Source organism: Ancylobacter sp. IITR112, from assembly GCF_041415945.1.
GTDB lineage: Bacteria > Pseudomonadota > Alphaproteobacteria > Rhizobiales > Xanthobacteraceae > Ancylobacter.
This window is the reverse complement of sequence record NZ_JBGCUS010000001.1, coordinates 2,017,346-2,071,926: the sequence shown is the minus strand read 5'-3', so window position 1 is coordinate 2,071,926 and position 54,581 is coordinate 2,017,346. Positions and strand designations below refer to the sequence as shown.

General features: G+C 67.9%; 56 protein-coding genes and 1 riboswitch (2 of these 57 running past the window's edge). Of the genes, 24 read left to right on the top strand and 32 right to left on the bottom strand.

What is annotated here, in order from left to right; translation table 11 throughout:
- The 3 genes from AAC979_RS10075 to AAC979_RS10065 form a co-directional block, all read right to left on the bottom strand.
- Positions 1 to 788, bottom strand: partial view of an ABC transporter permease gene (locus tag AAC979_RS10075; protein ID WP_371346696.1) — the 5' portion only. The gene continues 67 nt to the left of window position 1, outside the view; only the first 788 of its 855 coding nucleotides appear in the window; the start codon lies at positions 786 to 788; its stop codon lies off the left edge, out of view.
- Positions 789 to 800: 12 nt separating this feature from the next.
- A complete protein-coding gene (locus AAC979_RS10070; protein WP_371346695.1) occupies positions 801 to 2,000 on the bottom strand; it encodes a glycine betaine/L-proline ABC transporter ATP-binding protein in 1,200 nt (399 codons plus the stop codon).
- 194 nt (positions 2,001 to 2,194) lie between these two features.
- Complete coding sequence (locus tag AAC979_RS10065; protein ID WP_371346694.1) at positions 2,195 to 3,193, bottom strand: P1 family peptidase; 999 nt, start codon at positions 3,191 to 3,193, stop codon at positions 2,195 to 2,197.
- A 127-nt stretch (positions 3,194 to 3,320) separates the two neighbouring features.
- Between AAC979_RS10065 and AAC979_RS10060 the strand changes: the two genes are divergently transcribed.
- Positions 3,321 to 4,052 carry a cytochrome c biogenesis CcdA family protein gene (locus AAC979_RS10060; RefSeq protein ID WP_371346693.1) on the top strand — a complete coding sequence of 244 codons (732 nt, stop codon included), beginning with the start codon at positions 3,321 to 3,323 and terminating at the stop codon, positions 4,050 to 4,052.
- A 110-nt stretch (positions 4,053 to 4,162) separates the two neighbouring features.
- Here AAC979_RS10060 and AAC979_RS10055 read toward each other — a convergent pair whose 3' ends face one another.
- The 6 genes from AAC979_RS10055 to AAC979_RS10030 form a co-directional block, all read right to left on the bottom strand.
- Positions 4,163 to 5,263, bottom strand: a complete 1,101-nt coding sequence (locus AAC979_RS10055; protein WP_371346692.1) for a branched-chain amino acid ABC transporter substrate-binding protein — start codon at positions 5,261 to 5,263, stop codon at positions 4,163 to 4,165.
- A 129-nt stretch (positions 5,264 to 5,392) separates the two neighbouring features.
- Entirely contained in the window at positions 5,393 to 5,764 is a 372-nt protein-coding gene (locus AAC979_RS10050) for a DUF6867 family protein (protein ID WP_371349037.1), read from the bottom strand.
- A gap of 101 nt (positions 5,765 to 5,865) precedes the next feature.
- Entirely contained in the window at positions 5,866 to 6,642 is a 777-nt protein-coding gene (locus AAC979_RS10045; RefSeq protein WP_371346691.1) for an ABC transporter ATP-binding protein, read from the bottom strand.
- A complete protein-coding gene (locus AAC979_RS10040) occupies positions 6,639 to 7,601 on the bottom strand; it encodes an ABC transporter ATP-binding protein (protein ID WP_371346690.1) in 963 nt (320 codons plus the stop codon). The genes AAC979_RS10045 and AAC979_RS10040 overlap by 4 nt, the downstream gene beginning before the upstream one ends.
- The gene (gene livM / locus AAC979_RS10035; protein WP_371346689.1) at positions 7,601 to 9,046 is read right to left on the bottom strand and encodes a high-affinity branched-chain amino acid ABC transporter permease LivM; all 1,446 of its coding nucleotides are present in this window, start codon (positions 9,044 to 9,046) and stop codon (positions 7,601 to 7,603) included. Before livM ends, AAC979_RS10040 begins: the two co-directional genes overlap by 1 nt.
- A gap of 11 nt (positions 9,047 to 9,057) precedes the next feature.
- Entirely contained in the window at positions 9,058 to 9,975 is a 918-nt protein-coding gene (locus AAC979_RS10030; protein WP_371346688.1) for a branched-chain amino acid ABC transporter permease, read from the bottom strand.
- A 392-nt stretch (positions 9,976 to 10,367) separates the two neighbouring features.
- Here AAC979_RS10030 and AAC979_RS10025 point away from each other — a divergent pair, with 392 nt between their 5' ends.
- On the top strand, positions 10,368 to 10,895 hold the full coding sequence (locus tag AAC979_RS10025; RefSeq protein WP_371346687.1) for a flavin reductase: 528 nt from the start codon (positions 10,368 to 10,370) through the stop codon (positions 10,893 to 10,895).
- A 6-nt stretch (positions 10,896 to 10,901) separates the two neighbouring features.
- Here AAC979_RS10025 and AAC979_RS10020 read toward each other — a convergent pair whose 3' ends face one another.
- Positions 10,902 to 12,032: an NAD(P)/FAD-dependent oxidoreductase gene (locus AAC979_RS10020; protein ID WP_371349036.1), complete on the bottom strand. Its 1,131-nt coding sequence runs from the start codon at positions 12,030 to 12,032 to the stop codon at positions 10,902 to 10,904.
- 53 nt (positions 12,033 to 12,085) lie between these two features.
- On the bottom strand, positions 12,086 to 13,168 hold the full coding sequence (locus tag AAC979_RS10015; RefSeq protein ID WP_371346686.1) for a lysine-2,3-aminomutase-like protein: 1,083 nt from the start codon (positions 13,166 to 13,168) through the stop codon (positions 12,086 to 12,088).
- 90 nt (positions 13,169 to 13,258) lie between these two features.
- On the opposite strand from AAC979_RS10015, the gene AAC979_RS10010 reads away from it, so the two are divergent.
- Both AAC979_RS10010 and AAC979_RS10005 read left to right on the top strand, forming a co-directional pair.
- Positions 13,259 to 13,582, top strand: coding sequence for an XdhC family protein (locus AAC979_RS10010; RefSeq protein ID WP_371346685.1), 324 nt, complete (start codon positions 13,259 to 13,261; stop codon positions 13,580 to 13,582).
- Complete coding sequence (locus tag AAC979_RS10005) at positions 13,582 to 14,919, top strand: XdhC family protein (protein WP_371346684.1); 1,338 nt, start codon at positions 13,582 to 13,584, stop codon at positions 14,917 to 14,919. The genes AAC979_RS10010 and AAC979_RS10005 overlap by 1 nt, the downstream gene beginning before the upstream one ends.
- A 9-nt stretch (positions 14,920 to 14,928) precedes the next feature.
- Here AAC979_RS10005 and bcsS read toward each other — a convergent pair whose 3' ends face one another.
- Together bcsS and AAC979_RS09995 are read right to left on the bottom strand one after the other, a co-directional pair.
- Positions 14,929 to 15,687, bottom strand: a complete 759-nt coding sequence (bcsS, locus tag AAC979_RS10000; RefSeq protein WP_371346683.1) for a cellulose biosynthesis protein BcsS — start codon at positions 15,685 to 15,687, stop codon at positions 14,929 to 14,931.
- Positions 15,688 to 15,830: 143 nt separating this feature from the next.
- Positions 15,831 to 16,289, bottom strand: a complete 459-nt coding sequence (locus AAC979_RS09995; RefSeq protein WP_371346682.1) for a DUF488 family protein — start codon at positions 16,287 to 16,289, stop codon at positions 15,831 to 15,833.
- 219 nt (positions 16,290 to 16,508) lie between these two features.
- On the opposite strand from AAC979_RS09995, the gene AAC979_RS09990 reads away from it, so the two are divergent.
- Complete coding sequence (locus tag AAC979_RS09990; RefSeq protein ID WP_371346681.1) at positions 16,509 to 17,984, top strand: ATP-binding protein; 1,476 nt, start codon at positions 16,509 to 16,511, stop codon at positions 17,982 to 17,984.
- 69 nt (positions 17,985 to 18,053) lie between these two features.
- Here the strand turns inward: AAC979_RS09990 and AAC979_RS09985 are convergent, their stop codons facing one another.
- The 3 genes from AAC979_RS09985 to AAC979_RS09975 form a co-directional block, all read right to left on the bottom strand.
- Positions 18,054 to 19,382, bottom strand: coding sequence for a TRAP transporter large permease subunit (locus tag AAC979_RS09985; protein WP_371346680.1), 1,329 nt, complete (start codon positions 19,380 to 19,382; stop codon positions 18,054 to 18,056).
- Complete coding sequence (locus AAC979_RS09980; RefSeq protein WP_371346679.1) at positions 19,382 to 20,011, bottom strand: TRAP transporter small permease subunit; 630 nt, start codon at positions 20,009 to 20,011, stop codon at positions 19,382 to 19,384. The genes AAC979_RS09985 and AAC979_RS09980 overlap by 1 nt, the downstream gene beginning before the upstream one ends.
- 173 nt (positions 20,012 to 20,184) lie before the next feature.
- Positions 20,185 to 21,324, bottom strand: coding sequence for a TRAP transporter substrate-binding protein (locus AAC979_RS09975; RefSeq protein WP_371346678.1), 1,140 nt, complete (start codon positions 21,322 to 21,324; stop codon positions 20,185 to 20,187).
- 341 nt (positions 21,325 to 21,665) lie between these two features.
- Between AAC979_RS09975 and AAC979_RS09970 the strand changes: the two genes are divergently transcribed.
- Complete coding sequence (locus AAC979_RS09970) at positions 21,666 to 23,882, top strand: esterase-like activity of phytase family protein (protein WP_371346677.1); 2,217 nt, start codon at positions 21,666 to 21,668, stop codon at positions 23,880 to 23,882.
- A 241-nt stretch (positions 23,883 to 24,123) separates the two neighbouring features.
- Here the strand turns inward: AAC979_RS09970 and AAC979_RS09965 are convergent, their stop codons facing one another.
- Positions 24,124 to 24,744 (bottom strand): helix-turn-helix domain-containing protein, encoded by a 621-nt coding sequence (locus AAC979_RS09965; protein ID WP_371346676.1) that lies wholly within the window; start codon positions 24,742 to 24,744, stop codon positions 24,124 to 24,126.
- 136 nt (positions 24,745 to 24,880) lie between these two features.
- On the opposite strand from AAC979_RS09965, the gene AAC979_RS09960 reads away from it, so the two are divergent.
- Positions 24,881 to 25,864 carry a threonine/serine dehydratase gene (locus AAC979_RS09960; protein ID WP_371349035.1) on the top strand — a complete coding sequence of 328 codons (984 nt, stop codon included), beginning with the start codon at positions 24,881 to 24,883 and terminating at the stop codon, positions 25,862 to 25,864.
- A gap of 3 nt (positions 25,865 to 25,867) precedes the next feature.
- On the opposite strand, the gene AAC979_RS09955 is transcribed toward AAC979_RS09960, so the two are convergent.
- The 4 genes from AAC979_RS09955 to AAC979_RS09940 form a co-directional block, all read right to left on the bottom strand.
- On the bottom strand, positions 25,868 to 26,929 hold the full coding sequence (locus AAC979_RS09955; RefSeq protein WP_371346675.1) for a glycosyltransferase family 4 protein: 1,062 nt from the start codon (positions 26,927 to 26,929) through the stop codon (positions 25,868 to 25,870).
- Entirely contained in the window at positions 26,929 to 27,786 is an 858-nt protein-coding gene (locus tag AAC979_RS09950; protein ID WP_371346674.1) for a UDP-2,3-diacylglucosamine diphosphatase, read from the bottom strand. Before AAC979_RS09950 ends, AAC979_RS09955 begins: the two co-directional genes overlap by 1 nt.
- A gap of 70 nt (positions 27,787 to 27,856) precedes the next feature.
- The gene (locus tag AAC979_RS09945) at positions 27,857 to 28,459 is read right to left on the bottom strand and encodes a LysE family translocator (RefSeq protein ID WP_371346673.1); all 603 of its coding nucleotides are present in this window, start codon (positions 28,457 to 28,459) and stop codon (positions 27,857 to 27,859) included.
- 153 nt (positions 28,460 to 28,612) lie between these two features.
- Complete coding sequence (locus tag AAC979_RS09940) at positions 28,613 to 29,428, bottom strand: universal stress protein (RefSeq protein ID WP_371346672.1); 816 nt, start codon at positions 29,426 to 29,428, stop codon at positions 28,613 to 28,615.
- Positions 29,429 to 29,650: 222 nt separating this feature from the next.
- Here AAC979_RS09940 and AAC979_RS09935 point away from each other — a divergent pair, with 222 nt between their 5' ends.
- The 3 genes from AAC979_RS09935 to AAC979_RS09925 are packed head-to-tail and all read left to right on the top strand — an operon-like array spanning position 29,651 to position 31,789.
- Positions 29,651 to 30,097, top strand: coding sequence for a cytochrome c (locus tag AAC979_RS09935; protein ID WP_371346671.1), 447 nt, complete (start codon positions 29,651 to 29,653; stop codon positions 30,095 to 30,097).
- Between the two features lie 11 nt (positions 30,098 to 30,108).
- On the top strand, positions 30,109 to 30,804 hold the full coding sequence (locus AAC979_RS09930; RefSeq protein ID WP_371346670.1) for a cytochrome b/b6 domain-containing protein: 696 nt from the start codon (positions 30,109 to 30,111) through the stop codon (positions 30,802 to 30,804).
- 58 nt (positions 30,805 to 30,862) lie between these two features.
- Positions 30,863 to 31,789, top strand: coding sequence for a DMT family transporter (locus tag AAC979_RS09925; RefSeq protein ID WP_371346669.1), 927 nt, complete (start codon positions 30,863 to 30,865; stop codon positions 31,787 to 31,789).
- 6 nt (positions 31,790 to 31,795) lie between these two features.
- Here the strand turns inward: AAC979_RS09925 and AAC979_RS09920 are convergent, their stop codons facing one another.
- On the bottom strand, positions 31,796 to 32,032 hold the full coding sequence (locus tag AAC979_RS09920; protein WP_018391378.1) for an Lrp/AsnC ligand binding domain-containing protein: 237 nt from the start codon (positions 32,030 to 32,032) through the stop codon (positions 31,796 to 31,798).
- Positions 32,033 to 32,170: 138 nt separating this feature from the next.
- Positions 32,171 to 32,301, top strand: a riboswitch (TPP riboswitch).
- Between the two features lie 55 nt (positions 32,302 to 32,356).
- Between AAC979_RS09920 and thiD the strand changes: the two genes are divergently transcribed.
- Complete coding sequence (thiD, locus tag AAC979_RS09915; RefSeq protein ID WP_371346668.1) at positions 32,357 to 33,163, top strand: bifunctional hydroxymethylpyrimidine kinase/phosphomethylpyrimidine kinase; 807 nt, start codon at positions 32,357 to 32,359, stop codon at positions 33,161 to 33,163.
- 62 nt (positions 33,164 to 33,225) lie between these two features.
- Positions 33,226 to 34,416, top strand: coding sequence for an MFS transporter (locus AAC979_RS09910; RefSeq protein WP_371346667.1), 1,191 nt, complete (start codon positions 33,226 to 33,228; stop codon positions 34,414 to 34,416).
- Here the strand turns inward: AAC979_RS09910 and dgcA are convergent.
- Positions 34,386 to 35,375 carry an N-acetyl-D-Glu racemase DgcA gene (gene dgcA, locus AAC979_RS09905; RefSeq protein WP_371346666.1) on the bottom strand — a complete coding sequence of 330 codons (990 nt, stop codon included), beginning with the start codon at positions 35,373 to 35,375 and terminating at the stop codon, positions 34,386 to 34,388. The two genes, AAC979_RS09910 and dgcA, sit on opposite strands and share 31 nt — an antisense overlap.
- A 232-nt stretch (positions 35,376 to 35,607) precedes the next feature.
- Here dgcA and AAC979_RS09900 point away from each other — a divergent pair, with 232 nt between their 5' ends.
- Genes AAC979_RS09900 through AAC979_RS09885 form a run of 4 tightly spaced genes read left to right on the top strand, consistent with a single transcriptional unit; the run spans position 35,608 to position 39,359 of the window.
- Positions 35,608 to 36,756, top strand: coding sequence for an MlaE family lipid ABC transporter permease subunit (locus tag AAC979_RS09900; protein WP_371346665.1), 1,149 nt, complete (start codon positions 35,608 to 35,610; stop codon positions 36,754 to 36,756).
- A 14-nt stretch (positions 36,757 to 36,770) separates the two neighbouring features.
- Entirely contained in the window at positions 36,771 to 37,598 is an 828-nt protein-coding gene (locus AAC979_RS09895) for an ABC transporter ATP-binding protein (RefSeq protein WP_371349034.1), read from the top strand.
- A gap of 7 nt (positions 37,599 to 37,605) precedes the next feature.
- Positions 37,606 to 38,652: an MlaD family protein gene (locus tag AAC979_RS09890; protein WP_371346664.1), complete on the top strand. Its 1,047-nt coding sequence runs from the start codon at positions 37,606 to 37,608 to the stop codon at positions 38,650 to 38,652.
- Positions 38,653 to 38,708: 56 nt separating this feature from the next.
- Positions 38,709 to 39,359 carry an ABC-type transport auxiliary lipoprotein family protein gene (locus AAC979_RS09885; protein WP_371346663.1) on the top strand — a complete coding sequence of 217 codons (651 nt, stop codon included), beginning with the start codon at positions 38,709 to 38,711 and terminating at the stop codon, positions 39,357 to 39,359.
- 125 nt (positions 39,360 to 39,484) lie between these two features.
- On the opposite strand, the gene AAC979_RS09880 is transcribed toward AAC979_RS09885, so the two are convergent.
- The 3 genes from AAC979_RS09880 to groES all read right to left on the bottom strand — a co-directional run bounded on the left by AAC979_RS09880 (position 39,485) and on the right by groES (position 42,589).
- On the bottom strand, positions 39,485 to 40,300 hold the full coding sequence (locus AAC979_RS09880) for an outer membrane protein (RefSeq protein WP_371346662.1): 816 nt from the start codon (positions 40,298 to 40,300) through the stop codon (positions 39,485 to 39,487).
- Between the two features lie 280 nt (positions 40,301 to 40,580).
- Positions 40,581 to 42,227 carry a chaperonin GroEL gene (gene groL, locus AAC979_RS09875; protein WP_371346661.1) on the bottom strand — a complete coding sequence of 549 codons (1,647 nt, stop codon included), beginning with the start codon at positions 42,225 to 42,227 and terminating at the stop codon, positions 40,581 to 40,583.
- Between the two features lie 47 nt (positions 42,228 to 42,274).
- A complete protein-coding gene (groES, locus tag AAC979_RS09870) occupies positions 42,275 to 42,589 on the bottom strand; it encodes a co-chaperone GroES (RefSeq protein ID WP_244376186.1) in 315 nt (104 codons plus the stop codon).
- A gap of 303 nt (positions 42,590 to 42,892) precedes the next feature.
- Here groES and AAC979_RS09865 point away from each other — a divergent pair, with 303 nt between their 5' ends.
- From AAC979_RS09865 to AAC979_RS09855, 3 genes are all read left to right on the top strand, one after another.
- Positions 42,893 to 43,228, top strand: coding sequence for an usg protein (locus tag AAC979_RS09865; RefSeq protein ID WP_371346660.1), 336 nt, complete (start codon positions 42,893 to 42,895; stop codon positions 43,226 to 43,228).
- Between the two features lie 57 nt (positions 43,229 to 43,285).
- Complete coding sequence (locus AAC979_RS09860) at positions 43,286 to 43,951, top strand: exopolysaccharide biosynthesis protein (protein ID WP_371346659.1); 666 nt, start codon at positions 43,286 to 43,288, stop codon at positions 43,949 to 43,951.
- Positions 43,952 to 44,051: 100 nt separating this feature from the next.
- Complete coding sequence (locus AAC979_RS09855; protein WP_371346658.1) at positions 44,052 to 45,050, top strand: omptin family outer membrane protease; 999 nt, start codon at positions 44,052 to 44,054, stop codon at positions 45,048 to 45,050.
- A 9-nt stretch (positions 45,051 to 45,059) separates the two neighbouring features.
- Here the strand turns inward: AAC979_RS09855 and AAC979_RS09850 are convergent, their stop codons facing one another.
- The 6 genes from AAC979_RS09850 to AAC979_RS09825 form a co-directional block, all read right to left on the bottom strand.
- Positions 45,060 to 45,806 (bottom strand): SDR family oxidoreductase, encoded by a 747-nt coding sequence (locus AAC979_RS09850; protein WP_371346657.1) that lies wholly within the window; start codon positions 45,804 to 45,806, stop codon positions 45,060 to 45,062.
- Between the two features lie 278 nt (positions 45,807 to 46,084).
- Positions 46,085 to 46,825: a peptidase gene (locus AAC979_RS09845; RefSeq protein ID WP_371346656.1), complete on the bottom strand. Its 741-nt coding sequence runs from the start codon at positions 46,823 to 46,825 to the stop codon at positions 46,085 to 46,087.
- A 121-nt stretch (positions 46,826 to 46,946) separates the two neighbouring features.
- Positions 46,947 to 47,783: a transglutaminase domain-containing protein gene (locus AAC979_RS09840; protein WP_371346655.1), complete on the bottom strand. Its 837-nt coding sequence runs from the start codon at positions 47,781 to 47,783 to the stop codon at positions 46,947 to 46,949.
- Positions 47,784 to 47,796: 13 nt separating this feature from the next.
- Complete coding sequence (locus AAC979_RS09835; protein ID WP_371346654.1) at positions 47,797 to 48,741, bottom strand: alpha-E domain-containing protein; 945 nt, start codon at positions 48,739 to 48,741, stop codon at positions 47,797 to 47,799.
- Between the two features lie 12 nt (positions 48,742 to 48,753).
- A complete protein-coding gene (locus AAC979_RS09830) occupies positions 48,754 to 49,377 on the bottom strand; it encodes a LysE family translocator (protein ID WP_371346653.1) in 624 nt (207 codons plus the stop codon).
- Positions 49,378 to 49,503: 126 nt separating this feature from the next.
- Positions 49,504 to 50,925: a circularly permuted type 2 ATP-grasp protein gene (locus AAC979_RS09825; RefSeq protein WP_371346652.1), complete on the bottom strand. Its 1,422-nt coding sequence runs from the start codon at positions 50,923 to 50,925 to the stop codon at positions 49,504 to 49,506.
- Positions 50,926 to 51,140: 215 nt separating this feature from the next.
- Between AAC979_RS09825 and AAC979_RS09820 the strand changes: the two genes are divergently transcribed.
- From AAC979_RS09820 to AAC979_RS09800, 5 genes are all read left to right on the top strand, one after another.
- Positions 51,141 to 51,887, top strand: a complete 747-nt coding sequence (locus tag AAC979_RS09820) for a competence/damage-inducible protein A (RefSeq protein ID WP_371346651.1) — start codon at positions 51,141 to 51,143, stop codon at positions 51,885 to 51,887.
- Between the two features lie 136 nt (positions 51,888 to 52,023).
- A complete protein-coding gene (gene gpt, locus AAC979_RS09815) occupies positions 52,024 to 52,530 on the top strand; it encodes a xanthine phosphoribosyltransferase (protein ID WP_371346650.1) in 507 nt (168 codons plus the stop codon).
- Between the two features lie 9 nt (positions 52,531 to 52,539).
- Positions 52,540 to 52,956 carry a hypothetical protein gene (locus AAC979_RS09810; protein ID WP_371346649.1) on the top strand — a complete coding sequence of 139 codons (417 nt, stop codon included), beginning with the start codon at positions 52,540 to 52,542 and terminating at the stop codon, positions 52,954 to 52,956.
- 117 nt (positions 52,957 to 53,073) lie between these two features.
- Complete coding sequence (locus tag AAC979_RS09805) at positions 53,074 to 53,484, top strand: DoxX family protein (protein ID WP_371346648.1); 411 nt, start codon at positions 53,074 to 53,076, stop codon at positions 53,482 to 53,484.
- A 25-nt stretch (positions 53,485 to 53,509) separates the two neighbouring features.
- Positions 53,510 to 54,581 carry the 5' portion of a formate--tetrahydrofolate ligase gene (locus tag AAC979_RS09800; RefSeq protein WP_371346647.1) on the top strand. The gene runs 623 nt beyond the window's last position, so the window shows 1,072 of its 1,695 coding nt (coding positions 1-1,072); its start codon is at positions 53,510 to 53,512; its stop codon lies beyond the right edge, outside the window.

Here is a 54,581-nt window from a genome sequence, read left to right as displayed (position 1 = left end):
GCCAGCACCACGATGGCGATGCCGGCCTGGAAGCCCTGGCCCGCCTCCAGCCGCTGGATCGCCCGCCACACCTCGCCGCCGAGGCCGCCGGCGCCGATCATCGCGGCGATGACGACCATGGAGAGGGCCAGCATGATCGTCTGGTTGACACCCGCCATGATGGTGGGGATGGCCAGCGGTAGCTGGATCTTGAACAGTTTCTGCCAGCGGCTGGAGCCGAAGGCGTCGGCCGCCTCCACCAGCTCCGGCGGCGTCTGCAGGATGCCGAGCGCGGTCAGCCGGATAGTCGGCGGCATGGCGAAGACGATGGTGGCGAAGCAGGCCGAGACCGCCCCCAGGCCGAAGAACGGAATGGCGGGGATCAGATAGACGAAGCTCGGCATGGTCTGCATCATGTCGAGCGCCGGCCCGACGACGCGCCAGAACCGCTTGCTCAGCGCCGCCGCGACGCCGATCGGAATGCCGATGGCGAGGGCGAACAGCGTCGACACCAGCACCAGCACCAGCGATTGCAGCGTCGCCCGCCACAGTTCGAGGTTCCACAGAAAGGCGAAGCCGAGGATGGTGCCGAGGGCGATGCGCCAGCTTGTGAGGCGCCACACCAGCAGCCCGCAGGCGAGGATGACCAGCCAGGGCGGCAGTCCGACGAGAAAATCGGTGGTCGATTCGATGGCGGTGCCGACCACCGCGCTGAGCGCGCGGGTGACGCCGGAGAAATGCGCCGTCGCCCAGTCGAGGGCGATGTCGCACCATTCGGCGAGGGGAATGCGGGGAACGTCGAAGTCCATCATCGCCTCCGGTCAGTGCGCCGTCTCGGCCCGCCGCCGCGCGAGGGCGGCGACGAGGTCGGCATTGGCGATGACGCCGAAAAGTTCGCCATCGGGCCCGGTGACAGCGATCTCGCCGCGTCCGGAGGCAAGGCGGGCCACGGCCTCGTTGAGCGTGGCGGTGCGCGGCACATAGGCGTCGCGGTCGCTCAGCAGCAGGCGCAGTTCCGTCGTGCCGGCGCGCTGGAGCGTGTCGGCATCGACCGTGCCCTGGAAGCGGCCCTGCTCGCACACCACGGTGACGACGGGCTCGCCGGACTGGGTGAGGACCGACAGCGCTTCCGCCGCGCTGCTCTGCCAGGGGCGCACCGCCGCCGGCGGGCGCATCGCGTCGCCTGCGGTGACGACGCCGAGCACGTCGATATGGGCGACGAAGCGGCGCACATATTCATCCGCCGGGTCGGCGAGGAAATCGGCGGCGGTGCCCTGCTGCACCACGCGCCCGTCCTTCATCAGCACGATCCGCCCGCCAAGCGCGATGGCCTCATCGAGATCGTGGCTCACAAAGACGATGGTCTTCTTCAGCCGCTTCTGCAGCGCGACGAGTTCCTGCTGCATGTCGCGGCGGATCAGGGGGTCGAGCGCACTGAATGCCTCGTCCATCAGCAGCACGTCGGGGTCCAGCGCCAGCGCGCGGGCGAGGCCGGCGCGCTGCTGCATGCCGCCGGAAAGCTGCGAGGGAAAGTGCTGGTCCCAGCCTTTCAGCCCCACCGTCTCGATGGCGGCGAGCGCCTTGTCGCGCCGCGCCCCGGGCGCCACGCCCTGGACTTCGAGGCCATATTCGACATTGCGCAGGATGGTGCGGTGGGGAAACAGCGCGAATTGCTGGAACACCATGCCGAAGCGGGTGCGGCGCAACTGCATCAGTTCCCGCTCGCCGAGCGCGGTGACATCGGTGTCGTCAATATGGACCGAGCCGGCGGTCGGCTCGATCAGCCGGTTGATGCAGCGCAGGCAGGTCGACTTGCCTGATCCCGACAGGCCCATCACGATCAGGATTTCGCCCTCGTCGACATCGAAGGTGACATCCTGCAGGCCGATGACGGCGCCCGTGGCCTGCTGCACCTCGTCGCGGCTCTTGCCGGCCTGCAGCAGCGGCAGGGCGGTGTTCTGCTCATCGCCGAAAATCTTGGTGAGGCCGCGAACCCGGATGCGTGGCTTCTTCTCGCTCATGCGCTCCCCTCATTGTTGAGGTGAGTGTCAGGCGCATGGCAGCCATGCAGATTGGACAGAAGCGACAAGTCGGGCTGCAAATACGACAGAAAAGTGGCAGGCGCGACGGGCAAAAAGAAGGGTGGCGAAGCCGGGGAGTCGGTAGTCAGCGATCTGTTCCTCTGTCTGACCCGGAGGCGGGTATGCGTCGGGGATCAGGGGCCATGCCCCCAGCGGTCGCGCCAGGCGGGAAGGGTTCCCGGCTGCGGAAGGGCGACCGCCTCGTAAACCGCCCGGGCACAGGCGCGGGCGAGGGTTCGAACCACAGTGTCGCCGATCAGCGCGAGATCGAAGATCGGATCGGCGAGGGGGTTCTTGCTCGTGGCCGCGGCGAAGATCGTGTCGCCATCGAGCGGTGAATGGACCGGCCAGATGGCGTGTGCATACCCATCATGCGCCATGACCGCAAGTCTTTTGCACTGCGCCTTGGTGAGAACCGCGTCGGTGGCGACGATGGCGATGGTGGTGTTGGCGCCCGGCGGCAGCCCCTTCAGCGCTGGCCGCTTAGGCAGCGGGGGCAGGGGATTGGGCAGGCCGAGGCCGCCAAATTCGCCGTCCTGCTCGAAGGGCGCCGCCCAGAAATGCGCGCCCCCGGGGAAGTTGGTCGCGCCGCAGGCATTGACCGCCACAAGCGCGCCGACCATGTGGCCGGTAGGCGACAGCATCGAGGCCGAACCGAGGCCCCCTTTGAGGTCGACCGTCGTCGCCCCGGTGCCGGCGCCGATGGTGCCCAGCGGAAAATCCAGACCTGCCGCATTGGCGGCGGCATAGCCGAGATCGCGATAGGGTGGGAAGCGGCCCCAGTTCTTGTCGCCGCCATTGAGAAGATCGAACAGCACCGCCCCGGGCACGATCGGCACGCGCGCCTCGCCGACGGGGAAGCCGATGCCGCGCTCCGCCAGCGCCGCCGCCACCCCGCCGGCGGCGTCGAGACCGAAGGCGGAGCCGCCCGAGAGGGTGAGCGCGTGGATAGCTCCCACGGTCTCGTCCGGCGCCAGAAGGTCGGTCTCGCGCGTGCCCGGCCCGCCGCCGCGCACATCCACCGAGGCGACGGCCGGCTCATCGAACAGCACCACGGTGACGCCGGAGGCGAGGGCGAGGTCGGTGGCGTGGCCGACCGCGAGGCCGGGCACATCGGTGATCAGGTTTCGCATGCGGGTTCTCGCTTACGGCGCCGCCCTCGCGGCATCACATCACGGGTAGAGGCCAAGGCGCCGCATTGCACGCGCCGGGCGGGCGGTGCATTGGGAAGCCTCGATCACGGCTAGGGTTGCTCATTTCATGGCCGACGTCACTCTCCCGGCTGCCTTCCTGGCCGGTATCGCCAGCTTTGCCTCGCCCTGCGTGCTGCCGCTGGTGCCGCCCTATCTGTGCTACCTCGCCGGCACCAGTCTCGACCAGATCACCCACAAGGCGCCGACCGATGCCGCCGCACGGCGAACGCTGGGGGCGGCGGCGCTGTTCGTCGCCGGCTTCTCCACGGTGTTTGTGGCGCTGGGGGCGGGGGCGTCGGTGGCGGGGGCGTATCTGCGCTATTACTCGCAGGAACTCGCCATGGTCGCGGGTGTCGCCATCCTGCTGATGGGCCTGCATTTTCTCGGCATCCTGCGCTTTGGCTGGCTGACCCGCACCAAGCGCGTGCATGTCGATGCGCCCTCCACCTTTCTCGGCGCCTATGTGATGGGCCTTGCCTTCGCCTTCGGCTGGACCCCCTGCATCGGCCCGGTGCTGGCGGCGATCCTCGCCGTTGCGGCGAGCGAGCAGACGCTGACCCATGGGGCCGGGCTGCTGGCGGTCTATTCCGCCGGGCTCGGCGTGCCCTTCCTCGCGGTGGCGGCGATGGCGCGGCCGGCGCTCGGCGTGCTCGGACATGCCCGGCGCTACCTGCCGATGGTGGAAAAGGTGATGGGCGCGCTCCTCGTGCTGACCGGCATCGGCTTCCTCTCCGGCTGGATGGCGCAGGTGAGCTTCTGGCTGCTGGAAACCTTCCCCGCACTGTCCAGCTTCGGCTGACATTGCCGCCTGCGCCGGACCGGCCAAAGCAAAACCCGCCGGATCGCTCCGGCGGGTTTCGTCATGTCGGCAGAAAGACCGGGCACTGCGCGGAGGCGCGGCGGTGCGGCTCACATCTGCGAGTAGCCGCCGTCCTTCCAGACGTACAGCACGTAGTCGAGCGTGGTGCGGTCGCCCTTCTTGTCGAAGGTCAGGTCGCCCAGCACGGTCTTGAAGGTGGCGCCGGAGTGGATGTATTCGGCGAGCTTGGCGTTATCGAGCGACTTGGTCGCCTCGGCCGCCTGCGCGAACACCTGACCGGCAGCATAGGTGTAGAGCACGTAGCCTTCCGGGTCGATGCCCTTCTTCTTGAACTCCTCGACCACTGCGGCAGCGGCGGGGCTGTTGCGCGGATCGGGGCCGAAGGTCATCAGCGTGCCGGCGGCGCCCGGACCGGCAATGGTCCAGAACTCCTTGTCGGTGATGCCGTCGCCGGAGAACAGCACGGTCTCCATGCCCTGGTCGCGCATCTGGCGCACCAGCAGGCCGGCTTCCGTGTGCAGGCCGCCATAGTACAGCACGTCGACATTAGCCGCCTTCAGCTTCGACACGAGCGCGGAATAGTCCTTCTCGCCCGGGTTGATGCCTTCATAGACCACTTCCGTGATGCCGGCGGCATTCATGGCTTTCTGGGTCTCGTCCGCCAGCCCCTTGCCGTAGGGGGTCTTGTCGTGAACGATCGCGACCTTCTTGTCCTTCAGGTTCTTGGCGATGTAGTCGCCGGCGACGGCGCCCTGCTGGTCGTCGCGGCCGCAGACGCGGAACACGGTGGTCAGGCCGCGCTCGGTGAAGGTCGGGTTGGTCGAGGCCGGGGTGAGCTGGAGGATGCCGGCTTCGGCATATTGCTCGGAGGCCGGGATCGACACGCCGGAGTTGAAGTGGCCGAGGACCACCTTCACGCCATCGGAGATGAACTTGTTGGCCACCGACACGCCCTGCTCGGGCTTGGAGGCGTCGTCGCCGATGATGAGCTCGACCTTCTGGCCGAGAATGCCGCCCTTGGCATTCACGTCCGCGGCCCACTGTTCGGCGCCGTTCTTGAGCTGGGCGCCGAAAGTGGCGTTCGGGCCGGTCATCGGACCGCCGACACCGACCTTGATCTGCGCCGACGCCGGAGCGGCCAGCGCCACCATGGCACTGAATGCCATGCCGGCAATCAGAAGCTTCTTCATGAACGTCTCTCCTGGTTCTGGAAGGTGGAAAGCACGGTCTTTACGGCTCGGAAGCTGTCGCCCCGGGCCGCTATCATGCCCTTTTCGATGCCCTTGTCGACGAGCAAGCGAAACATGGTGGCGCGCCGCTCAGGGTTCGCCGGAACGGCTGCCGGCACTGTCCTCCAGCCAGCCGAAGAACCCGGACTGGCGGTAGATCCAGCCATAGCGGGTCGCCATCTGCCGGGCCCGCTCGGCGCGGAAGCCGAGCGTGGCGACGGCGACCAGGAAAGCCGTATCGGTGAGGAAATAGTGCAGCGAGAGCAGCGTGCCCTCGAACAGCGCGAAATGGAAGAACCGCACCACGCAGCCCAGAAGCAGCGCGTAGAGCACCGCCTGCCGGTAAGGTCGCCAGGTGGAGGCGATGGAACGGCCGGTGAGCCATGCCGCGCCGCCGCCGAGGAACAGGGTGACGAGCACGAAATCGGCGCGCGAGACCTCGACCACCAGTTCCGGCCGCAGCGCGGCCGACACGAGGACGAGGGCGACGACCAGCAGCGGCAGCACCACGGCGAGGCTCGCCGAACTGCCCTTGGAGACGAGGGTGCCGGAAGCGGGGGCCATCAGTGCGCTCCTCCTTCGAGATAGGCGGCGCGTACTTCCGGGCGCTCCAGCAGCTCACGACCCTCGCCGGAGAGGGTGATGGCGCCGTTGACAAGGACATAGCCGCGATGGGCGAGCTTGAGCGCGTGGAAGGCGTTCTGCTCCACCAGAAGCACGGTCAGACCCTCCGTGCGGTTGAGTTCGCGGATGGCGTCGAAGATCATCCGCACCACCAGCGGCGCGAGGCCGAGCGAGGGCTCGTCCAGCATCAGCAGGCGCGGCCGGCTCATCAGCGCCCGGCCGATGGCCAGCATCTGCTGCTCGCCGCCGGACAGCGTGCCGCCGCGCTGGTTGATGCGCTCCTTCAGGCGCGGGAACAGGGTGAAGACCTTGTCGAGATCCGCGTCGAAATGGGCGAAGCCGTCGATCGCCGCGCCCATCTGCAGGTTTTCGAACACGCTCATGCGCGGGAAGATGCGCCGCCCCTCCGGGGACTGGGCGATCTTGAGATGCGCGATCTCGTGGGTCGGCACCTTGGTGATGTCCCGGCCCTCGAACAGGATCGCACCCTCGCGCGGGCGGGGCTGGCCGAAGATGGTCATCATCAGCGTCGACTTGCCGGCGCCGTTGGAGCCGATCAGCGTGACGATCTCGCCCTTGTAGACATCCACATCGACGCCGCGCAGGGCCATGATGTTGCCGTAGAAGGTCTTGACCCCGCGCACCTGCAGCATCGGCGCCTCGGTGCGGCCGGCGCCGGCGAGGGCGGCAGCGGGAACGGTGAGAGTGTCGCTCATGCGCTGGCTCCCGGCGCCGAATGCTCGATGTGAAGCTGGGCCTCGACCTCCTCGATCGCGTCCTCGTCGACGCCGAGATAGGCGGCGATGACGCGCGGATCGTTCTTCACCGCCTCCGGCGTGCCGTCGGAAATCTTGGTGCCGTAATCAAGCACGACGACGTGATCGGAAATCTCCATCACCACGCTCATGTCGTGCTCGATCAGCAGGATCGAGGTGCCGTGCTCGGCGCGGATGGCGCGCAGCAGCGTGTTGAGTTCGAGGCTCTCGCGCGGGTTGAGGCCGGCGGCGGGCTCGTCGAGGCAGAGCAGGATCGGTTCCGAGCACATGGCGCGGGCGATCTCCAGCCGGCGCTGGGCGCCATAGGGCAGGTCGCCGGCCGGATCGTCGGCGCGCTCGGTGAGGCCGACCTTGTCGAGCCAGTATTCCGCCTTGGCGGTCGCGGCCTTCTGCGCCTTCGTCCAGCCCGGCAGGCCGAACAGCCCCTTGAGCGAATAGCCCGAAGCCGCCATCAGCGCGTTGTGCTGCGCCACCATGAGGTTTTCCAGCACGGTCATGCCGGTGAACAGGCGGATGTTCTGGAAGGTGCGGGCGACCTTTGCCTCGCCGGACACCCGGTAGTCGGGCATGCGCTCCAGCAGGTACACGCCGGCGCCGCCGCCGGTGAGCGAGCGTTCGCCGATGCGCGTCACCTCGGCGATCTCGTCCGGCGTCGGGGCGCGGCCCTGGGCCAGGATGAGGCGCCCCTCGCTCGGCTTGTAGAAGCCGGTGATGCAGTTGAACACCGTGGTCTTGCCGGCGCCGTTGGGGCCGATCAGCGCGGTGATGTCGCCGCGCCCGACCTTGAAGCTGAGGTCGTTGACCGCGATCAGGCCGCCGAAGCGCATGAACAGGTGTTCGACGATGAGGATAGGGTCGGCGTCCCAGCGCGGGAGGCCATTTGCGGGAGAGGTTGCCATCAGCCATGGCCCTCCTTCACGAGATCGCCGGAAACGGCCTTGCGTTCCTTCAGGAAGATCGTCGGGTCGCGGGTGGAGACCAGCCCGCGCGGCTTCCACACCATGATGGCGACCATGGCGAAGCCGAAGATCAGCATACGGTACAGGCTGGGGTCGAAATCATTGCCGAAGACCTGCTTGAGGAAGCCGAGATTGCGCAGCATTTCCATGCCGCCCATCATCACCGCCGCCGCCACCGCCACGCCGATCTGCGAGCCCATGCCGCCGAGCACGACGATGGCGAGGATCATCGCCGACACGTCGAAGGTGAAGCTTTCCGGGCTGACGAAGCCGGCGCGCACGGCGAAGAAGCAGCCGGCGAAGCCGCCGAACATCGCGCCGGTGGCGAAGGCGGAGAGTTTGGTCGTCGTGGTGTTGATGCCGAGCGAGCGGCAGGCGATCTCGTCCTCGCGCAGCGCTTCCCAGGCGCGGCCGACGGGCAGCCGGCGCAGCCGCACCGTGACGAAGGCGGTGAGCAGCGCCAGCGCCAGGATGACGAAATAGAGGAAGACGATGCGGTGCATCGGACTGAAGGGCAGCCCGAACAGCGCGGCGAAACCATCCGGCCCGGCATTGAAGGGAATGCCGAAGAAGGTCGCGCGTGGGATCGAGGCGATGCCGGCGCCGCCATTGGTGAAATCGACCCAGTTGATCAGCACCAGGCGAATGATCTCGCCAAAGGCCAGGGTGACGATGGCGAGATAGTCGCCGCGCAGGCGCAGCACCGGGAAGCCGAGGATCATGCCCCAGAGCCCGGCGAAGATGCCGGCCATGGGCAGGCAGATCCAGAACGCCCAGTTGGCCCAGAAGGTCGCGCCGAACAGGCCGGCGAAGAAATCATTGATCGGCGCCGAGGTGGCGAGCAGGGCGTAGGTGTACGCCCCCACCGCGTAGAAGGCGACATAGCCCAGATCGAGCAGACCGGCGAGGCCGACCACGATGTTGAGCCCCCAGCCGAGCATCACATAGGTGAGGATCAGGATGCCGAGGTCGATCAGATAGCGGCTCTCGTTCAGTCCGCCGAGCGAGAAGACCGCGATGGCGGGGAACGCCACCGCGAAGGCCAGCAGCACCGGCTTGACGCCGGGGCCGACGGCGCGGCCGACACGGTCGAACACGCTCGGGCCGGTGCGGACAGCGGGCGCGCGGTTCGGCGACCACACGGTGAGGTTCAGCAGCAGCCGGCCGACGAAGATGATGCCGACCATGATGGCCAGCAGCGAGGGCCGGTAGGCAAGCCCCAGCGCGCCGTCGATGATGACGGTCTCGAAGCCGATCAGCGGGCCGAACAGGCCGAGCGCGATCAGGCCGGAGACCAGCGCGTCCTTGAAGGCGTGGCCGAGGAGTGACGGGGAGCCGGCGGCCGGGGCCGCGGGCGCAGCGGGAGCGGCGGTCTGGACAGCCATGATGCGCGACCTCAGACCTTCTCGACCTCGGGCCGGCCGAGCAGGCCCTGCGGCATGAAGATGAGCGTGATGGCAAGGATGGAGAACGCCGCCACGTCCTTGTACTCAATGGAGAAATAGGCCGACCAGAAGGTCTCGATGAGCCCGATCAGCAGCCCGCCGAGCACCGCGCCCGGCAGCGAGCCGATGCCGCCGAGAACCGCCGCGGTGAAGGCCTTGACGCCGGGCACGAAGCCGTCGGCGAAGTTCGCGACGCCGTAATACATGAGGTAGAGCGTGCCGGCGACGGCGGCCAGCGCCGCGCCGATGACGAAGGTCAGCGAGATGGTGTGATCGACATTGATGCCGAGCAGCGCCGCCATCTTGCGGTCCTGTTCGCAGGCGCGCTGGGCGCGGCCGAGCGAGGTCTTCTGCACGAGGTACCAGAAGCCGCCGAGCAGAACGGCGGTGATGACCATGATGATGACCTGCTTCCAGGCGAGGGTGACCTGGTAGGAGCCATTGTCCATCAGCACGATCACGTCGGTGACCATGGGCGGGATCGGCTTGTTGCGCGGGCCCTGCGTCACCTGGACGAAATTGGCGAGGAAGATGGACATGCCGATGGCGGAGATCATCGGCGCCAGCCGGAACGAGCCGCGCAGCGGCCGGTAGGCCACCCGCTCGATCGCCCAGTTCAGCAGCGAGGTGAAGAACATCGCCACGACAAGCACGATGGCGAGGGCGAGGAAGATGGAGGTGATGCCCAGCACCGTGGTGACCAACAGGAAGCAGATCAGCGCGATGAAGGCGGAGACCATGAACACGTCGCCATGGGCGAAGTTCACCATGCCGATGATGCCGAACACCATGGTGTAGCCGATGGCGATCAGCCCGTAGATCGAGCCGAGCGTCAGCCCGTTGATGAGCTGCTGAACGAAAATTTCCATGATTGTGCCGGCTCCCCTCAGCCGAATTTGCGCAAGGCGCCGCCGCCGGGCTTTTGCACAGTTTATGACCGTGCCCGTACGACAAGCGCCTTCAGTCTTAGCTCGCGCTCTCGTCCGATACAATTCGATCGAAAGACGAAATGCAATCAATCGAAAAGCATGATATTAGGGTATTTAATTACCTATAAACATAAATCTTGTGGCCACTCAACTGGTTAATGTGACGACGCTGCGTCACTCCTGTGGCGGCGGCCGTCATTTTTGTCTTCACATCGTCATGTCGACGGGGCGCCGGAGGTGCGGTTTCCAAATCCGCCCGCCAGAGGTTATGCACAGCGCAGATGCGGGGCCGGTTTCTCCGGTCTGCGTCCCGGCGCAGGAGGCAGGGCAGAGTGGACCAGTCCAAGGCTCATGAGGCGGTGCATCACGACGCCGGTCACGCGGTCGAGGCCGGGCTCTATCGCGAGGCGATGAGCCGCCTCGTCGCCGCCGTGCATGTCATCACCACCCGCGGCGCCGAGGGGCGCGCCGGCTTCACCGCCACCGCCGTTGCCTCGGTGTCCGACAGCCCGCCGACGCTGCTGGTCTGCCTCAACCGCCGCATCCGCTCGGCGCCCGCCTTTCGTCAGGCGGGGCGCTTCGCGGTGAACCTGCTCGCCGCCGAACAGCAGGCGGTGGCGGAAGCATTTGGCGGGCGTGGCGGGCTGGAGGGCGACCAACGGTTCGGTGTCGGCGAGTGGCATGACGGCGCGCTGGGCGTGCCCTGCCTCGCGCGGGCGGTCGCGGTGTTCGAGTGCCGGCTGGTGGAGGCGCGCACCATCGCCACCCATGATGTGCTGGTGGGGCGGGTGGAGGCGGTGACGCTCGGCCCGGACAAGGCCAAGCTCGCCTATCTCGGGCGCGGGTTCCTCGCCATCTAAGGCGGTTCAGGCGTTCTGCCCGGCCACCCAGCCGGAGGACCACGCCCACTGGAAATTATAGCCGCCGAGCCAGCCGGTGACATCCACCACCTCGCCGATGAAATAGAGTCCCGGCACGGTGCGCGCTTCCAGCGTGCGCGAATCGAGCCCGGCGGTGTCGACGCCGCCGAGCGTCACCTCGGCGGTGCGGTAGCCTTCCGAGCCGGTCGGCTTCAGCCGCCAGTCATTCACCGCTGCCTCGATCCGCCGCAGCGCCTTGTCGGAGAGGTCGGCGAGGTTCGCCGGGCCGGCCTCGCGCTCGGCGATAAGCTGGGCGAGGCGCTTGGGCAGCAGGCTTGCGAGCGCGGTGGCGGGCGCCTGCCGGCCATTGGCGGCGCGCATCTCGCGCAGCCGGGCGAACAGGTCGACCTGCGGGGCCAGCGCCAGCGCGATCTCCTCGCCTTGGCGCCAATAGGAGGAAATCTGCAGGATCGCCGGTCCTGACAGGCCGCGATGGGTGAACAGCAGCCCCTCGTCGAACCGCGTTTTCCCATGGCTCACCCTTGCCTCCACCGCCACGCCGGCCAGCGGGGCGAGGCGTTCCAGCAGCGCGGGGTCGAGCGTCAGCGGCACCAAGCCGGGGCGGGTGGGCTGCAGCGCTAGCCCGAAGCGCTCCGCCACCTCATAGCCGAAGCCGGTGGCGCCCATTTTCGGGATCGACTTGCCCCCCGAGGCGATCACCAGCGAGCGGCAGGCGAAGGCGCCGTCGCTGCTCGCCACCGTAAAGCCGTCTGCACCCCGCGCGATGTCGCTAATGGCGGTTGACAGCCGCAACGCGCCGCCGGCCTCGCGCAGATCGTCGGTGAGCATGTCCACCACCTGCCGCGCCGAGCCGTCGCAGAAGAGCTGGCCGAGCGTCTTCTCGTGCCAGGCGATGCCGCGTCGGTCGATACGGGCGATGAAATCCTGCGCGCTGTAGCGCTTCAGCGCCGATATGGCGAAGCCGGGATTGGCGGAGAGATAGTTGCGCGGGCCGGCATCGCGATTGGTGAAGTTGCAACGCCCGCCGCCGGAAATGCGGATCTTCTCGCCCGGCGCGCGGGCGTGATCGAGCACCACGACACGGCGCCCGCGCCGGCCGGCCTCGATGGCGCACATCAGCCCGGCGGCGCCGGCGCCGATCACCACCACGTCGACGGGCGTCGGGCGGCTCACACGCCCTCTCCATAGGCCTGCACGCCGCCGCAATAATCGGTGACGCGCCAGCCTTCCGGCGCCGGTTCCAGATAGGACGGGCCGACCGGCACCTTGCCGTGGCCGCCGGGGATGTCGAGTACATAGGTCGGAAGCGCGAGACCGGAGACGCGCCCGCGCAGCGCCGCCATCAGCTCCTGCCCGCGCTTGATGGGCAGGCGGAAATGCGCCGTGCCGGGGGCGAGGTCGGGATGGTGGAGGTAATAGGGTTTCACCCGGCATTCCACCAGCGCGCGGAACAGCGCGGCGAGCGTCTCCGCCTCATCATTGACCCCGGCGAGCAGGACGCTCTGCCCCACCAGCGCGATGCCGGCATCGGCGAGACGGGCGAGGGCGGTGCGCGCCTCGGGGCCGAGTTCGCGCGCATGATTGGCATGGATGGCGACATAGGTGGTTACGCCCGGTGCGCGCAGCGACGCCACCAGCGCGGCGGTGATCCGCTCCGGCGCGGCGACGGGCACGCGGGTGTGGAAACGCACGATCTTCACATGCGCAATCGCGGCGAGGCGCGCCATCAGCTCCGCCAGCCGTCGCGGCGAGGCGACCAGCGGATCGCCGCCGGTGAGCACCACTTCCCATATCTCCGGCCGGCCGGCGATATAGGCGAGGGCGGCGTCGAGCGCGTCGTCGGACAGGCTGGTCTCCGCGCCGGGCCCGACCATCTCCCGACGGAAGCAGAAGCGGCAATAGACGGCGCAGACCCCCACCAGTTTCAGCAGCACCCGGTCGGGGTAGCGGTGGACGATGCCCGGCACCGGGCTGTGCGCCTCGTCGCCGATCGGGTCGTCGCGCTCTTCCGGCCGCGTCTCCAGCTCGCGCGCATCGGGCAGGAACTGCCGGGCGATGGGGTCGGCGGGGTTGCTTCGGTCGATCCGGCCAGCGAGCGTCGGTGTGACCGCCACGGCATAGCGCGCTTCCACCGCTTCCAGCGCCGGTTCGGCCGTCACCAGCCCGGCCTGCGCCAATTCCCCCACGCGGCGCAGGGTGCGGGCGGCCGGGGCTTCGGGCGCGGGGAGGGGCGTGCGGAGGGGCGAATTCATGCGCGGTCTTGTGATCGTTTCCGCGCCCGTCGGCAAGGCACAGATGCCGCCGCGCGTTATAGTGGGGCGGCGGGACATGAGGAGAAGTGGATGCTGACAGGCGAGGACGATGTGCTGCAGATGGCGGCGCGCTGGCGGCGCGACGGCCGGGGTGTAGCGCTGGCGACCGTGATCGAGACCTGGGGATCGGCTCCGCGCCCGGTCGGCAGTCATCTCGCCATTGACGAAGACGGCAATTTCCTCGGCTCGGTGTCGGGCGGCTGCGTCGAGGGCGCGGTGGTGGCGGAAGCGGCCGAGGTGATCGCCGACGGGCGGGCGCGGCTGCTGGAGTTTGGCGTCGCCGATGCCACCGCCTGGGAGGTGGGGCTTTCCTGCGGCGGACGCATCGCCGTCTATGTCGAGAAGGTCGGCTGATGGACCTCACCTTGCTCGATGAACTGAACGCCGAGCGCGCCGCCCGCCGCGCCGCCGTGCTGGTCACCGATCTCGACGGCGGCGCCCAGCGGCTGGTGCGCGCCGGCGACGCCGGCACCGATCCGCTGGCGCCGCATCTGGCGGAAGCGCTGCGCAGCGGCCGCAGTGGGCGGGTGGAGGCGGAGGGACGGCGGCTGTTCCTCACCGTCCAGCTTCCCGCGCCACGTCTCGTCATCACCGGCGCGGTGCATATCTCGCAGACGCTGGCGCCGATGGCGGCAGCGCTCGGCTTCGAGGTGACGATCATCGACCCGCGCACCGCCTTCGCGACGCCCGAGCGCTTTCCCGGTGTCGATGTGCGGGCTCAATGGCCGCAGGATGCGCTGGCCGAGCGGCCTCTCGACCCGTTCACCGCCGTGGCGGCGCTGGCGCATGACCCGAAGATCGACGATCCCGCGCTGGAGGCGGCGCTTAGCGCCGGCTGCTTCTATGTCGGCGCGCTCGGTTCGCGTAAATCCCATGCCGGCCGGCTGGAACGGCTCGCGGGCCGCGGGATGTCGCGCGCCGCGCTTGAGCGTATCCGCGCGCCAATCGGGCTCGATATCGGCGCGGCGACGCCGGCGGAGATCGCGGTGTCGATCCTTGCCCAATTGGTCGGCGAACTGCGCCGCCGTCCCGCCCGCCCGCCGGCGGCGCTGGTGCTCGCCGCCGGGCAGGGCACGCGCATGCCGCAGTCGCACAAGCTGACTCTGCCGCTCGGCGGTGTGCCGCTGGTGCGCCGGGTGGTGGAGACGGCGCTGGCGGCACGGACGCGGCCGGTGATCGTGGTCACCGGCCATGAAGACGCTTTGGTGCGGGCGGCGCTCGACGGGCTCGATGTCACCTTCGCCGCCAACCCCGATTTCGCGCGCGGCCTCTCCACCTCGCTGCGCGCCGGCGTCGCGGCGCTGCCGAAGGAGACGGAGCGCGTGGTGGTTCTGCTCGGCGACATGCCGAAGGTGGAGCCTGCTCTCATCGACCGCCTCGCCGATGCGCTCGATCCCGCGCGGGGGAGGCTGGCTGCGGTGCCGGTGGGGCAGGGCCGTCGCGGCAACCCGGTGGCGCTGGCGCGCGCGCTGTTCCCGGCGCTGATGACGCTGGAAGGCGATGTCGGCGCGCGTCGCATCCTCGCCGACAATCCCGATTTCGTCGTCGAGCTGCCGGTGGAGGGGGAGGGCGCCTTTGTCGATGTCGACACGAGCGAGGACCTTGAGGCGCTGGAAATCCACGAGATCGCCGCCGCCGCCGATGTCGATGCCGCCGCCGCGCTGGAGGCGATGCGGGCGGAGGACGCCTGAGCCGACGCCTCAGAAAGGGATGAACAGGGACAGCGTGCCATAGGGGCTGTCGTCGCTGTCGCCGCTCCAGTTCCAGCCGGCGGCGGCGCGCAGTTGCCAGTCGAGCCACTCACCCGCTTGCAGTGGGCAGGCGAGGAACAGGCCGAGCCGGGCGCTCTCGTCCGGCCAGTCGGAGGTGGCCCCGGCCTCGACGCCGAGATCGAGCCAGGGGAAGACCCGCCAGCCGGCGGTGGCGCGCCCGGTGATGCTGCTATCCGCCGTGGAGCCGCTGAGCGAGGCGGTGAGCGTCCAGCGCTCATCAAGGCGGTAGAACCATTCAACGACGGCCTTGCCACCCCAATGCGTGCCCTGGTCGCGATTACCGGGATCGGGGGCGTCGAGCCGGTTGTCGATGACATTGACCCCGGCATAGAGCGCCAGCGCGTGAGGGCCGCGCAGGAACTGCCAGCCGAGCAGCACCTCGCCATCGGTCTTGTCGACGCTGTTCCAGCCGCCCGGCACGGCCTCGGTGCGGTACTCATAGCGCCCGCCGCCGGTCTGGGTGCGCAGGCGCAGCCCCTCCCGGTCCATCGGCGCGAAGGGCGCCCAGGCCATGCCGCCCCAGCCATAGCCATTGTCGCGGGCGATATCCATCCCGGTGTAGAAATAGAGCCGCCGTCGCAGCGACGCCTCCGCGCCCTCCTCGGCTGCCGCGTCGGAAGCCGGGCACGCGGCAGCGACCGTCGCCGCGAGGAGAGGCGCGAGTAAACGCGCCGGCGAAGAGGGCATCGCCGCGCTCACGGTTGTGGGGCTTCAGGAAGTGCGCCTTATCCGAGCACCCGCCGTGACTGGCCTCAATCAACCGAAGGGCGAGCGTGGATGGCGATACACGCCCCGGCATGCCGCGTTTTGTCGCAGGGTGGGTGCCCGGTTCAGACCGGCGGCGCCATCAGATGCTCGACGCTGACGCCGACGCGCTCGCAGATGAGATCGGCGACCATCTGCCGGTGGCAGTGCTCGGGATGCCGCTCGAAGCACAGCACGCAGACCCGCCGGCCGGCCTTCACCAGCGCGGTCAGCTCGTCGAGCTGCTCCTGCGCAGTCGGGGTGGCGAGATGGGCGTCGTAGATGCGCCGCAGCTCGCCATAGTGCCCGCTGCGCGCGGCCTGCCGCCCCTCAGCCGGGGTGCCGAGGCCGCGCAGATGCAGGTAGCCGATGCCGCGCTCGCTCACGCCGGCAGCGAGGTGGCTCTTGGAAAAGCCGGCGCGGCGGGAGGCGGCGACGGCGCGCACATCGACCAGCAGGTCCACGCCGGCGCCGCTCAGCGTGTCCAGCACGGCGGCGGAGGAGACCTGTTCATAGCCGATGGTGAAGAAGGGCGGTGACGACATGGCGGCAGAGTGGCGCGAAGCACGGGGCTTGTCGAGCGGGGCCGAATCTGTGGAGTTCTTCTCGGTTCGCGGCGCGGGCCCTTGCCACGTGCTAAAGGCAGGGCCGGGCGCGGCGGCCGGAGCGGCCTCCCGCCGCACTGTTCGGCTTGGGGAGGCGGGCAAACCAACCATTCGGCCCCTGCGGCGGAGCAGGGCCGGTTGAGGGATGCGTCAGCGCAGATGAAGATCGGTATCGAGCTTGGAAGCAGCAACGCCGGACAGCCGGTTCGGCTCGACCTGGAAGAGCTTCTGTCCACGCGCCTCCTGGTGCAGGGCAATTCCGGCTCGGGAAAATCGCATCTGCTTCGCCGGCTGCTGGAACAGAGCGCCGGCCATGTGCAGCAGGCGATCATCGACCCGGAAGGCGATTTCGTCGGCCTGGCCGAGCGCTTCGGCCATGTGGTGATCGACGCCGAGCGCACCGCCGGCGAGATTCAGCGCATCGCCGCCCGCATCCGCAAGCACCGCGCCTCTGTCGTGTTCAACCTCGAAGGGCTGGATGCCGACGCGCAGATGCGCTCGGCCGCCGCTTTCCTCAACGGCCTGTTCGACGCCGACCGCGACTACTGGTTTCCCATGCTGGTGGTGGTGGACGAGGCGCAGCTTTTCGCGCCCGCCGGCGGCGGCGAGATTTCCGACGAGGCGCGGCGCGTCTCGCTCTCGGCGATGACCAATCTCATGTGCCGCGGCCGCAAGCGCGGCCTTGCCGGCGTCATCGCCACCCAGCGCCTCGCCAAGCTGGCGAAGAACGTCGCGGCGGAAGCCTCCAACTTCCTGATGGGGCGCACCTTCCTCGACATCGACATGGCGCGCGCCGCCGACCTGCTCGGCATGGAGAAGCGGCAGGCGGAGAGTTTCCGCGATCTCAACACCGGCTCCTTCGTCGCGCTCGGCCCGGCGCTGGCGCGTCGCCCGGTGGCGGTGAAGATCGGCCATGTCGAGACGGCGAGCCGCAATGGGCGCCCCTCGCTGCTGCCGCCGCCGGAACTCGGCACGGCGGAGATCCAGGACCTGATCTTCGACGATCTCGGCACCGAGCCGCTGCCTGCGCCGCCCGCCCGCAGCGAGCCCGCCGCCACCGACGCCATTCTTGAAACGCTGGAGGACGCTCCGCCGCCCGCGCCCGCGCCGGTCGATCCCGAAGCCGCCGCCGCCTTCGCCGCCGAGCGCGAGGCGCTGGTCGAGGAAATCGTGCGCCAGTTCGTTTCCGATCCCGAGGCACCGTTCCGCTCCGCTGCCGCGCTGTACCCGGATTTCCTGGTGCATTGCCGGGTGCGCCGGCTCGGCTCCAAGGTGCCGGACCTCGCCGATTTCACCCGCCGGCTCGCCATCGCCCGCGCCGGGCTGGAATCCCGCAACGGCGACGAGGGCTGGGCGCGGGCTGTGGATCAGGCGGCGGGCCTGCCGGAGGAGATGCAGGGCGTGTTCCTGCTGCTGGCGCGCGCCGGCATGGAAGGCGCGCCCTCGCCGGCGGACGAGGCGCTGGCGAAGGCCTATGGCAGCCGGTCGCCCTCGCGCGGGCGCTGGCTGCTCACCTATATGGAAGAGCGCGGCCATCTCGTCTGCGAGGCGGATTTTCGCGGCCGGCGGGTGGTGCGATTCCCCGCGCTGGGCTGGAAAACCGCGCCGGGCGATCCGCGCGCCCCGGCGGCCTGAGAACGTTAAGGCCGGCGGACATGAAAACGGGCCCTTGCGGGCCCGTTTGCTTTTGTTGGGTCGCGGCCGTCACCCACCATAGAGATAATTGGGTAGCCAGAGCGCGAAGTTCGGGAAGGTATAGAGCAGCACCATCGCGAAGACGACGATGAAGATGAACGGCATGACGCCGGAGAATATCTCCTCGATGCTGACGCTCTTGGGTGCCACGCCTTTCAGGTAGAACGGCGCCATGGCCACAGGCGGCGACAGGAACGAGGTTTGCAGGTTCAGCGCCACCAGCACCCCGAAGAAGATCGGGTCGATGCCGAAATGGTCGAGCAGCGGCAGGAAGATGGGCAGGAAGATCACGATGATCTCCGTCCATTCCAGCGGCCAGCCCAGCACGAAGATGATGACCTGGGTGAGGATCAGGAAGCCGATCGGCCCGATGTCCAGCCCCATGATGAACTCTTCCACCAGGCGCTGGCCGCCGAGCAGCGCGAACACGGCGGAGAACACCGCCGAGCCAACGAACAGCCAGCACACCATGGCCGAGGCGCGGGCGGTGAGGAACACCGAATCCTTCAGCTTCTCCAGGCTGAAGGTGCGGTAGGCCAGCGCCAGCAGGATGGCGCCGAAGGCGCCGACCGCCGCCGCCTCCGACGGCGTGGCCAGGCCGAAGATGATGCAGCCGAGCACGGTGATGATCAGCGCCACCAGCGGCAGGAACGAGGTCAGCAGCGCCCAGATGATCGTCGCCACCGGGACGTTGCGCTCCGATTCCGGCAGTTTCGGCGCCAGAGACGGGTTCAGCATCGCCCGGATGATGACATAGCCGATATACATCGCCGCCAGGGTGATGCCGGGAATGAAGGCGGCGGCATAGAGCTTCACCACCGACACGCCGGCCGTGGCGCCATAGAGAATGAGCATGACGCTGGGCGGGATGAGGATGCCGAGGCAGCCGCCGGCGCAGACCACGCCCGAGGCGATCTTGGTGTCGTAGCCGGCGCGCAGCATGGCCGGGAAGGCCAGCAGCCCCATCAGCGTCACCACCGCGCCGACAATGCCGGTCGCGGTGGCGAACAGGGCGCAGGTGATGAGCGTCGCCACGGCAAGCGAGCCGGGAATCCAGCCAGCGGCGAGCTGGATGGCGCGGAACAGCCGGTCAAGAATGTTCGCCCGCTCGATCACATAGCCCATGAACAGGAACAGCGGGATGGAGATGAGCACGTCGTTCGCCATCACCGAATAGGTGCGCTGGACAAAGAGCTGGAAGATGCCGTCGCCGATGGAGAGGTAGCCGAAGGCGACACCGAGGGCCATCAACGTGAAGGCGATCGGGAAGCCGAGCATCAGCAGGATGAGAAACAGCACCAGCATCAGCATGCCGAGCGCGGGATCGGAGAGAAACATCACAGGGACCCCCGCGTGGTGGATTCGCGCTCGGTGGCGTTGAGCAGGGCTTCCTCGGCTTCCGCCTTGGCCGCCGCCTCGTCGAGAATGACCTTTTCCAGTTCCTCGACATCGTGCAGGCGCTGCGGCCATTCACCGTCGCGGATGCAGATGCCGCAGCGCACCACCTCGACGATGCCCTGCAACAGCATCATCACCCCGGTAATGGGGATCAGCGCCTTGAACGGCCAGATCACCGGTCCTTCCGGGCTGAAGGAGGAGTGCTCGTTCAGCAGATAGGACAGGTAGAAATAGCCCCAGCCCGAATAGATCAGCGCCAGGATGCCGGGGAAGTAGAACAGGAAGTACAGGGTGAGGTCGCTCTTGGCCTGGGTGCGCGGCGACCATTTGCGATAGATGAAATCGCCGCGCACATGGCCGTTGCGCGAGAGCGTGTAGGCGCCGGCCATCATGAACAGCGCGCCATAGAGCATCAGGCTGACATCATACGCCCAGGTGGTGGGGTCGCGCAGCACGTAGCGGCAGAACACCTCGTAGCAGATCGCCGCCATCAGGATGACGATGCACCAGGCGAACAGCTTGCCGATGAAGGCGTTCAGCCGATCGACGCCGAGTAGGATGGATTGCATGGGGGGCCTCTTGTGGCACGTCGTCGGGTGGCGCGGTCCGTGCGGGTGGCCGCGCAGGCGCGCGGCATCGTCCCGCCACGCGGCGCTCGACAGCACGATTTGGGCGGATAGCGGCAGCTACCGAAACCAAAAGCCCCTCTCCGTTGCCGGAGAGGGGCGCACGCGACCGCAGATCAGGCCGACTTGAAGAAGTGGTCGTAGGCGAATTTGGAATCCGGCTCATATTCCAGCCGGAAGCCGACAATGCGCTTGGCCCATTCCTTCTGGCTGTCGACCACCTTCTTGAACACCGGATCGGCCGACAGGTTGGCGATCACCACGTCCCAGGCCTTGAGCTGGGCTTCCAGCACCGCCTTGGGCGTCGGCAGCACCTTGACGCCGCGCGCCTTGATGGCTTCGAGGTCCTTGGAATAGCGGTCCTGCGCCTTCCACATCATGGTGGAGGAGGTGGCGTCGGAGGCGCCGCGCAGAATTTCCTGCACGTCGTTCGGCAGGCTGTCGAACTTGGTCTTGTTGAACAGGATCTCGAAGCATTCGAGCGCCTGGTGATAGCTGCCGAGCATGTAGACCTTGGCCACGTCCGGGAAGCCGAGGATGAGGTCGGAGGAGGGGTTGTTGAACTCCGCGCCGTCGAGCAGGCCGCGGTCGATCGCCGGCACGATTTCGCCGCCGGGGACGATCGTCACCGCTGCGCCGAACTCCTTGAACAGGTCGGCGCCGAGGCCCACCGTGCGGTATTTCATGCCCTTCATGTCGTCGGCGCTGGTGATCTCCTTCTTGAACCAGCCCAGCGGCTGGCTGGGCATCGGCCCGGTCAGCATGCCGACGACATTCAGCTTCAGCGTGTTCTGCACCAGATCGTCATAGAGTTCCTGGCCGCCGCCGAAGCGGACCCAGCCGAGCAGTTCGTCCGCGTCCCAGCCAAAGGCCGGCGCGGTGCCGAACAGCGAGAACGCCTTGCTCTTGCCGTACCAATAGGCGGCGACGCCGTGGCCGCCGTCGAGAATGCCGGAGGATACCGCGTCCAGCATCTGGAACGCCGGGACAACCGAGCCGGCCGGCAGGATTTCAAGCTCGACGCGCCCGCCGGTCATGGCGTTGACGCGCTTCACATAGTCGCCGGCGAATTCGTGGAAAATGTCCTTGTTCGGCCAGGTGGACTGGAATTTCAGCTTGATCGGCGCCTGTGCGTGCACGGCCGGGGCGGCGATGGTGGCGCCGGCGGCGACCGCCGCGGCGGTGGTGATGAAGCGGCGACGGCTGGTGCGGACATCCGGACGCGCGTCCGTGATCTTCCCTGACGTTTCGGTCATGGGCGGTACCTCCTCTGGCGTTTCCTCGCGGGTCGACCCCGCCGGGCGGCGCTTCGGCGCCTTGTCCCGATGCGACAAGGAGACGATGCCGCAAGACCGAGTGCAAGCCCTAATTCATGATTTTTACTGTAATCCTTTCGTCCGAAAGTCGAATACACGCCCGCTGACGCAAAGGCCGATGCCGGGTGTTGCGGTTTCGCTGCCGCACGGCGCCTGGCTACCGCAGCGGCGTGTCTGTGCCGCCGCTGCTGGTGCCGGCGCTTCGTCATCCCTTTGTCATGGGGAGGCGTTTGAACCGCAGCAGCGCGGGCCGACCCGCCCGTATCCGATCGGAGACCCTCATGCGCCCGATGCTTCTCGCCACTGCCTCCGCCGCGGTGCTCGCCCTCGTCGCCCTGACCGCCCCCGTGCTCGCGGCCGAGGCGCCGTTCAACCGGATCGCCACCTTCAACGTGGTGGACAATCTGCCGACGGGCGTCGACCCGACCAAGTCGACCGCGGCCGAGATCATCACCTATACCGAGGATGGCAACACGCTGATCTATAGCGACAGCCCCGGCCAGCGCATCGGTTTCATCGACATTACCGATCCGGCGGCGCCGAAGGCGGCCGGCGTGGTCGCGCTCGACGGCGAGCCCACCACGACTGTCGTGATCGGCTCCAAGGCCTATGTCGGCGTCAACACCTCCGAATCGAAGTCCAAGCCCTCGGGCCATCTCGCGGTGGTGGACCTCGCCACCCGCAAGGTCGAAGACAAGATCGACCTCGGCGGCCAGCCGGATTCGATCACCAAGAGCCCGGACGGCAGCTACCTCGCCATCGCCATCGAAAACGAGCGCGACGAGGACATCAATGACGGCGCGCTGCCGCAGCTTCCGGCCGGCAACCTCACCACCTTCGAGGTGAAGGATGGCCGCGTCGTTGACGCCTCCAAGAAGGTGATCGACCTCACCGGTCTCGCGGCGATCGCGCCCGAGGACCCGGAGCCGGAATATGTCGACATCAATTCCCGCAACGAGGTCGTGGTCACGCTGCAGGAAAACAACCACATCGTCGTGGTCGACCTGCCCACCGGCAAGATCCTCTCGCATTTCTCCGCCGGCACGGTGGACCTCGACAAGATCGACACCAAGAAGGACGGGGTGATCGACCTCTCCGGCTCGATGAAGGCGGTGCCGCGCGAACCCGACACCGTGCAGTGGATCGACGATGAGCGCTTCGTCATCGCCAATGAAGGCGACTGGAAGGGCGGCACGCGCGGCTTCTCCATCTTCGACAAGACCGGCAAGCTGCTGTTCGAGAGCGGCACGGCGCCCGAGCACATGGCGGTGCGCCTCGGCCATTATCCCGAGAAGCGCAACAAGAAGGGCATCGAGATGGAGGGCGCGGAAGTCGCGACCTTCGGCGATGACCGCCTGATCTTCGTCGCCTCCGAGCGCGGCTCGCTGGTCTTCGTCTATCGCGACAAGGGCCCCGGCGCGGCGCCGGAATTCCTGCAGGTGCTGCCCGGCGGCATCGGGCCGGAAGGGCTGGTGGCGCTGCCCAAGCGCGACCTGTTCGTCACCGCCGCCGAAACCGACAACCGCGAGGATGGCGGCATCGGCTCGGTCGTCACGCTCTATCAGCGCCAGCCCGGCGCCACGGCCGCCTATCCCACCCTGCTCTCGGTCGACGGCCCGGACGGCCTGCCGATCTGGTGGTCGGCACTCTCGGGCTTCGCTGCCGATGCCAAGGAGCCGGGCAAGCTCTATGCCGTGACCGACAGCGCCTATGCGCAGGCGCGCATCCTCACCGTGGACGCCAATGCTAAGCCGGCGAAGATCACCGCCGCGACAGTTGTGACCAAGGACGGCGCCCCGGCCAAGGGGCTCGACCTCGAAGGCATTGCGGTGCGTCCCGAAGGCGGCTTCTGGATCGTCTCCGAGGGCAACCCGGAGAAGAAGGAGAAGGCGACGCAGAATCTGCTGCTGCGTGTCGGCGCGGATGGCGCCATCGCGGAGGAGATCGCGCTCCCCGAGGCGGTGGCGGCGCAGGCCGGCCGCTTCGGCTTCGAGGGCGTCGCGGTGGTCGGCACCGGCGCCGACGAGACGGTGTGGATCGCCGTGCAGCGCGAGTGGAAGGACGATCCGAAGGGCTTCACCAAGCTCATCGCCTACAAGCCGGCCGACAAGAGCTGGGGCGTCGTGCGCTACCCGCTCGACAAGGCCGCCAAGGGCTGGGTCGGCCTGTCCGAACTGACCCCCTACAAGGACGGGCTGATCGTCATCGAGCGCGACAACCAGATCGGCGCCGATGCGGCGATCAAGAAGCTCGCCTTTGTCTCGCTCAAGGATGTGAAGCCGGTGGCGCTCGGCGCCGAGGCGACCCCGCCGGTGCTGGTCAAGAGCGAGGTCAAGGACCTGCTGCCGCTGCTCAAGGCGCCGAACGGCTATGTGCTCGACAAGGTCGAGAGCTTCGCCATCGACGTTGACGGCAATGGCTTCATCGTCACCGACAATGACGGCGTCGACGGCTCGTCGGGCGAAACCCAGTTCATCTCGCTGGGCAAGATGAACTGATCGTCGGGGAAGAGCGCAACCTCTCCGTTACCCCCGTTCGAAGGCCCCAGCTCAAGGGCCCCTGATCTCCCAAAGGCCCCTGATCTCCCAGGGGCCCTCATCCCCGGGCTTGACCCGGGAGGGCAGCCTGCCACTCGTGCGAGGTCGCAAGGCGGGGTGCCCGGGTAAAGCCCGGCCTTGGGATAACGGGTCTGGAAAGTTCAGAAACGGGCGCCTCGGGCGCCCGTTTGCGTTCCGCCGCTCAATCCAGCACGGCGGCCTTGAGCAGGCAGACCATGGTGGCGTGGGCGGGTTCCGTGGTGAGGTTGCGGATGACGTGGCGGCGGTCGCAGCGATAGCGCAGCGTCTCGCCGGCGCGGGCGGTCTCGGTCACATCACCGCATTCCACCTGCAATTCGCCGGACAGCACCGACAGGCATTCCACCGAGCCGCGCTGGTGGCCGTCGGAGATCAGCTCGCCGCCCGGCCCGGCGACGAAATCGAACCATTGCAGCCATTCCACCGTCTTGATCCAGCCGGTGATGGTGAGCCGGCACTTGCCGTCCTCCGACACCAGGATCGGCGTGTCGGCGCGGGTGAGGTGCTCGACAAAGGGCTCGTCATCGGTCGCGGCCATGAAACGGTCGATCGACATGTCGAGCGCCTGCGACAGCCGCCAGACGGTGGCGAGCGTCGGGTTGGTCTCGTTGCGCTCGATCTGGCTGATGATCGACTTGGCGACGCCGGATTGTTCGGAAAGCTCCGACAGCGAGAGATTATAGGCCTTGCGCAGGCGCTGGATGGTGCGGCCAAGCTGGCCGGTGATCGCCTGCGCCCCGGCGTCCATGTCGCCCCGATCGAGACTGCGCGTTCGGCCCGACATGCCTGCTCCCGTTTCGCTTGTGCGAGATGTATGTAGGTCGGCCCGGCGGGCGGGCGCAAGCGGGCGCGAAAAACGCGGCGGATCAGGCGGGAAAACACATGCGCGCCGGGCCCCTCGGCAGTAAGCTGCGCCCATGATGCACAGCCCTCTTCCCCGTTATGACGATGTCGTCTCCGCCGCCGAACGCCTCGCCGGCGTCGCGGTGCGCACGCCGCTCCTCTCCAGCCCGCGGCTCGATGCCCTGACCGGCGGACGGGTCTTCCTCAAGCCGGAGGTGCTGCAGCGCACCGGCTCGTTCAAGTTCCGCGGTGCCTATAACCGCATCTCCCGCATTCCCGAAGGCGAGCGCGCCGGCGGGGTGGTCGCCTGTTCCTCCGGCAATCACGCGCAGGGCGTGGCGGCGGCGGCGACGCTGATGGGCATGTCTTCCGTCATCGTCATGCCGAAGGACGCGCCGGCGATGAAGAAGGCGCGCACCATCGCCTTTGGCGGCGAGGTGGTGGAGTATGACCGCGAGACCGACGACCGCGACGCCATCGCCGGCGAGATCGCGCGGGCGCGGGGGGCGGTGTTCGTGCCGCCCTATGATGATTTCCACATCATCGCCGGTCAGGGCACGGTGGGGCTGGAAATCGCCGAAGACCTCGCCGCGCGCGGCCTCGCCCCCGATCTGGTGCTGGCCAATGCCTCCGGCGGCGGGCTCGTCTCCGGCATCGCACTGGCGGTGAAGCACCATTTCCCCGAGGTGCAGGTGATGACCGCCGAGCCGGCCGGTTTCGACGATCACGCCCGCTCCTTCCGTTCCGGCGGGCGCGAGCGAAACAATCAGGCGACCGGCTCGTTCTGCGACGCGCTGCTGGCGGCGACGCCGGGGCGGCTGACCTTCGAGATTTCCTCGCGGCTCGTCGGCGCCGGCGTGTCCGCCACCGACGAGGAAGTGGCGCGGGCGGTGGCCTTCGCCTTCGAGGAGTTCAAGCTGGTGGTGGAGCCCGGCGGGGCGGTGACGCTCGCCGCCGTGCTGGCGGGCCGCGTGGACCTCAAGGACAAGCTCGCCGTACTGGTGCTGTCGGGCGGCAATGTGGACGCGGCCACCTTCGCCCGCTGCCTCGCGGCCGCCTGAGCCTCAGCCCGCAGCGCGGCGGGCCAGCGCGTGGGCGTGGGCGGCCTCGATATTGTTGAGGAACTGCTCGGTGCAGGCGCGCCAGGAAAAGCGCAGCGCATAGGCGCGCGCCGCCGCGCGGTCGAGCGCGAGAGCGTCCAGCGCCGCGCGCCGCAGATCGTCGGAGAGCACGCCGACCGGCGGGCTGCCATCGGTGCCCGCCTCGCCGATCACATCCCTCGGCCCGGTGACGGGGAAGGCGGCGACGGGCAGGCCGCTCGCCAGCGCTTCCAGCAGCACGATGCCGAACGTGTCGGTGAGGCTGGGGAAGACAAAGACATCCGCCGCCGCATAGATGCGGGCGAGCGCTTCACCTTCCCGCAGCCCGAGAAAATGCACGCCGGGGTGCCGCGTCTGCAACTCGGCGCGGGCCGGGCCGTCGCCGACCACCACTTTCGAGCCGGGCAGGTCGAGGTCGAGGAAGGCGGAGATGTTCTTCTCCACCGCCACCCGGCCGACCGAGAGGAAGATCGGGCGGGGCAGGGCGGCAATGAGCGCGTCCATCTCCGCTTCCGGGCGCGGGCGGAACAGCTCGGCATCGACCCCGCGCGACCAGCGCAGGATGTTGCGGAAGCCGCGCCCGCGCAGCTCCGCCTCCAGCGTCGGGGTAGAGACCATGATGCCGGCGCCGGCATTGTGGAAGCGCCGCAGCCAGGCATAGGACAGCACTTCCGGCACCGGCGCGCGGGCGGAAAGATATTCGGGAAAGCGCGTGTGGTAGCTGGTGGTGAAGGTCTGCCCGCGGCTGAGGCAGGCGCGGCGCGCCATGATGCCGATTGGCCCTTCGGTGGCGATGTGGACATAGTCGGCGCCGATCTCGTCCATCCGCCGACGCACCCGCCCGGGCGTCGCCAGCGCCAGCCGGATTTCCGGATAGGTCGGCATCGGCACGGTGCGGAAATCGGCCGGGGTGAGGAAGTCGATCCGCGCGCCGAGCGCGGCGGCTTCGCGCGCCGTGTTCTGCAGCGAGCGCACGACGCCATTGACCTGCGGCAGCCACGCATCGGTGGCGACGAGAATGTGCATCAGGCGGCGACCTTCGGCCGTTCGAGCAGCAGCGGCGCCTTCACCCGCGCCCGGGTCTGGCGGGCCCAGTCGATCAGTTCGAAGCGCCCGTCGGCATGTTCGACGATCGCCGTGCAGCTTTCCACCCAGTCGCCGCAATTAACATACTCGACGCCGAAGCTGTCGTGAATGACCGCGTGATGGATGTGCCCGCACACCACGCCATCGACCTTGTGACGGCGCGCCTCGGTGGCGACCGCTTCCTCGAAGCGGCCAATGAAATTGACGGCGTTCTTCACCTTCAGCTTGGCCCACTGGCTCAGCGACCAATAGGGAAAGCCGAATTTGCGGCGGAGCCAGTTGAGATAGGTGTTGAGGCCGAGCGCGGCGGTGTAGGCGCCGTCGCCGAGGAAGGCGAGCCAGCGGGCGTGACGCACCACCACGTCGAACACGTCGCCATGGATGACGAGGTAGCGCTTGCCATTGGCGGCTTCATGGATCGCCGTCTCGACCACTTCGATGCCGCCGAAATGGTTGCCGTAATAGTCGCGGAGGAATTCGTCGTGATTCCCCGGCAGATAGACCATGCGGGTGCCCTTGCGGCTCTTGCGCAGCAGCTTCTGCACCACGTCATTATGCGTCTGCGGCCAGTACCAGCCGGCGCGCAGGCGCCAGCCATCGACGATGTCGCCGACGAGATAGATCGTGTCGGCATCGTGATAGCGCAGGAAGTCGAGCAGCAGATCAGCCTGACAGCCCTTGGTGCCCAGATGAACGTCGGACAGGAACAGGCTGCGATAGCGGCGTGCCTCGGGTGCGTCGTTCACCTCGGAAGCCCCCTCGATCAGGCCCGCAAATGGGCTGGGCAATGTCTCCATGCGTCAGCATAAGCCCGACTCGCATCACGTTTTTATGACGATGCTGCGCTGCACGGTTCACGAGGGCTTGTCAGAGGAACAGCATCACCACACTCGCCGCCACCAGCGCCGCCATGGCGTAGTTGACGAGGCGCTGCTGTCGCGGGGTGGAGAGCAGCCGGGCGAGCAGCGCGCCGAACCCCGCCCACAGGCACAGGCTGGGAAAGGTGACGATGCCGGAGACCAGCGCGATCATCGCCACTTCGGCGAACAGGTCCTCGCCCCCGACGGTGGTGAAGGCCGGCACGATGGACAGCGCGATGGTCCACGCCTTCGGGTTCACCCATTGGAACAGCGCCGATTGCAGCAGCGTCATCGGCTGTTCCACCGCCGCGCCCCCGCCCGGACCGTCGGCGTTTGCGATCTTCCAGGCGAGGTAGAGCAGATAGAGCGAGCCGACGATCTTCAGCGTCTGGTGCATATAGGGGATGGCGAGAAACAGCGTGCCCAGCCCCAGCCCGATCGCCACCACCATGACCGCGAAGCCGAAAGTGACGCCCCAGATCTGCGGCAGGGTGCGGCGAAAGCCGAAGGCGGCGCCGGAGCCGGCCGAGATCATGTTGTTCGGGCCCGGCGTGAGCGCGCCGGCGAGGGCGAACAGGAACAGCGGCAAAAGCTGGGACGACAGCGGCACCTTGGTTTCCTCGCGCAACGCCGGAACGGCGCGCCACAGCTAGGGCGTGCAGGCGCCTGCCGCAACCCGAAAGCCGCCCCATAGCCGCCAAACGAAACCGCCGGCCCCTTGCGGGAGCCGGCGGCGAGGCGAAGCGAGGCCGGCGCGCCGGGCTCAGTGGGCGACGAACAGCGGCGCCGGCGGATCGACCAGCAGCGAGGCGGTGACGCCGCCCAGGATCATTTCCGCGAGGCGCGAGCGGCTATAGATGCCCATCACCAGCAGGTCGGCGCCCAGTTTCTGCACCTCCTGCGGGATGACCACATTGGCGTGGCCCTGCGCGACATGGTGATGCTTGGCGTTGACGCCGTGGCTGGCGAGATAGGCGGTCAGCCGGGCGCCGGAGGCGGCGACATCGGCCTTGCTCTCCTGGACGGTGAGTACGTCCACCTCGTCGGCGAGGGCGAGCACCGGCAGGGCGAAGCGCACGGCATGGCCGGCCTCGCGCGAGGGTTTCCACGCCACCACCACCTTGCCGAGGCGGGTCGGCACCGGCTTGGCGGTCGGCACCACGATGATCGGGCCGTTGCAGGCGAGGGCGAGATGCTCCGGCAGGGTGGCGGCGAGTTCGTCATCCACCGTGCCGTAGCGGGTTTCGCTCACCACCGTGACATCGGCGAAAGTGACTTCGTCGCGCAGCGCGGCGGTGACCTCGCCCTCGACCGTGTGCCAGTCGCCCTTTACCCCGGCCTCCGTGATCGCGGCCTCGAACTGCGCCTTCAGGGCGGCTTCCTTCTCGCGCGCCTCATGCACCAGTTCATTCACATAGATGGAGAGCGCCCGGCCGACGCGCGGCACCCCGGCAGGGTAGAGCGTGTAGACCGCCTTGAGCTGGCCGCCGGTCTGGCGCGCCAGCCCGACAGCGAAGGCCAGACGGTCGTTGAAGCCCGAATCCGGGGCGGCGTGCAGCAGGATGGTGCGGATCGACATGGCGTTTCTCTCTCTTTGACGGCTGTTCTTTTGACGTAGGGTCATTGCGTGCCGATGAAAATGCGGAAAACCACGATCCGCAAGAGGCATTAGGTATTCACCATACAGGCTTTTCGCATCACGAGCGCGCGACCGGGACGCCGCACTCATTGCCATCCTACCTCCGGCCAATAAGCTCGTGAGGCGCGCGCGCCGTCCGGCGCGTGAATGAGGGAGCTTTTCATGGTCCGCCGCCTGACGGTTGCGCTTGCAGCCGGCATGATCACCGCTTTTGCCGCCAGCCTGGCGGTCGCCCAGACCGATGTCGTGAAGGAGCGCCAGGCGCTGCTGAAGCAGTTCGGCGATGTCACCAAGCCGGTCGGCGGCATGCTGCGCGGCAGCGTGCCCTTCGATCTCGCCCAGGTGCAGGCCGCGCTCGAGATCTATGTCAAGAACGCCAAAGTGCTGCCGGGCCTGTTCCCGGCGGGCTCCGATTCCGATCCCGACAGCGACGCGCTGCCGGCGATCTGGAGCAACAAGGCGGATTTCGACGCCCGCTTCGCCGAACTCGGCACCGACGCCGCCGCCGCCCGCGCGGCGATCACCGATGAGGCCAGCTTCAAGGCGAACTTTCCCGGCGTGATCCGCAATTGCGGCGCCTGCCACGACAATTACCGGCAGAAGAATTGACGGGGGATCGCGTGACCCCTCCCGCGCCGGCGCCGCTGCTGGCGTGGGACCTGCCGACGCGGCTGGCCAAATGGGGGCTGGCCGCGCTGGTCGGGCTCGCCTTTCTCAGCCGCTATTATGGCGATGCCGGGCTGGTCTGGCACCAGTGGAACGGCCTCGCCATCCTCGTGGTGGTGGTGTTCCGCCTGCTGTGGGGGCTGGTCGGCGGTTCGACGGCGCGCTTTGCCGGCTTCCTGCGCGGCCCGCGCGCCGTGCTGCGCTATGCGGCGAGCCTACTCAGGGGACGGCCGCAGCATTTTCTCGGCCATAATCCGCTCGGCGGCTGGGTGGTAATGGCGCTGCTGGGGCTGGTGGCGGCGCAGGGGCTTACCGGCCTGTTCACCAGCGACGACATCATCGTCTACGGCCCGATGACATCGGTGGCGAGCGACGAGACCATTCGAGCCGCCTCTGTCTGGCACCAGAGGCTCTACCCCTATCTGCTGGCGCTGATCGGCCTGCATGTGGCAAGCAACATCGCCTATTCGCTGTTCGGCCGCGACAATCTCATCCGCGCCATGATCACGGGCACCAAGCCGGCCGGGCGTTATGACGACCGGGCGCCGGCGACGCCGGGCCGGGTCGGCCTTGCGCTCGCCTGCCTCGCTCTGGCGGGGCTCGTCGTCTTCGGCGGCATCGCGCTGGCGGGGGGCGATCCGTTCCCCTGATGATTAAGCCTTTCGGCGCGCTTGCGGGGCGCCGGGAACCGTGCTCCATGGCGGCATCATGAACGCGCTCAAGGGCATCGCGCTGCAGGTCGGCGCGACGTTCCTCTTCACCATCATGTCGGCCCTTGTCCGCATCGTCTCGGATCATGTTCCGACCGGCGAAGTGGTGTTCTCACGCTCCTTCTTCGCGCTGTTCCCGCTGCTGGCCCTGCTGGCGTGGCGGGGCGAGATCGGAGCGGCGGTGCGCACCGCCAACCCGCTCGGCCATATTCTCCGCGGCACCATCGGCGTGTGCGCCATGGGGCTGAGCTTCGCGGCGCTGGCGCGGCTCCCGCTGGCGGACGCCACCGCCATCAGCTTCGCCTCGCCGCTGCTCACCGTCATGCTGGCGGCGCTGCTGCTGGGCGAGCGGGTGCAGATTTATCGCTGGGTGGCGGTGGCGGTGGGGCTCGGCGGGGTGGTGGTGATGCTGTGGCCACACATGCATGGCTCCTTCGACACGCCCGGCCATCTCATCGGTGCGCTGCTGGCGCTGATGGCGGCGGCGTTCACCGCCGGGGCGATGGTGCAGGTGCGCCGCCTCACCCAGACCGAGACCACCGCCTCGATCGTGTTCTATTTCCAGGCGCTGGCCGCGCTGGCGGGGCTTGCCACCGCCGGCTGGGGCTGGGTGCTGCCGAGCGGGCGGGAAGGGGCGCTGCTGCTGACCATCGGCTTTCTCGGCGGGGTCGGGCAGATATTGCTCACCGAGAGCTACCGCTACGCCCCGGCCTCGGTCGTGGCGCCCTTCGCCTATTCCGCCATGCTGTGGTCGCTGGTGCTCGGCTTCGTGCTGTTCGCCGAGGTGCCGCCGCTGCTCGTGCTGCTTGGCGGCGCCATCGTCATCGGCGCCGGGCTGTTCGTCATCTGGCGCGAGCGCCAGCTCGGCATCGACCGGACGCAGGACGAGGCGGCCTCGACCCCGCCCGCCGCGCCGGCGCCGTGACGGCGCTCAGAACGCCTTGAAGGTGATCAGCGTGCGTGTGTCCTGGATGCCGGGGAAGAGCTGCACCTTCTCATTGACGAAATGGCCGATATCGGTGCCTTCGGGCACATAGAACTTGACCAGCAGGTCGAACTCGCCGGCGGTGGAATAGATCTCCGAGGCGATCTCGGCGTCGGCGATGGCGTTCGCCACCTCATAGGCGCGGCCGAGCTGACATTTGATCTGCATGAAGAAGGGAACCATGGCGGTCTTCCGGCTGGGGGCGGGAGCGTCGATCGGGAGGCCGATAGGAAACAGAAGGCGGAGGGCGGCGCAAGCCCCGCTCGGTCCTGGCGCGACGACGCCTTGCGCGCGTGCGCGTCCTCGCCTATCTCGCGCAGGACGATCACGTTGGGGTGCCCAAGGCGCGAAGGCGCGGCGGGCTGAGAGGCACAGGCGGGCCCGCGGGCGCGCTGCCAACCCACGAACCTGATCCGGGTCATGCCGGCGGAGGGAACGGATCGCGCGCGCCGGGTGCCGGTCTCCCGTCGCGACGCCTCCACCCCGCGCGGCGAGGGGAGGCGTAGCATGGCAGGCTCCACACCGATTGCGGTGACGATGGCGGGCTCGGACAGCGGCGGCGGCGCCGGCATCCAGGCCGATCTCAAGACCTTTTCCGCGCTCGGCGTCTATGGCGCCAGCGTCATCACCGCGCTCACCGCGCAGAACACGCGCGGCGTCACCGGCATTCACGACGTGCCGCCCGCCTTCATCGCGGCGCAGATCGACGCGGTGCTGTCCGATCTCGCGGTCGATGCGGTGAAGATCGGCATGCTCTCTCGCCCCGAGGCGATCATCGAGGTGGCAAAGGGCCTCGCGCGGCACGGCGCGGCGACCGTGGTGCTCGACCCCGTGATGATCGCCGCCTCCGGCGACCGGCTGCTGGTGCCGGAAGCCATCGACACGCTGCGCCGCGAATTGCTGCCGCAGGCGCTGCTGATCACCCCGAACCTGCCGGAAGCCGCCGCCCTGCTCGACGCAGCACTGGCCGAAGATCTCGCCGGCGTGCGGGCGCAGGCGCAGCTTCTGCTCGCCATGGGCCCGCGCGCGGTGCTGATCAAGGGCGGCCATGGCGAGGGACCGGAAAGCGTCGACGTGCTGCTCGATTCGGAAGGCTTCGTGGAGTTCACCGCGCCGCGCATCGTCACCCGCAACACCCATGGCACCGGCTGCACCCTGTCCTCCGCCATCGCCGCCGGCCTCGCCAAGGGGCTTGGGCTGCGCGAGGCGGTGGCGGCGGCGAAGGACTACCTGACCAAGGCGCTGGCCCGCTCGGAAGAACTCGCCATCGGCCAGGGGCACGGGCCGGTGCACCACTTCCACGCCTGGTGGTGAGCACGCCAGTGGTGCGGCGACGCGCGGCCTGCTAAGCCGGGAAGGCTTCCGCGAGCCGTCCCGTGCCCCTCATCGCCCCCCGCCACGCCATCTCCGCCGCCTATGCCGGGCTGTTCTTCGGCATTGGCGTGTTCATGCCGTTCTTCCCGGTCTGGCTGGAAGGGCGGGGCTTCGACGCGGCGATGATCGCGCTGGCGCTCGCCGTGCCGCAGGTGGTGCGCCTCGTCACCATGCCGCTCGGCGGCCTGCTGGCCGACCGCAGCGGGCGCCCGCGCGCGACGCTCATCATCTATGCCGCCGCCACCGCCCTGTGCTTCGCCGGCATCGCCTTCGCCCCCAGCGCCAGCTTCATCCTCATCGGGCTCGGCCTCGCCGCCGTGTTCTGGCAGCCCAGCCTGCCGGTGCTCGACGCCTATGCGGTGGCGCGCCGGCGCGAGGGTCTGATCGACTATGGACGGGTGCGGCTCTGGGGTTCCATGGCCTTCATTGGCGGCAACCTGCTGGCCGGCGGCCTGCTCGGCGGGGCGTTTCTCGTCGCGGTGCCGCCGGACACGGTGATCTGGCTGATCGTGGCGGCCAGCGTCGCGGCGGCGCTGGCGGCGGCGACGCTGCGCGAGGTGCGCCCGGCGCCGCATGAGATGCCCCCTGGCGGCCCGGCCCGGCGCCCCTCGGCGCTGAAGGGCCTCGCGCCGGTGCTGTTCGTCGGCATGGCGGCGGCGGCGCTGGTGCAGAGCGCGCACGCGGTGCTCTACGCCTTCGCCTCGCTGATGTGGCAGGGCAAGGGGCTGTCCAGCACGCTGATCGGCCTGCTCTGGTCGCTCGGCGTGCTGGCGGAGGTGGTGCTGTTCCATTACGGCACGCGGGTGACGCGGCGGCTGGGGCCGGAAAAGCTGCTGCTGATCGGAGGGCTGGCCGGGGTGCTGCGCTTTTCCGTCATGGCGATGGATCCGCCGCTGCTGTTCCTGCTCCTCTTGCAGCCGCTGCACGCCTTGACCTTCGGCTGCACCTATCTCGGCGCGGTGGAACTGGTCGCCCGCCATGCCCCGCCCGGGCGCGGGGCGAGCGTGCAGGCGCTGGCGGCCTGGGCGACGGCAATCGCCATGGCGGGGGCAACGCTCGTCGCTGGGTCGCTGTGGCAGGGTTTCGGACCGGGCGCGTTCGTCGCCTCCGCCGGGCTGGCGCTGGCGGGAACGGGGCTCGCGCTCCTCGCCGGGCGGCTGCGTCAGCCCCAGAGCGCGGGTTCGGGCGGGTAGACGAGGCTGCCCTCATAGCGCAGCGCCGGGGTGCGGTCGGCCGCCAGCAGCAGCGGGCCGTCGAGATCGACGAACCGCGCCAGCGGGGTGAGCAGCAGCGCCGGCGCCATGGCGAGCGAGGTGCCGACCATGCAGCCGACCATGATGTCGAGCCCGGCCGCCTGCGCGGCGCGGGCGAGCAGCAGCGCCTCGGTGAGCCCACCGGTCTTGTCGAGCTTGATGTTGAGCGCGTCATAGCGGCCGGCGAGCGCGTCGAGGCTCTCCAGCCCGTGCGCGCTCTCATCGGCGCAGACCGGCACGGGGCGGTTGATGTTCGCCAGGGACGCATCGTCGGCGGCGGGCAGGGGCTGTTCCACCAGTTCGACCCCCACCTTGGCGCAGGCGGCGAGATGGGCCTCCAGGCTGTCGCCCGTCCAGCCTTCATTGGCGTCGACGATCAGCCGCGCCTGCGGCACCGCCGCACGGATGGCCTTGAGGCGGGCGACATCGCCCTCCGCGCCGAGCTTGAGCTTGAGCAGTTCGTGCCCCGCTTCCTCGATCGCCGCGCGCGCCGCCCGCGCCATCGCGTCCGGCGTGTCGAGGCTCAGCGTATAGGCGGTGACCACCGGCTGCGGCGCCGGCAGGCCGGCCATCTCGAAGGCGCGCATCCGCGACCGCTTGGCGTCGAGGTCCCACATGGCGCAGTCGATGGCGTTGCGCGCCGCGCCGGGCGGCAGAACGCTCATCAGATCCTCGCGCCGCAGCCCCTCGGCGACCAGCTTTTCCAGCGCGGCGAGCTGGGCGACGACGCCCTCCACGCTCTCGCCATAGCGGGCATAGGGCACGCATTCGCCCCGCCCCACATGCGCCCCGTCGCGCAGTTCGACGGTGACGACGGCGGCCTCGGTCTTCGAGCCGCGGGCGATGGTGAAGGTGCCGCGAATGGGGAAGCGTTCGGGGGTGATGCGGAGCGCGGTCATGGTCGAACCGTTGGCGAGGGAATCGGCCGCGCCATGATAAGGCCGGTTGCCGCCGCCGGGGCGTCGCCGCGAAAGCACAGTGGCGGCGATTAAGTCGCCTGCGCACCGGCATTAATCCCGAATCGCCGCCCGCTCTCTCGACGCCTGCGGCACCCCCCGCTAAGAAGCACGGAGCGTAGTGGGGTATCGGCGTCGCGGCCGTGGTGTGGTCATGTCCGCAGGGAGGGTCATCGTGGGAGCTGCTGAAGCGCCGCTTCTGGCCACCGCCCGCACTGGCCGCGAACTCGTGTTCGTGGGCAATGGCCGCTGGGTGGCCGGGCAGGGGCGCGCGCTCGAAGGTTCCGTCGATGCCGCCCTCGCCGAGGTCGCGGCCGGTGGCAGCGAGACGGCACGCATCGACCTTTCCGGCGTTCGCAGCCTCGATACGCTCGGCGCCGTGGTGCTCGACCGGCTGCTGCAGGCGCTCGACAAGGCCAATATCCGGTTCCAGATCGTCGGGCTGGACCGTCGATTCCGGCCGCTGCTCGACGACATCATCCAGGGCAGCCATACCAACCCGCCCCGCCGCCGCCAGGTGAACCCGGTGCTCGGCGGCATCCAGCTCGTCGGCAAGACCATGGCGTCGACCGCCGAGGATGGGCTGGCGCTGCTGTCCTTCATCGGCTCCGTCGTTTCCGCGCTGCTGCGGGTGCTGGTGCGGCCGATGACGTTCCGCGTCACCTCGATGATCTATCATCTGGAGCGGACGGGCCTGCGCGCGGTGCCGATCGTGGCGCTGATCACCTTCCTGATCGGCTGCATCATCGCCCAGCAGGGCATTTTCCATTTCCGTAAATTCGGCGCCACCACCTATGTCGTCGACATGGTGGGCATCCTCACCCTGCGCGAACTCGGCGTGCTGATCGTCTCGATCATGGTCGCCGGCCGTTCCGGCAGCGCCTTCACCGCCGAGCTCGGCTCCATGCGCATGCGCGAGGAAGTCGACGCGCTGCGGGTGATGGGATTCGATCCCAATGAGGTGCTGGTGCTGCCGCGGCTGATCGCGCTGATCATCGCCGTGCCGCTGCTTACCTTCATCGGCAATATGTGCGCGCTGTTCGGCGGCGGGCTGGTGGTCTGGCTCTATGGCGGCATCTCGCCGGAAATCTTCCTCGCCCGGCTGCAGGAGGCGATCGCGCTGAACACGTTCGAGGTCGGCATGATCAAGGCGCCGTTCATGGCGGCGATCATCGGCCTCATCGCCTGCATGGAGGGCATGCGGGTGGGCGGCAGCGCCGAATCGCTCGGCGCCCACACCACCGCCTCGGTGGTGAAGGCCATCTTCCTGGTGATCGTGGTGGACGGGCTGTTCGCCATGTTCTTCGCCGCGATCGACATGTGAGGGCGGCGGTGCAACTGGACAGCCAAGCCCCCCGCAGCAATGGCGCGGCCGCCTCCGAAGTGGCCCCGGGCGAGCCGATCATCCGGGTGCGCGATCTCGTCGTCGGCTTCGGCGAGCGCGTCATTCTCAACGGCCTGTCGCTCGATGTGATGCGCGGCGAGATTCTCGGCTTCGTCGGCGCCTCGGGCGGCGGCAAATCGGTGCTCACCCGGACCATTCTCGGCCTGGTGCCCAAGCGCGCCGGCACGGTGGAAGTGTTCGGGCAGGACCTTGACGGCCTCACCTTCAAGGGGCGCCGGGCGCTGGAGCAGCGCTGGGGCGTGCTGTTCCAGCAGGGCGCGCTGTTTTCCTCGCTCAGCGTGCGGCAGAACATCCAGTTCCCGATGCGCGAATATCTCGATCTGTCGCAGCGGCTGATGGACGAACTCACCATCGCCAAGCTGGAAATGGTCGGCCTGCCCGCCGATGCGGCGGAAAAGGCGCCCTCCGAACTCTCCGGCGGCATGATCAAGCGCGCGGCGCTGGCGCGGGCGCTGGCGCTCGATCCGGAAATCCTGTTTCTGGACGAGCCGACCTCCGGCCTCGATCCGATCGGCGCGGGCGAGTTCGACGAGCTCATCGCCACGCTGCAGCAGACTTTGGGGCTGACCGTATTCATGGTAACCCACGATCTCGACAGCCTTCACACGGTCTGCGACCGCATCGCGGCGCTGGCCGAGGGCAAGGTCATTGCCGTCGGCCCGATCGAGACCATGCTGGCGTCGAAGCACCCCTGGGTTTCGGCTTATTTCCACGGGAAGCGGGCGCGCGCCGCCGGCTTCGGTTCTGAGGGGGCGCGCTGAGGAGACCATGGAGACACGCGCCAATTACACCATCATCGGGCTGTTCACCCTGGCGGTCGTCGCGGCCGGCTTCGCCTTTGTCTGGTGGTTCACCGGCTCGGCCAGCCGCGGGCCGCGCACCTCCTATGACGTCGTGTTCAGCGGCGTGGTGAGCGGGCTGCAGACCGGCTCCTCCGTCACCTTCAACGGCATCCCGGTCGGCGAGGTCACGTCGCTGCGCCTCGACGCGCAGGATCCGCGCAAGGTGATCGCCCGCATCGCGGTGCAGCCGGACACGCCGATCAAGTCGGACACACGCGCCACGCTCGACTCGCAGTTGCTCACCGGGCTTGCCTCGGTCGGGCTGATCGGCGGCTCGACGCAGGCGGCGCCGCTGCCGGCCCCGGCGGAAGGGCAATTGCCGATGATCGACGCCGACACGTCCGCGGTGCAGGACCTGATGCGCACCGCCCGCGAGGTGCTCGGCCGCGTCAACGACATCGCCATCCGCGTCGACGATCTCATCAAGGCCAATGACGCCAAGGTGTCGTCGGTGATCGACAATGTCGACAAGTTCACCGCTGCCCTCGGCGAGAACGCCGGCAATATCGACAGCTTCCTGCGCGAGATGGGCGGCGCCGCGCAGCGGATTTCCTCGCTGGCGGACAATCTCGACAAGCTGGTGGTGTCGGTCGATCCGCAGAAGCTCGGCAGCACGGTGGACGACATCAGCGCCTTCACCGCCCAGCTCGGCACCATGGCGGACAAGGTGAATGTGATCCTCGACAATGTGAACGCGATGACCACGAGCGACGAAGGCAAGGGGATGTTCAACGAGATTTCCAGCGCGGCCGCCGAAGTGCGCAAGCTCGCCGCCAATCTCGACACCCGCACGGCGGAGCTCTCGGTCAATCTCAACAAGTTCGCCGGCCCGGGCCTGCGCCAGTACGAAGCGCTGGCGGTGGACGGACGGCGCACGCTGGCGGAAATCGAGCGTGTGTTCCGCAATTTCGAGCGCAATCCGCGTCAGTTCATCTTTGGCGGGTCGAATGTGCCCAGCTACAATGGGCGTTAGGCATGGGGCGCCAGCTTATGGGTTCTGGGGACATCGACGGGGGCAGGGGCGTTCGCGTGAGTTCTGACGAGACGGGCCTCCGCTCCGGCGGGCGGAGCGAAGGGCTTGGCCGGCGTGCCGGCGCGGCCGGCATTGTGGCGCTGGCGCTCGCGCTTGGCGGCTGCAGCACGCTGCTTTCCGGCGGCGATCAGGCCGTGCCGACCTTCGATCTCAGCGCACCGGCCGATTTCAACGCCCCGCGTCGCGGTACGGGCCTGCTCGTGGTCGGCCCGCCCACGGCGCTGGCGGTGCTCGACACCGAGCGCATCGTGGTCGAGCCGCAGCCCGGGCAGATCACCTATCTCGACAAGGCGCAGTGGAGCGACCGGCTGCCGGCGCTGTTCCAGGCGCGGCTGATCGAATCCTTCGAGAACGGCAACCGCGCCCGCTCCGTCGGCCGCGCCGGCGAGGGGCTGAGCGCCGATTACATGCTGCTCTCGGATCTGCGCGCCTTCGGCATCCGCACCTATGAGGGCGGGCCGGTGGCGGTGGTGGAAGTCTCGGTGAAGATCGTCGGCGCCAGCTCCGGCCGCATCGTCGCCGCGCAGGTGTTCACCGCCCGCGCGCCGGCCGCCTCGACCAGCGGGCCGGAGGCCACGGCCGCGCTCGACCGGGCGTCCGACCAGGTGTTCGTCGACCTGGTGCGCTGGGCGTCCGCCCGCTTCTGACGCGCGGGAGCCGACAGCGGCGCCGCGGTTCGGCCAGCGTCTCCCCCATCGTCCCTATCTCGTCCAGACGCAAAAAAGCCCGGCTCGCGCCGGGCTTTTCCATTCGCCGGACAATCGGCCGGGGATCAGAACTTGTAGCTAATTGCGGCGCGGACGATGTTGCTCGTCAGGTCGGCCTTGGCGCTGACATAGCTGCCCGGGGTGCCGGCGAGATAGCTGGTCACGTTGGTGTCGCCGAGATCGACATAGAGATATTCGCCGCGCAGGATCCAATTGTCGGTGATGGCATATTCGACACCGCCGCCGACGGTCCAGCCGGTGTTGACATTGTCATAGGAGCCGGTGGACGCGGTGGTGATGTCCGGGGCGCCGCCGCCGGTGAGGCCCATCACCGTGGTGGAGCCGCTGACCTTGCCATAGGCGAAGCCGCCGGTGCCGTAGACCAGCAGCCGGTCGAAGGCATAGCCGAGGCGGGCGCGCACCGTGCCGAACCATTCGAGTTCGGCGCTGGTCTGGTAGTAGGGGCCGCCCGGCGTGGCGTAGAAGGCGAGACTGTCCTCGGCGCCGGTCCACTGGAAGTCCGCCTCGATGCCGACGACGACATTGTTGGTGAACTGGTAATTATAGCCGATCTGGCCACCGGCGACCCAGCCATCCATATTGCCGAAATTCACGTCATTGCCGAAATACAGGCCCGGCGCGGGGGTGTAGACGCCGCCGGTGCTGTCGAAGAACGCGACGTCGGAGCCCTTCGATTCGCCCCAGGCATAGCCGGCATTGCCGCCGAGATAGAGTCCGGTCCAGGAGAAGGCGGGCACGAACACCTGCACCGGCTGGGCCTTGACGGGGTAGGGCAGATCGGCGGCGACGCCGGCGGTGCCGGAGGCCAGCAGGCAGGCGGCGCCGAGAAGCAGCGAGCGGTTCAGCAGCGGGCGGTTCATGGGGTTCTCCAGATGAGCGAACTGCCGGGACAATGCGTTTCCCGACAGAGGGTTCGCCTCGAACCGCCCGGTTCGCTGCTGTTCGCGGGCATGCGTCTTTGATGCAACAGAATCGGCCCTGCAATACCGCCTGGCGCCGCGCCGGCACGAAAAAGGGCGCGGCTCGCGCCACGCCCTCTCTCTTTCTATCAGCGTGGGACTTCTGCAGAAGTCCCCGCCGCCCCCGAAGCCGGCTGTCGCCGGCTTCGGCACTTCATCAGCCGAAGGGGAATGGACTTCCTCAGAAGTCCATGCCGCCCATGCCGCCCATGCCGCCGCCGGGCATGGCGGGGGCCGCGCCGCCCTTCTTGGGCAGGTCGGCGATCATGGCTTCGGTGGTGATCAGCAGCGAAGCCACCGAGGCGGCGTTCTGGATCGCCGAGCGCAGCACCTTGGCCGGGTCGATGACGCCCGCCTTGTACATGTCGACATATTCGCCGGTCTGGGCGTTGAAGCCGAAGGCGTAGTCGTTCTTCTCAAGGATGCGGCCGACGATCAGCGAGCCGTCTTCGCCGGCATTGCTGGCGATCTGGCGCGCCGGGTACTGCACCGCCTTGCGGACGATGTCGACGCCGGTCTTCTGGTCGGCATTGGCCGTCTCGACGCTGTCCAGCGCCTTGAGCGAGCGCAGCAGGGCGACGCCGCCGCCCGGGAGCACGCCTTCCTCGACCGCCGCGCGGGTGGCGTGCAGCGCGTCGTCAACGCGGTCCTTCTTTTCCTTCACTTCGACTTCGGTCGCGCCGCCGACGCGGATCACCGCGACGCCGCCGGCGAGCTTGGCGAGGCGCTCCTGCAGCTTCTCGCGGTCATAGTCCGAGGTGGTCTCCTCGATCTGCGCCTTGATCTGCGCGACGCGGTCCTCGATGTCCTTCTTGGAGCCGGCGCCGTCGACGATGGTGGTGTTCTCCTTCTCGAGCACGACCTTCTTGGCGCGGCCGAGCATGGCGAGCGTCACGGTGTCGAGCTTGATGCCGAGATCGTCGGAGATGGCGGTGCCGCCGGTCAGGATGGCGATATCCTGCAGCATGGCCTTGCGGCGATCACCGAAGCCGGGGGCCTTCACCGCCGCGACCTTGAGGCCGCCGCGCAGCTTGTTGACGACGAGGGTGGCGAGAGCCTCGCCCTCGATGTCCTCGGCGATGATCAGGAGCGGCTTGGAGGTCTGCACCACGGCTTCGAGCACCGGCAGCAGTTCCTGCAGGCCCGACAGCTTCTTCTCGTGGATGAGGATGTAGGGGTCCTCGAACTCGACCCGCATCTTCTCGGCATTGGTGATGAAGTAGGGGGAGAGGTAGCCACGGTCGAACTGCATGCCCTCGACCACGTCGAGCTCGGTCTCGGCGGTCTTGGCTTCCTCGACGGTGATCACGCCCTCATTGCCAACCTTCTCCATCGCCTCGGCGAGATACTTGCCGATCTCGGAGTCGCCATTGGCGGAGATGGTGCCGACCTGGGCGATCTCGGAGTTGGAGGTCACCTTGCGGGCGTTCTTCTTGAGGTCGGCGACGATCGCCTCGACCGCGAGGTCGATGCCGCGCTTGAGGTCCATCGGGTTCATGCCGGCGGCGACCGACTTAGCGCCTTCCTTCACGATGGCCTGGGCCAGCACGGTGGCGGTGGTGGTGCCGTCGCCGGCGAGGTCGTTGGACTTCGAGGCCACTTCGCGCACCATCTGCGCGCCCATGTTCTCGAACTTGTCCTCGAGTTCGATTTCCTTGGCGACGGTGACGCCGTCCTTGGTGATGCGGGGAGCGCCGAAGCTCTTCTCGATCACGACGTTGCGGCCCTTGGGGCCGAGCGTGACCTTGACGGCGTTGGCGAGAATGTCGACGCCGCGCAGCATCTTCTCGCGCGCGTCGCCAGCGAACTTAACTTCTTTGGCGGACATGATATTTTACTCCGGTGATGCGTTGCGAGCAGCGGGAAGAGGCTGGCTCAGGCGGCCTTCTTGGAGGCGGCGACGCCTTCGAGCACGCCAAGGATGTCGGACTCCTTCATGATGAGGTAGTCGACGCCGTCGATCTTGACCTCGGTGCCCGACCACTTGCCGAACAGCACGCGGTCGCCCGCCTTCACATCGAGCGGGACCAGCTTGCCGGCCTCGTCGCGGGCCCCGGGGCCGGCGGCGACGACTTCGCCCTGCGAGGGCTTTTCCTTGGCCGTATCGGGAATGATGATGCCGCCCGCGGTCTTCTCTTCCGCTTCGATACGCTTGACCACCACGCGGTCATGCAGGGGACGGAACTTCATCGGCTCTCTCCAATCGTGAACGATCGTTTGATCCTGATCACCGCGCCCGCCAGCCCGGTCGGCATGGGGTGTCGCGCGGTGCCGTGCGACATCTAGGCGCCGGGGAAAGGGGGCGCAAGGTGCGGACGGGAAAAAATTGGCAGTCTCGGCGCGAGAGTGCCAAGCGGGCGCTGGCGGCGCTGTCAGCACTCTGTCGTATATGCTGCTAGTGCATTGATTTTGAACGTGAATTGACAATTTTAACCTTGCCCGAGGACCGCACCCGCCGCACACTTGCCCCATCGTCGCGAAAGGAGGTTTCGCATGGCTGAACAGGGGATTTCGTTGCGTGGTGCCGCATCGCCGGAAGCGGGGCAGGGGGAGACAGGGCGCGTCTCGGCGGATTTCCGTCGGCAGCTCGAAGGCTATGGCCTGACCACCGCCCATATTCTCTACCGCATGCCCGACCATCCCGGGATTCTGCAGAGCTTTCTCTGGCAGCATTATGATCTGTGCCCGCATTTCCCGGAGCTGAACCGCTTTCTCGCCTTCTGGAAGCGGGAGCTTGAAGGGCCGCTGCACTCGGTGCGGGTGGCGCATGCACGCCTGATCGGCCCGGCGGAATTGCGGCGCGTGGATGGGGAGTTCCGCCTCAACTGACCCCTGCCGGCCGTTCTTTTGGGCAGCCTGCCCTCTTATTGCCGCGCGTGACGTGCTATGAGCGCGGACAAAGGGGGCCGGTCCGGCGCCCGAGGAAAGTCAGGCAGCCTGGTCACGCTGGTGGATCATCGTTCTCCCCGCACGTCGGAATTGCTCTCCGCAATCGTCACCGCCCATTCGGCGGAGCGGATCGGTGTCGGCGAGATCGTGCATGCGCTGCGCAACCGCGCCTTCGGCCTGTCCATCCTGCTGCTCGGCCTGCCGAACTGCCTGCCGATGCCGCCGGGCCTGCCGGTGCTGTGCGGCATTCTGCTCTGTCTTGTCGGCGCGCAGATGCTGGTGGGGCGCGACGAACTCTGGCTGCCGCGCTGGCTCGCCAACCGCACCATCTCGCGCGGGCTGCTGGAGAAGATCGTCAACGGCTCGCTGAAGCTGATCCGCCGCTTCGAGGGCTATTCCCGCCCGCGCCTGCCCTATTTCTCCTCGCCCTCGGCCCGCTTCGTGCTCGGCGGGCTGGTGGTGGTGCTCGGCCTCTTGCTGCTGCTGCCGATCCCGATCTTCGGCAATCTGCCGCCCGGCATCGCCGTGGTGATTCTCGGCCTGGGCCTTGTCGAACGCGACGGGGTGTTCATTCTGGCGGGCGTCGTGGCGACGCTGATCAGCTTCGGGGTGATGGGCCTGCTGAGTTGGCTGCTGTTCCAGGGCGCGCTGGCGGTGTTCTGAAACCGTCAGAACAAGAAGCTGTTTCAAGCGCTTAACAGGTGCTGGACAGGCTTCGCCGCCGGCCCCTATTCCTTAGGGGAATGGGGCGGGGGAGCAGGTCATGACGATGTTCGCGCGGTGGGTACTGGCCGGTGCGGGCCTGTTTGTCGCGTCGCTCGGGCCGAGCCCCGCCGCCGACATCGGCTCGTCCGGCCTGCCCTCCGCCGGGGTGCCCGAACAGATGATCTTCGCCACGCCCGGTGAGGAGGTCACGCTGCGGGCCGGCTTCGGCTATAGCTGGATCACCGCCAATGAATATGTCTATGAGAACGGCAACCGCATCAGCCGGCTGATCTGGGAGAGCGACGCGCCGGTCGCCACCGCCGCGCTGAAGGTGGAGCTGTGGGAGAACGTGGTGTTCTCCGCCAATGGCAAGCTCGGCTTTTCCGGCAGCAGCCACATGCGCGATTTCGACTGGCTCACCCCCTTTGTCCGCAGCTATGCCGCCGCGGACTGGACGCATTACTCCACCCATCCCTCCACCACGCTCGACCATTATGTCGATATCGACGCGGCGCTGGGCCGGCGCTTCGCGCTCTCGGAGGGAAGCCGGCTCACGCTGCAGGCGGGCTTCAAATACACCGACATCAAATGGACCGCCAATGACGGTCCCTCCATCTACAGCCGCAACGGTTTCCGCGATTCACCGAAATTCGACTACACCACCCTGCCGACCATCGACTACCAGCAGCGCTATGCCGGCGTGTTCCTCGGCGTGGAGACGGAACTCGCCCGCGACGCCTGGACGCTCACCGCGCTGGTCAAGGGCGGGCTGACCTTCTCCGCCAACGACACCGACCACCATTACTTCCGCAAGCTGCGCTTCGAGGACGATATCGGCACTCTGCCGTTCCTCACCGTCGGAGCGCGTGCGGATTACGCCCTCAGCGCGCAGGCCCGGTTCTATCTCGGCGTGGAACTGGATACCTATTTCCGCGGCACCGGCGACACGTCCATGTATGACATGACCACCGGCGCGCTGCTGGAGACGATGGATGACGGGGCGGGAATGGACTTCCAGGCCACCACCGTCTCCGCCGGCTTCCGGCTGGCGTTCTGAGGCTCCCCCTCACCCCCGCCCGACAAAGGGCGCGGCACTGGCCATGATCGTCATGGTGAGGATGTTGGCGTCGAGCGGCAGGCTCGCCATATGCGCCACCGCCCGGCCGGCATGGGCGGGGTCGAAGGTCGGCTCGACCATGATCTGGCCATTGGGCTGCAGAATGCCGGTCTTCATCTTCACCGCCATGTCGGTGTCGGCATTGCCGATGTCGATCTGGCCGCAGGCGATGTTGTGCGCCCGCCCTTCCAGCGCCACCTGCTTGGTCAGCCCGGTCACCGCGTGCTTGGTGGCGGTATAGGGGCCGGTGAGCGGGCGCGGGGCGTGGGCCGAGATCGAGCCATTATTGATGATGCGCCCGCCCTTGGGGTCCTGCGCCTTCATCAGCCGCATGGCGTGCTGGATGCACAGAAACACCCCGGTCAGGTTCACATTCACCACATGCTGCCAGTCGGCGAGGGGGATGTCCTCGATCGGCGTCGCCGGTGACCAGCCGCCGGCATTGTTGAACAGCACGTCGAGTCGGCCGAAGCGTTGCGCCACCGCGTCGAACAGCGCCGCCACCGAGGCAGGATCGGCGACATCGGCGGGGATCGCATGGCCCCTGCCGTCCATGGCGGCGGCGACCTGCTCCAGCGGCTCGGCGCGCCGGCCGGCGAGCACCACGGTGAAGCCGGCCTCGCCGAGGGCGAGGGCGGCGGCCTTGCCGATGCCGGTGCCGGCGCCGGTGACGAGGGCGATGCGCGTGGCGTTCATGTTGTCCTCCCCGGCGCGTGCGGCGCCGCGTGTTATTTTGACAGGAACCCTAAAGCAATTCCGGCGTTGTCAAGGCGAACACCATGTCATCAACGGCGGAGGACAGTGCGATGCCTGCGATTCTTATGTGGCTTATCGGTATTCCGATTCCGATCATCATCATTCTTTATCTTCTCACCTGACGGTGAGCGGATATTGCGCGCCACTGCCGGTGATGCGCGCAGGAAAGGGCCGTCCGCAGGACCATGCGGATGGCCCTTCTTGCGTCGGCGGGCCGATCAGCGCCCATAGGGCGGGCGGGGGATCGAGGTATGCGCTGCCCGCAGCGCCGCCGACCAGCGCTCGCGCAGATCGTGGAAATAGGGTTCGCCCGGCTCGATGCGATAGTTCAGTTCCGCCTGCCCGGCGTCGCGTCGCGCCACCAGAATGTCGATCGGCATGCCCACGCCGAGATTCGAGCGCATGGTCGAATCCATCGAGATCAGGCCGGATTTCAGCGCGTCGTAGAGATCGGTGTCATAGGTGATGGAGCGATCGAGCACCGGCTTGCCATATTTATGCTCGCCGATCTGCAGGAAGGGCGTGTCGCTGGTGCATTCGATGAAATTGCCGGCGGCGTAGATCATGAACAGCCGCATGCGCCCGCCATTCACCTGCCCGCCGAACAGGAACGAAACGTCGAAGCGCACATCCGCTTCCTTCAGCGCGGCGCCGTAGAGTTCATGCACATGGCGCACCGCCCGCCCGACAAGCTGGGTGGCGCGGAACATGCTGGTGCAGGTGGCCAGCGTGTCCTTGGCCCCGGTCTCCGGATTGTCCAGCCCCTCCTGCAGCGTGCTGATCACCGCCTGCGAGATCGACAGGTTGCCGGCGGTGGAGAGCGCCAGCACATGCCGGCCGGGTTCCTCGAAGACGTGCAGCTTGCGGAAGGTCGAGACGTTGTCGAGGCCGGCATTGGTCCTCGTATCGGCGATCATGACGAGGCCGTCACGCACCAGAATGCCGCAACAATAGGTCATGAAAGGCACTTCCCCCATCCGCGCCGGCCGTCATGCGACGCTACCCCGGGCCCTTATACCGGGCCGCTTTCCCGCCGGGCAACCTCGGCGGCACCTGTGCACGGCGCAAACGGCGCGACGCTCAGCCCTGAACCTGCCGGCTCGACTGGTCGACCTTGAGCGCGACGGTCAGTTGTTCGTCGCCGCCGCCATAGCGATTGCCCCGCACCGGGGCGGCACCGAGATAGTCGAGCCCGACGGCGACGCGCACATAGGCGTCGGTCGGGCACTGGCGCAGGGCGGCGTCGAAGCCGATCCAGCCGAGCCCCTCCACATAGGCTTCCGACCAGGCATGCCCGGCCTGATGGCCCGCCCCCTGCGCGGCGTCGGCGCCGTCGCCGACGAGATAGCCGCTGACATAGCGCGCCGGCACGCCGATATGGCGGGCGCAGGCGGTGAACACATGGGCGAAATCCTGGCACACGCCGCGCTTCTGCTTGAAGGCGGCGGCGGCGGTGGTGGAGTCGTGCGCCGGGTCGGTGTCGAACGCCATCGCGCCGGCTATGGCCTCCATCAGCGCGTGCAGCCGGGCGATGCGGTCGCTCTCGCCGGTGCCGGCGCCGTCCGCGAAGCCGGCAAGCTCGGTATCCACCAAGGTGAGGTCGGTGCTGCGCAGGAACAGCGAGGGCGGAAAGCGCTCGCTGATGCCGCGGATCACGCCGGCCGTGTCCTGCGTCTCCACCTCGCCCTCCACCAGCACCCGCAATTCGCGGATCGGCCCGTCGAGCGCGAAAGTGTGGGTGAGGTTGCCGAAGGCGTCCTGATGGGCGCGCAACTGGCAGCCCTCGGAAATGTCGATGCGCCAGCCGACGACATATTGGCCATCATGGTTGCGCGGCGTCAGGCGCAGGGTCTGGATCGCGCCATTGGCGGGCGGATCGTAGGAATAGGTGGTCGCGTGGTTGACATGGATACGCATGACGCAGGCCGGATCAGAGCAGATATTGCTCGTTGACGAGGGAGCCGAGGCGGTTGTTCTCGGTCACGAAGCTGTCGATGTATTCGTGCAGGCCAGTCTGGAAGATGTCCTCCATGCGGCTGTTGCCGAGCCGGGTGAGGGTGGTGCGCGCCAGGCGCTGCGAACTGCCCTGCCGGCCGTAATAGGCGGCGATATCGTCGAGATAGCGCGTGATGTTCTGGTAGCAACTGGTCAGCGAGCGCGGCATCTGCGCGTTGAGGATCAGAAGGTCCGCCACCAGCCACGGCTTCACGCTCTCCCGGTAGACCCAGTGGAAGGAGGTGAGCGCGGAGACGGAGCGCAGGATCGACGACCACTGGAAATAGTCGAGCGGCCCGCCGATATGCTCGGAATCCGGCAGCAGCACATGGTATTTCACGTCGAGGATGCGGGCCGTGTTGTCGGCGCGCTCGACATACATGCCCACCCGGGAGAACCAGAAGGCGTCGTTGCGCAACATGGTGCGGTAGGCGGCGCCATCGAAGCGCAGCGAGGTTTCCTTCACGAAGGACATGAAGCGCGCCAGTTCCTCGCGCGTCATGTTCTTGGTGGAATAGCGCTTCAGCTCCAGCCAGGAGGAGTTGATCGTCTCCCACATTTCGATGGTCAGCGCGGTGCGCACCGAGCGGGCATTGGTGCGGGCGATCTCGAAGCAGTTGCGGATCGAGGACGGGTTTTCCGGCGCGAAGGCGAGGAAGTTGATGACGTTCTGTTCCGTCACCTCGTCGCCATAGACCGCCTTGTAGGGTTCGGCGCAGCCGGCGGTGAGCAAAGCGGAGCGCCATTCATTGGTCGAGCCGCCATAGGCCGCCGGCAGTTGCGCCAGCCGCTGGGTCACGTCGAGAATGCGCGCGAGGCAGTCCGCCCGTTCCATGTAGCGGGCGAGCCAGTAGAGATTGTCGGCGGTACGAGACAGCATGGGACCCGCGTTCTATTTGGCGTTGCGCCAGGCGAGCGTGGCGACGCCCGCGGCGATCAGGAGCGAGCCGCCGATCCGGTTGATGGCGGCGACGACGCGCGTGTTGCGGACCGCGCCGCGCAGGCGGCCGGCGAGCAGCGCATAGCCGAAGGCATTGGCGGCGGCGAGGGTGAGGAAGGTCGCCTCGAAAATCACCAACTGGGTCAGGAAGTCCCGACCGGGATCGAGGAATTGCGGCAGGAAGGCTACGAAGAAGGTGATGCTCTTGGGGTTCAGCGCGGTGACCACCCAGGCATGCGCCATCATGCCGAAGGCGGAGCCCGCCGGGCGCGCCTCGCCGAAGCTCGCCGTGCCGCCGGCGCGCCAGAGCTTGATGCCGAGCCAGATGAGGTAGCCGGCGCCGATCCATTTCAGCACGGTGAACAGCGTCGCCGAGGTGGCGAGCAGCGCGCCGAGGCCGAGCATGGAGAGCGTCATGGCGGTGAAGTCGCCCAGCGCCACGCCGAGCGCGACGGGAAAGGCGACCTTGCGCCCCTGGCCGAGCGCATAGGAAACGACAAGCAGGATGGTCGGTCCGGGTATCACCAGCAGGACCGCCGAGGCGGCGACGAAGGCCAGCCATGTTTCAATCGGCATCTGTCTACACGCTCCCACCCGGTGTCGTCCCGGCCGCCATGCGGCGACGAGCCGGGAGCGCTCACCTATTCCACGGACGATCCCGAACCGGCCCGCGGCCCGCCGGGATGACGGTCAGGTCGCCGCTCAGCTCTCCTCCAGCACCCAGGTGTCCTTGGTCCCGCCGCCCTGGCTGGAATTGACCACCAGCGAGCCGGCCTCCAGCGCCACGCGAGTGAGCCCGCCGGGCACGATCCGCACCCTGTCGGCGCCGGTCAGCACGAAGGGGCGCAGGTCGACATGGCGCGGCGCGATGCCTTCCTCGACGAAGGTCGGGCAAGTGGACAAAGCCAGTGTCGGCTGGGCGATGAAATTGGTCGGATCCTGCTTCAGCTTGGCGCGGAACAGCTCGATCTGCGCCTTGTCGGCGCGCGGGCCGATCAGCATGCCGTAGCCGCCGGAGCCGTGCACTTCCTTCACCACCAGTTCGCCGAGATGATCGAGCACGTATTTCAGGTGGTCCGCTTCACGGCAGCGCCAGGTCGGCACGTTCTTCAGCAGCGGCTCCTCGCCGAGATAGAAGCGGATGATGTCCGGCATGTAGCTGTAGACCGCCTTGTCGTCGGCGACGCCGGTGCCGACCGCATTGGTCAGCGTGACATTGCCGGCATTATAGGCGCTCATCAGCCCCGGCACGCCCAGCGCGCTGTCGGGCCGGAAGGCGAGCGGGTCGAGGAAATCGTCGTCGAGCCGGCGGTAGATCACATCCACCCGGCGCGGGCCCTCGGTGGTGCGCATATAGACGATGTCGTTGCGCACGAAGAGGTCGCGCCCCTCGACCAGTTCCACGCCCAGCTTGTCGGCGAGGAAGGAGTGCTCGTAATAGGCGGAATTGTAGATGCCGGGGGTCAGCACCACCACGGCCGGGTCGCTGCTGGAACTCGCCGGCGCCAGCGATTTCAGCGTCGCCAGCAATTCGTCGGTGTAGTTCTCCACCGGCGCCACGCGGTTATCCGCGAACAGCTCGGGGAACAGCCGCATCATGATCTCGCGGTTCTCCAGCATGTAGGAGACGCCGGAGGGGGTGCGGGCATTGTCTTCCAGCACATAGAAGGTATCGGCGTCCACCCGCACCACGTCGATGCCGGCAATGTGGACATAGAGATCGTGCGGCACTTTCTGGCCGTTCATCTCCGGCCGGAAGGCGGGGTTCTGGTAGACGAGGTCTTCCGGCACCACGCCGGCTTTCAGGATCTCGCGGCGGGAATAGATGTCGCGCAGATAGAGGTTCAGCGCCTTGGTGCGCTGCTCCAGCCCGCGCGAGAGCCGGCGCCATTCGCTGCCGGTGAGGATGCGCGGGATGATATCGAAGGGGATCAGGCGTTCCTGCGCATCGCTGCCGCCATAGACGGCGAAGGTGATGCCGATGCGGCGGAATATGAACTCCGCCTCCTTGCGGCGCATGTCCAGCACGTCGGGCGGGACATCGCTCAACCAGCGCGAGAGAGCGGCATAGGCGGCGCGGATCGAGCCGTCCGCATTGGTCATTTCGTCGAAGGCCACGCTCATTGGTGCAAATGTACTCCCCAACTCCGCCAAGTTAGCTACAAAGCTCGTGCCAGCGGAAGGGGAGGCGCGCGCCTCCCGGCGATAATTGCGAGTTTGCGCACCTATTGCCCAATCGGCAGGCAGCCTGCCGCCTGTTGCAGCGAAGTGTGCGGAGAATTGCGGCGGCTTGCGGCAGATGGCAGCTTGGCGGCGTGTGGGTGAGGGAGAGGAATCGGATGACGGCCCCGGCAGAACAGGTGACGGCAGCGATATTGGTCATCGGCGACGAGATTCTCTCGGGGCGCACCAAGGACCGCAACATCGGCTACATCGCCGAATATCTCACCGCCATCGGTGTCGATGTGCGCGAGGTGCGCGTGGTGCCCGATATCGAGGAGGAGATCGTCGCCGCGGTGAACGCGCTGCGCGCCCGCTACAGCTATCTCTTCACCACCGGCGGCATCGGCCCGACGCATGACGACATCACCGCCGACAGCGTCGCCAAGGCGTTCGGCGTCGGCATCGACATTGATCCGCGCGCCCGCGCCCGGCTGCTCGAATACATCAAGCCCGAAGATCTCAACGAGGCGCGGCTGCGCATGGCGCGCATTCCCGACGGCGCCGAGCTGGTGGAGAACCCGGTGTCCAAGGCGCCCGGCTTCTGGATCGGCAATGTCATCGTCATGGCGGGTGTGCCCACCATCATGCAGGCCATGCTCGACCAGGTGGCGCCGAAGCTGAAGACCGGGGTGAGGATGCTCTCCCACACAGTGCGGGCGGATGCGCGCGAGGGCGATGTCGGCGGCCCGCTGGGGGAAATCGCCAAGGCGAACCCGGAGGTGAGCATCGGCAGCTATCCCTTCATGGGCGAGGATGGCCGCCCCAACACCAATCTCGTGGTGCGCGGGCGTGATCCTGAAAAGCTGGCGGCGGCGGTGGCGCAGGTGGAGGCCATGGTCGCGGCGCTGGCCAAGCCTGCGTGAACCCGCCAGTCCGTTTTTCCGTGCGAAGCCCGGAATTTCCCGCCGGCGCCACTGGAGAAGCCGCGGCTCTGTCGCTAATGATCGCCGCTGACGCTTCTTCAGCCTTTTCGACCAGACGAGCCGGGGCCGCCTGCTGATGACCGACGACCGCCAGAACAAGGCCTTCCCGGTCTCCTGGGACCAGTTCCACCGCGATGCGCGCGCGCTGGCCTGGCGGCTGGCCGGGGCGGGGCCGTTCGAGGGCATTGTCTGCATCACCCGCGGCGGTCTGGTGCCGGCCGCCATCGTCGCGCGCGAACTCGGCGTGCGGCTGATCGAGACGGTGTGCATCGCCAGCTATCACGACTACACCAAGCAGGGTGAGATGCAGGTGCTCAAGCCGATCGCCGAGGTGGTGACGGCGGCGGCGGGCGAGGGGGGGCGCGGGCTGCTGGTGATCGACGATCTCGTCGATACCGGCAAGACGGCGCGGGTGGTGCGTGAAATGCTGCCCGCGGCGCATTTCGCCACCGTCTACGCCAAGCCGCTCGGCCGCCCGCTGATCGACACCTTCATCACCGAGGTGAGCCAGGATACGTGGATCTATTTCCCGTGGGATATGGGGCTGAGCTTCCAGCCGCCGATCCGCGACGGGGTAGCGTGAGGACAGGACATGGCCGACAGCTATGACGAGCCCGAGAACGACACCGACGACGGCTATGACGCCGCCTTCGACCAGCACCGCGCGGCGCTCTACGACATGCTGATGGAATATGCCGACGAGCACGATCTGAGCGACAGCTTCATGGCCGTTCTCGCGTCGGATATCGGCCTGTCGCTGCGCATGGTGGCCTATGCCTCCGAGACCGAGAAGCCCTCGGTCGGCGGGCTGCGGCTCGATCTCGACCGCTATGCCCGCGAGATGGGCGACAGCGTGCGCGACGCCAAGAAATACGCCGCCGAATTCATCGCCGAAGCCAAGGCCGCGCAGGAAGCGGAAGGGGAGGAAGGCGACGAGGATGAGGAAGCCGGCCCGGACGATGACGGTTCGGACAGCAAGGACGACGAGACCAACGGCCGTCCGTCCTGAGGTGAAGGTGCGGCGGGGCCTCGTCTGCGGCGGGGCCTCGCCTTTCGGCATTCCCTGGCGGCTTCCCTTGCGCTATGCCGAGGTGCGGCAAAATGCGCCGCTTAGGGGCCTCTACCGATGACTCCCTCGCTCATCTCCGGCATCCTGCTCTCGCCGATCACGGCTTTCGTCGCGCGTCTCCTGCTTGTCTTCATGTTCCTCGGCAGCGCCATCTCGAAGATCACCGATTTCGCCGGCGCCGAGGCCGAGATGGCCTATTTCGGCCTCAACCCGCCGTGGCTTTTCGCGGTGGCGACCATCGCCACCCAGCTCGCCGGCGCCGTGCTTATCCTCATGAACCGGGCGACCTGGCTCGGGGCCGGCGCGCTCGGCATCTTCACCCTGCTGACCATCCCCATCGCGCACCATTTCTGGAGCATGGAAGGGCAGATGGCGCAGATCGAGTTCTATTTCGCGGTCGAGCACCTCTCGGTGCTCGGCGGCATGTTGCTGGTCGCCATACTGGCCGAGCGCACCCGCGCGGCCTGATGGCGGAAGTCTTACGGGAGCCTTCATGAACACCGCGGCGCGCACCATCGACCCCACCAGCGACGCGGCGATCGCCGCCTCCGTGACGCCGCGCCCGATCGAGGAGATCGGCGCCCGGCTCGGCGTGCCCGCCGCCGATCTCTACCGCTACGGCCATGACAAGGCGAAGATCGCGCTCGGCTTCGCCCGCGCCGCCGAGGCGAAGGCCGACGGCAAGTTGATCCTCGTCACCGCCATCAACCCGACCCCGGCGGGGGAGGGCAAGACCACCACCACGATCGGCCTTGGCGATGCCCTGGCCCGTGCCGGCAAGAACGTCGCCATCGCGCTGCGCGAGCCGAGCCTCGGCCCGGTCTTCGGCTCCAAGGGCGGCGCCACCGGCGGCGGCCATGCGCAGATCGTGCCGATGCAGGACATCAACCTGCATTTCACCGGCGATTTCCACGCCATCAGCGCCGCGCACAACCTGCTCGCCGCCGCGATCGACAACCACATCTACTGGGGCAACGCGCTCGACATCGACACACGCCGCATCAACTGGCGGCGCGTGGTCGATCTCAATGACCGCGCGCTGCGCAGCGTCGTCGTCGGCCTCGGCGGGCCGGGCAACGGCTTCTCGCGCGAGGACGGCTTCGACATCACGGTGGCCAGCGAGGTGATGGCGATCTTCTGCCTCGCCCGCTCGCTGGAGGATCTGGAGGAGCGGCTCGGGCGCATGGTGGTGGCGCAGAACCGCGCCCGCCAGCCGATCACCGCCGGCCAGCTCAAGGTGACGGGGGCGATGACCGCGCTGCTGCGCGACGCCTTCCAGCCGAACCTTGTGCAGACGCTGGAGGCGACGCCGGCCGTGGTGCATGGCGGCCCCTTCGCCAATATCGCCCATGGCTGCAATTCGGTGATGGCGACCCGCACCGCGCTCGGCCTCGCCGATTATGTGGTGACGGAAGCCGGCTTCGGCGCCGATCTCGGGGCGGAGAAGTTCCTCGACATCAAGTGCCGCCAGGCCGGGCTGGCGCCCTCCGTGGTTGTCATCGTCGCCACCGTGCGGGCGCTGAAGATGCATGGCGGCGTGGCGCAGAAGGACCTCGCGCCGGAGA

Excerpts from the sequence above, each read along its gene's own strand:
- AAC979_RS10070 (WP_371346695.1), bottom strand. The coding sequence starts at position 2,000 with ATGAGCGAGAAGAAGCCACGCATCCGGGTTCGCGGCCTCACCAAGATT.
- AAC979_RS10065 (WP_371346694.1), bottom strand. The coding sequence starts at position 3,193 with ATGCGAAACCTGATCACCGATGTGCCCGGCCTCGCGGTCGGCCACGCC.
- AAC979_RS10060 (WP_371346693.1), top strand. The coding sequence starts at position 3,321 with ATGGCCGACGTCACTCTCCCGGCTGCCTTCCTGGCCGGTATCGCCAGC.
- AAC979_RS10055 (WP_371346692.1), bottom strand. The coding sequence starts at position 5,263 with ATGAAGAAGCTTCTGATTGCCGGCATGGCATTCAGTGCCATGGTGGCG.
- AAC979_RS10045 (WP_371346691.1), bottom strand. The coding sequence starts at position 6,642 with ATGAGCGACACTCTCACCGTTCCCGCTGCCGCCCTCGCCGGCGCCGGC.
- AAC979_RS10040 (WP_371346690.1), bottom strand. The coding sequence starts at position 7,601 with ATGGCAACCTCTCCCGCAAATGGCCTCCCGCGCTGGGACGCCGACCCT.
- livM (WP_371346689.1), bottom strand. The coding sequence starts at position 9,046 with ATGGCTGTCCAGACCGCCGCTCCCGCTGCGCCCGCGGCCCCGGCCGCC.
- AAC979_RS10030 (WP_371346688.1), bottom strand. The coding sequence starts at position 9,975 with ATGGAAATTTTCGTTCAGCAGCTCATCAACGGGCTGACGCTCGGCTCG.
- AAC979_RS10020 (WP_371349036.1), bottom strand. The coding sequence starts at position 12,032 with ATGTGCGCCATCGAGGCCGGCCGGCGCGGGCGCCGTGTCGTGGTGCTC.
- AAC979_RS10015 (WP_371346686.1), bottom strand. The coding sequence starts at position 13,168 with ATGAATTCGCCCCTCCGCACGCCCCTCCCCGCGCCCGAAGCCCCGGCC.
- AAC979_RS10010 (WP_371346685.1), top strand. The coding sequence starts at position 13,259 with ATGCTGACAGGCGAGGACGATGTGCTGCAGATGGCGGCGCGCTGGCGG.
- AAC979_RS10005 (WP_371346684.1), top strand. The coding sequence starts at position 13,582 with ATGGACCTCACCTTGCTCGATGAACTGAACGCCGAGCGCGCCGCCCGC.
- bcsS (WP_371346683.1), bottom strand. The coding sequence starts at position 15,687 with ATGCCCTCTTCGCCGGCGCGTTTACTCGCGCCTCTCCTCGCGGCGACG.
- AAC979_RS09995 (WP_371346682.1), bottom strand. The coding sequence starts at position 16,289 with ATGTCGTCACCGCCCTTCTTCACCATCGGCTATGAACAGGTCTCCTCC.
- AAC979_RS09990 (WP_371346681.1), top strand. The coding sequence starts at position 16,509 with ATGAAGATCGGTATCGAGCTTGGAAGCAGCAACGCCGGACAGCCGGTT.
- AAC979_RS09985 (WP_371346680.1), bottom strand. The coding sequence starts at position 19,382 with ATGTTTCTCTCCGATCCCGCGCTCGGCATGCTGATGCTGGTGCTGTTT.
- AAC979_RS09980 (WP_371346679.1), bottom strand. The coding sequence starts at position 20,011 with ATGCAATCCATCCTACTCGGCGTCGATCGGCTGAACGCCTTCATCGGC.
- AAC979_RS09975 (WP_371346678.1), bottom strand. The coding sequence starts at position 21,324 with ATGACCGAAACGTCAGGGAAGATCACGGACGCGCGTCCGGATGTCCGC.
- AAC979_RS09970 (WP_371346677.1), top strand. The coding sequence starts at position 21,666 with ATGCGCCCGATGCTTCTCGCCACTGCCTCCGCCGCGGTGCTCGCCCTC.
- AAC979_RS09965 (WP_371346676.1), bottom strand. The coding sequence starts at position 24,744 with ATGTCGGGCCGAACGCGCAGTCTCGATCGGGGCGACATGGACGCCGGG.
- AAC979_RS09960 (WP_371349035.1), top strand. The coding sequence starts at position 24,881 with ATGCACAGCCCTCTTCCCCGTTATGACGATGTCGTCTCCGCCGCCGAA.
- AAC979_RS09955 (WP_371346675.1), bottom strand. The coding sequence starts at position 26,929 with ATGCACATTCTCGTCGCCACCGATGCGTGGCTGCCGCAGGTCAATGGC.
- AAC979_RS09950 (WP_371346674.1), bottom strand. The coding sequence starts at position 27,786 with ATGGAGACATTGCCCAGCCCATTTGCGGGCCTGATCGAGGGGGCTTCC.
- AAC979_RS09940 (WP_371346672.1), bottom strand. The coding sequence starts at position 29,428 with ATGTCGATCCGCACCATCCTGCTGCACGCCGCCCCGGATTCGGGCTTC.
- AAC979_RS09935 (WP_371346671.1), top strand. The coding sequence starts at position 29,651 with ATGGTCCGCCGCCTGACGGTTGCGCTTGCAGCCGGCATGATCACCGCT.
- AAC979_RS09925 (WP_371346669.1), top strand. The coding sequence starts at position 30,863 with ATGAACGCGCTCAAGGGCATCGCGCTGCAGGTCGGCGCGACGTTCCTC.
- AAC979_RS09920 (WP_018391378.1), bottom strand. The coding sequence starts at position 32,032 with ATGGTTCCCTTCTTCATGCAGATCAAATGTCAGCTCGGCCGCGCCTAT.
- thiD (WP_371346668.1), top strand. The coding sequence starts at position 32,357 with ATGGCAGGCTCCACACCGATTGCGGTGACGATGGCGGGCTCGGACAGC.
- dgcA (WP_371346666.1), bottom strand. The coding sequence starts at position 35,375 with ATGACCGCGCTCCGCATCACCCCCGAACGCTTCCCCATTCGCGGCACC.
- AAC979_RS09890 (WP_371346664.1), top strand. The coding sequence starts at position 37,606 with ATGGAGACACGCGCCAATTACACCATCATCGGGCTGTTCACCCTGGCG.
- AAC979_RS09880 (WP_371346662.1), bottom strand. The coding sequence starts at position 40,300 with ATGAACCGCCCGCTGCTGAACCGCTCGCTGCTTCTCGGCGCCGCCTGC.
- groL (WP_371346661.1), bottom strand. The coding sequence starts at position 42,227 with ATGTCCGCCAAAGAAGTTAAGTTCGCTGGCGACGCGCGCGAGAAGATG.
- groES (WP_244376186.1), bottom strand. The coding sequence starts at position 42,589 with ATGAAGTTCCGTCCCCTGCATGACCGCGTGGTGGTCAAGCGTATCGAA.
- AAC979_RS09865 (WP_371346660.1), top strand. The coding sequence starts at position 42,893 with ATGGCTGAACAGGGGATTTCGTTGCGTGGTGCCGCATCGCCGGAAGCG.
- AAC979_RS09860 (WP_371346659.1), top strand. The coding sequence starts at position 43,286 with ATGAGCGCGGACAAAGGGGGCCGGTCCGGCGCCCGAGGAAAGTCAGGC.
- AAC979_RS09855 (WP_371346658.1), top strand. The coding sequence starts at position 44,052 with ATGACGATGTTCGCGCGGTGGGTACTGGCCGGTGCGGGCCTGTTTGTC.
- AAC979_RS09850 (WP_371346657.1), bottom strand. The coding sequence starts at position 45,806 with ATGAACGCCACGCGCATCGCCCTCGTCACCGGCGCCGGCACCGGCATC.
- AAC979_RS09845 (WP_371346656.1), bottom strand. The coding sequence starts at position 46,825 with ATGACCTATTGTTGCGGCATTCTGGTGCGTGACGGCCTCGTCATGATC.
- AAC979_RS09840 (WP_371346655.1), bottom strand. The coding sequence starts at position 47,783 with ATGCGTATCCATGTCAACCACGCGACCACCTATTCCTACGATCCGCCC.
- AAC979_RS09835 (WP_371346654.1), bottom strand. The coding sequence starts at position 48,741 with ATGCTGTCTCGTACCGCCGACAATCTCTACTGGCTCGCCCGCTACATG.
- AAC979_RS09830 (WP_371346653.1), bottom strand. The coding sequence starts at position 49,377 with ATGCCGATTGAAACATGGCTGGCCTTCGTCGCCGCCTCGGCGGTCCTG.
- AAC979_RS09825 (WP_371346652.1), bottom strand. The coding sequence starts at position 50,925 with ATGAGCGTGGCCTTCGACGAAATGACCAATGCGGACGGCTCGATCCGC.
- AAC979_RS09820 (WP_371346651.1), top strand. The coding sequence starts at position 51,141 with ATGACGGCCCCGGCAGAACAGGTGACGGCAGCGATATTGGTCATCGGC.
- gpt (WP_371346650.1), top strand. The coding sequence starts at position 52,024 with ATGACCGACGACCGCCAGAACAAGGCCTTCCCGGTCTCCTGGGACCAG.
- AAC979_RS09810 (WP_371346649.1), top strand. The coding sequence starts at position 52,540 with ATGGCCGACAGCTATGACGAGCCCGAGAACGACACCGACGACGGCTAT.
- AAC979_RS09805 (WP_371346648.1), top strand. The coding sequence starts at position 53,074 with ATGACTCCCTCGCTCATCTCCGGCATCCTGCTCTCGCCGATCACGGCT.